Annotated in this window: 55 protein-coding genes and 1 pseudogene (1 of these 56 running past the window's edge); 32 read left to right on the top strand and 24 right to left on the bottom strand. The window is 73.1% G+C overall.

Annotated features, from left to right (window positions below; translation table 11 throughout):
- A protein-coding gene (locus tag ACF09C_RS03205; protein WP_392088052.1) for an ABC transporter substrate-binding protein crosses the window boundary here: on the bottom strand, positions 1–533 show its beginning. The gene continues 754 nt to the left of window position 1, outside the view; 533 of the gene's 1,287 nt are visible here — the first part of the coding sequence; the start codon lies at positions 531–533; its stop codon lies off the left edge, out of view.
- 136 nt (positions 534–669) lie between these two features.
- Between ACF09C_RS03205 and ACF09C_RS03200 the strand changes: the two genes are divergently transcribed.
- The 3 genes from ACF09C_RS03200 to ACF09C_RS03190 all read left to right on the top strand — a co-directional run bounded on the left by ACF09C_RS03200 (position 670) and on the right by ACF09C_RS03190 (position 5,197).
- A complete protein-coding gene (locus ACF09C_RS03200; RefSeq protein WP_392088050.1) occupies positions 670–1,689 on the top strand; it encodes a LacI family DNA-binding transcriptional regulator in 1,020 nt (339 codons plus the stop codon).
- A gap of 111 nt (positions 1,690–1,800) precedes the next feature.
- The gene (locus tag ACF09C_RS03195) at positions 1,801–4,254 is read left to right on the top strand and encodes a discoidin domain-containing protein (RefSeq protein WP_392088048.1); all 2,454 of its coding nucleotides are present in this window, start codon (positions 1,801–1,803) and stop codon (positions 4,252–4,254) included.
- A gap of 148 nt (positions 4,255–4,402) precedes the next feature.
- Positions 4,403–5,197, top strand: a complete 795-nt coding sequence (locus ACF09C_RS03190) for a hypothetical protein (protein WP_392088045.1) — start codon at positions 4,403–4,405, stop codon at positions 5,195–5,197.
- On the opposite strand, the gene ACF09C_RS03185 is transcribed toward ACF09C_RS03190, so the two are convergent.
- Together ACF09C_RS03185 and ACF09C_RS03180 are read right to left on the bottom strand one after the other, a co-directional pair.
- Positions 5,118–5,840: an HAD family hydrolase gene (locus ACF09C_RS03185; RefSeq protein ID WP_392088043.1), complete on the bottom strand. Its 723-nt coding sequence runs from the start codon at positions 5,838–5,840 to the stop codon at positions 5,118–5,120. The two genes, ACF09C_RS03190 and ACF09C_RS03185, sit on opposite strands and share 80 nt — an antisense overlap.
- 131 nt (positions 5,841–5,971) lie before the next feature.
- Positions 5,972–6,472: an Lrp/AsnC family transcriptional regulator gene (locus ACF09C_RS03180; RefSeq protein WP_392088041.1), complete on the bottom strand. Its 501-nt coding sequence runs from the start codon at positions 6,470–6,472 to the stop codon at positions 5,972–5,974.
- A 310-nt stretch (positions 6,473–6,782) separates the two neighbouring features.
- On the opposite strand from ACF09C_RS03180, the gene ACF09C_RS03175 reads away from it, so the two are divergent.
- The gene (locus tag ACF09C_RS03175; RefSeq protein WP_392088684.1) at positions 6,783–8,288 is read left to right on the top strand and encodes an FUSC family protein; all 1,506 of its coding nucleotides are present in this window, start codon (positions 6,783–6,785) and stop codon (positions 8,286–8,288) included.
- A gap of 153 nt (positions 8,289–8,441) precedes the next feature.
- Positions 8,442–9,494: a lactonase family protein gene (locus ACF09C_RS03170; protein ID WP_392088038.1), complete on the top strand. Its 1,053-nt coding sequence runs from the start codon at positions 8,442–8,444 to the stop codon at positions 9,492–9,494.
- Positions 9,495–9,568: 74 nt separating this feature from the next.
- Here ACF09C_RS03170 and ACF09C_RS03165 read toward each other — a convergent pair whose 3' ends face one another.
- Positions 9,569–10,492 (bottom strand): sirohydrochlorin chelatase, encoded by a 924-nt coding sequence (locus ACF09C_RS03165; RefSeq protein ID WP_392088036.1) that lies wholly within the window; start codon positions 10,490–10,492, stop codon positions 9,569–9,571.
- A gap of 87 nt (positions 10,493–10,579) precedes the next feature.
- Positions 10,580–11,572: an N-acetylglucosamine kinase gene (locus tag ACF09C_RS03160; protein ID WP_392088034.1), complete on the bottom strand. Its 993-nt coding sequence runs from the start codon at positions 11,570–11,572 to the stop codon at positions 10,580–10,582.
- Between the two features lie 121 nt (positions 11,573–11,693).
- Here ACF09C_RS03160 and ACF09C_RS03155 point away from each other — a divergent pair, with 121 nt between their 5' ends.
- Positions 11,694–12,371: a uracil-DNA glycosylase gene (locus ACF09C_RS03155; RefSeq protein ID WP_392088032.1), complete on the top strand. Its 678-nt coding sequence runs from the start codon at positions 11,694–11,696 to the stop codon at positions 12,369–12,371.
- 26 nt (positions 12,372–12,397) lie between these two features.
- Positions 12,398–13,075: an alpha/beta fold hydrolase gene (locus ACF09C_RS03150; protein ID WP_392088030.1), complete on the top strand. Its 678-nt coding sequence runs from the start codon at positions 12,398–12,400 to the stop codon at positions 13,073–13,075.
- A 16-nt stretch (positions 13,076–13,091) separates the two neighbouring features.
- On the opposite strand, the gene ACF09C_RS03145 is transcribed toward ACF09C_RS03150, so the two are convergent.
- From ACF09C_RS03145 to ACF09C_RS03130, 4 genes are all read right to left on the bottom strand, one after another.
- Positions 13,092–13,757 (bottom strand): SDR family NAD(P)-dependent oxidoreductase, encoded by a 666-nt coding sequence (locus tag ACF09C_RS03145; RefSeq protein ID WP_392088027.1) that lies wholly within the window; start codon positions 13,755–13,757, stop codon positions 13,092–13,094.
- A gap of 87 nt (positions 13,758–13,844) precedes the next feature.
- Positions 13,845–14,600, bottom strand: coding sequence for an anti-sigma factor domain-containing protein (locus ACF09C_RS03140; RefSeq protein WP_392088025.1), 756 nt, complete (start codon positions 14,598–14,600; stop codon positions 13,845–13,847).
- Positions 14,597–15,169, bottom strand: a complete 573-nt coding sequence (locus ACF09C_RS03135; protein WP_392088023.1) for a sigma-70 family RNA polymerase sigma factor — start codon at positions 15,167–15,169, stop codon at positions 14,597–14,599. The genes ACF09C_RS03140 and ACF09C_RS03135 overlap by 4 nt, the downstream gene beginning before the upstream one ends.
- Positions 15,170–15,279: 110 nt before the next feature.
- On the bottom strand, positions 15,280–15,771 hold the full coding sequence (locus tag ACF09C_RS03130) for a MarR family winged helix-turn-helix transcriptional regulator (RefSeq protein WP_392088021.1): 492 nt from the start codon (positions 15,769–15,771) through the stop codon (positions 15,280–15,282).
- A gap of 135 nt (positions 15,772–15,906) precedes the next feature.
- Here ACF09C_RS03130 and ACF09C_RS03125 point away from each other — a divergent pair, with 135 nt between their 5' ends.
- From ACF09C_RS03125 to ACF09C_RS03095, 7 genes are all read left to right on the top strand, one after another.
- Positions 15,907–17,175 carry an NAD(P)/FAD-dependent oxidoreductase gene (locus ACF09C_RS03125; RefSeq protein ID WP_392088019.1) on the top strand — a complete coding sequence of 423 codons (1,269 nt, stop codon included), beginning with the start codon at positions 15,907–15,909 and terminating at the stop codon, positions 17,173–17,175.
- 278 nt (positions 17,176–17,453) lie between these two features.
- Positions 17,454–19,379 carry a hypothetical protein gene (locus ACF09C_RS03120; RefSeq protein ID WP_392088016.1) on the top strand — a complete coding sequence of 642 codons (1,926 nt, stop codon included), beginning with the start codon at positions 17,454–17,456 and terminating at the stop codon, positions 19,377–19,379.
- Positions 19,380–19,568: 189 nt separating this feature from the next.
- Positions 19,569–20,150, top strand: a complete 582-nt coding sequence (locus ACF09C_RS03115) for a fasciclin domain-containing protein (protein WP_392088014.1) — start codon at positions 19,569–19,571, stop codon at positions 20,148–20,150.
- 361 nt (positions 20,151–20,511) lie between these two features.
- Positions 20,512–22,086, top strand: coding sequence for a molybdopterin-dependent oxidoreductase (locus tag ACF09C_RS03110; protein WP_392088012.1), 1,575 nt, complete (start codon positions 20,512–20,514; stop codon positions 22,084–22,086).
- 130 nt (positions 22,087–22,216) lie between these two features.
- Entirely contained in the window at positions 22,217–22,864 is a 648-nt protein-coding gene (locus ACF09C_RS03105; protein ID WP_392088009.1) for a fasciclin domain-containing protein, read from the top strand.
- Between the two features lie 227 nt (positions 22,865–23,091).
- Positions 23,092–25,215: an MMPL family transporter gene (locus tag ACF09C_RS03100; protein ID WP_392088007.1), complete on the top strand. Its 2,124-nt coding sequence runs from the start codon at positions 23,092–23,094 to the stop codon at positions 25,213–25,215.
- Between the two features lie 137 nt (positions 25,216–25,352).
- Positions 25,353–25,535 (top strand): DUF6480 family protein, encoded by a 183-nt coding sequence (locus ACF09C_RS03095; protein WP_362422666.1) that lies wholly within the window; start codon positions 25,353–25,355, stop codon positions 25,533–25,535.
- 61 nt (positions 25,536–25,596) lie between these two features.
- On the opposite strand, the gene ACF09C_RS03090 is transcribed toward ACF09C_RS03095, so the two are convergent.
- Positions 25,597–25,932, bottom strand: a complete 336-nt coding sequence (locus tag ACF09C_RS03090; protein WP_392088004.1) for a UBP-type zinc finger domain-containing protein — start codon at positions 25,930–25,932, stop codon at positions 25,597–25,599.
- Between the two features lie 194 nt (positions 25,933–26,126).
- On the opposite strand from ACF09C_RS03090, the gene ACF09C_RS03085 reads away from it, so the two are divergent.
- Positions 26,127–27,500 (top strand): cryptochrome/photolyase family protein, encoded by a 1,374-nt coding sequence (locus ACF09C_RS03085; protein ID WP_392088002.1) that lies wholly within the window; start codon positions 26,127–26,129, stop codon positions 27,498–27,500.
- A gap of 33 nt (positions 27,501–27,533) precedes the next feature.
- On the opposite strand, the gene ACF09C_RS03080 is transcribed toward ACF09C_RS03085, so the two are convergent.
- The gene (locus tag ACF09C_RS03080) at positions 27,534–28,616 is read right to left on the bottom strand and encodes an NADH:flavin oxidoreductase/NADH oxidase (protein WP_392088000.1); all 1,083 of its coding nucleotides are present in this window, start codon (positions 28,614–28,616) and stop codon (positions 27,534–27,536) included.
- 132 nt (positions 28,617–28,748) lie between these two features.
- On the opposite strand from ACF09C_RS03080, the gene ACF09C_RS03075 reads away from it, so the two are divergent.
- A complete protein-coding gene (locus ACF09C_RS03075) occupies positions 28,749–29,099 on the top strand; it encodes an ArsR/SmtB family transcription factor (protein WP_392087997.1) in 351 nt (116 codons plus the stop codon).
- 211 nt (positions 29,100–29,310) lie between these two features.
- Here the strand turns inward: ACF09C_RS03075 and ACF09C_RS03070 are convergent, their stop codons facing one another.
- Entirely contained in the window at positions 29,311–30,678 is a 1,368-nt protein-coding gene (locus ACF09C_RS03070) for an FAD-dependent oxidoreductase (RefSeq protein WP_392087995.1), read from the bottom strand.
- Between the two features lie 154 nt (positions 30,679–30,832).
- Entirely contained in the window at positions 30,833–31,486 is a 654-nt protein-coding gene (locus tag ACF09C_RS03065) for a DUF305 domain-containing protein (protein ID WP_392087992.1), read from the bottom strand.
- 193 nt (positions 31,487–31,679) lie between these two features.
- Between ACF09C_RS03065 and ACF09C_RS03060 the strand changes: the two genes are divergently transcribed.
- Positions 31,680–33,233, top strand: a complete 1,554-nt coding sequence (locus ACF09C_RS03060; protein WP_392087990.1) for an LVIVD repeat-containing protein — start codon at positions 31,680–31,682, stop codon at positions 33,231–33,233.
- Here ACF09C_RS03060 and ACF09C_RS03055 read toward each other — a convergent pair.
- The 4 genes from ACF09C_RS03055 to ACF09C_RS03040 all read right to left on the bottom strand — a co-directional run bounded on the left by ACF09C_RS03055 (position 33,185) and on the right by ACF09C_RS03040 (position 36,374).
- Positions 33,185–33,892, bottom strand: coding sequence for a TetR/AcrR family transcriptional regulator (locus tag ACF09C_RS03055; RefSeq protein WP_392087988.1), 708 nt, complete (start codon positions 33,890–33,892; stop codon positions 33,185–33,187). The two genes, ACF09C_RS03060 and ACF09C_RS03055, sit on opposite strands and share 49 nt — an antisense overlap.
- Positions 33,893–34,021: 129 nt before the next feature.
- The gene (locus ACF09C_RS03050) at positions 34,022–34,708 is read right to left on the bottom strand and encodes a phosphatase PAP2 family protein (RefSeq protein WP_392087985.1); all 687 of its coding nucleotides are present in this window, start codon (positions 34,706–34,708) and stop codon (positions 34,022–34,024) included.
- Positions 34,709–34,773: 65 nt separating this feature from the next.
- Entirely contained in the window at positions 34,774–35,709 is a 936-nt protein-coding gene (locus ACF09C_RS03045) for a M56 family metallopeptidase (protein ID WP_392087983.1), read from the bottom strand.
- A 104-nt stretch (positions 35,710–35,813) separates the two neighbouring features.
- Positions 35,814–36,374, bottom strand: a complete 561-nt coding sequence (locus tag ACF09C_RS03040) for a DUF5134 domain-containing protein (RefSeq protein ID WP_392087981.1) — start codon at positions 36,372–36,374, stop codon at positions 35,814–35,816.
- A 146-nt stretch (positions 36,375–36,520) separates the two neighbouring features.
- Here ACF09C_RS03040 and ACF09C_RS03035 point away from each other — a divergent pair, with 146 nt between their 5' ends.
- A complete protein-coding gene (locus ACF09C_RS03035; protein ID WP_392087979.1) occupies positions 36,521–37,072 on the top strand; it encodes a GNAT family N-acetyltransferase in 552 nt (183 codons plus the stop codon).
- A 112-nt stretch (positions 37,073–37,184) separates the two neighbouring features.
- Here the strand turns inward: ACF09C_RS03035 and ACF09C_RS03030 are convergent, their stop codons facing one another.
- From ACF09C_RS03030 to ACF09C_RS03020, 3 genes are all read right to left on the bottom strand, one after another.
- Positions 37,185–37,868 (bottom strand): glycerophosphodiester phosphodiesterase, encoded by a 684-nt coding sequence (locus tag ACF09C_RS03030; RefSeq protein ID WP_392087976.1) that lies wholly within the window; start codon positions 37,866–37,868, stop codon positions 37,185–37,187.
- Positions 37,869–38,014: 146 nt separating this feature from the next.
- Positions 38,015–38,689: a response regulator gene (locus tag ACF09C_RS03025; protein ID WP_392087974.1), complete on the bottom strand. Its 675-nt coding sequence runs from the start codon at positions 38,687–38,689 to the stop codon at positions 38,015–38,017.
- Entirely contained in the window at positions 38,686–38,889 is a 204-nt protein-coding gene (locus ACF09C_RS03020; RefSeq protein WP_392087971.1) for a hypothetical protein, read from the bottom strand. The genes ACF09C_RS03025 and ACF09C_RS03020 overlap by 4 nt, the downstream gene beginning before the upstream one ends.
- A gap of 384 nt (positions 38,890–39,273) precedes the next feature.
- Here ACF09C_RS03020 and ACF09C_RS03015 point away from each other — a divergent pair.
- Together ACF09C_RS03015 and ACF09C_RS03010 are read left to right on the top strand one after the other, a co-directional pair.
- A pseudogene (locus tag ACF09C_RS03015) lies at positions 39,274–39,633 on the top strand (ABC transporter ATP-binding protein); the annotation flags it as partial.
- Complete coding sequence (locus tag ACF09C_RS03010) at positions 39,630–40,511, top strand: ABC transporter permease subunit (RefSeq protein WP_392087968.1); 882 nt, start codon at positions 39,630–39,632, stop codon at positions 40,509–40,511. The pseudogene ACF09C_RS03015 and the gene ACF09C_RS03010, both read left to right, overlap by 4 nt.
- A gap of 19 nt (positions 40,512–40,530) precedes the next feature.
- Here ACF09C_RS03010 and ACF09C_RS03005 read toward each other — a convergent pair whose 3' ends face one another.
- Positions 40,531–41,094: a PadR family transcriptional regulator gene (locus ACF09C_RS03005; RefSeq protein WP_392087966.1), complete on the bottom strand. Its 564-nt coding sequence runs from the start codon at positions 41,092–41,094 to the stop codon at positions 40,531–40,533.
- A gap of 97 nt (positions 41,095–41,191) precedes the next feature.
- On the opposite strand from ACF09C_RS03005, the gene ACF09C_RS03000 reads away from it, so the two are divergent.
- The 6 genes from ACF09C_RS03000 (at position 41,192) to ACF09C_RS02975 (ending at position 47,168) form a co-directional block, all read left to right on the top strand.
- A complete protein-coding gene (locus tag ACF09C_RS03000; RefSeq protein WP_392087964.1) occupies positions 41,192–42,406 on the top strand; it encodes an LLM class flavin-dependent oxidoreductase in 1,215 nt (404 codons plus the stop codon).
- Between the two features lie 80 nt (positions 42,407–42,486).
- On the top strand, positions 42,487–43,893 hold the full coding sequence (locus tag ACF09C_RS02995; protein WP_392087961.1) for a DUF6421 family protein: 1,407 nt from the start codon (positions 42,487–42,489) through the stop codon (positions 43,891–43,893).
- 29 nt (positions 43,894–43,922) lie between these two features.
- Complete coding sequence (locus ACF09C_RS02990; protein ID WP_392087958.1) at positions 43,923–44,681, top strand: SDR family NAD(P)-dependent oxidoreductase; 759 nt, start codon at positions 43,923–43,925, stop codon at positions 44,679–44,681.
- The gene (locus ACF09C_RS02985) at positions 44,660–45,769 is read left to right on the top strand and encodes a threonine aldolase family protein (RefSeq protein WP_392087956.1); all 1,110 of its coding nucleotides are present in this window, start codon (positions 44,660–44,662) and stop codon (positions 45,767–45,769) included. The genes ACF09C_RS02990 and ACF09C_RS02985 overlap by 22 nt, the downstream gene beginning before the upstream one ends.
- A 94-nt stretch (positions 45,770–45,863) precedes the next feature.
- Positions 45,864–46,442: a transglutaminase domain-containing protein gene (locus ACF09C_RS02980; RefSeq protein WP_392087954.1), complete on the top strand. Its 579-nt coding sequence runs from the start codon at positions 45,864–45,866 to the stop codon at positions 46,440–46,442.
- 33 nt (positions 46,443–46,475) lie between these two features.
- Positions 46,476–47,168: a B3/4 domain-containing protein gene (locus tag ACF09C_RS02975; protein WP_392087951.1), complete on the top strand. Its 693-nt coding sequence runs from the start codon at positions 46,476–46,478 to the stop codon at positions 47,166–47,168.
- Between the two features lie 55 nt (positions 47,169–47,223).
- On the opposite strand, the gene ACF09C_RS02970 is transcribed toward ACF09C_RS02975, so the two are convergent.
- Positions 47,224–47,946: a lysophospholipid acyltransferase family protein gene (locus ACF09C_RS02970; RefSeq protein WP_392087949.1), complete on the bottom strand. Its 723-nt coding sequence runs from the start codon at positions 47,944–47,946 to the stop codon at positions 47,224–47,226.
- A 235-nt stretch (positions 47,947–48,181) separates the two neighbouring features.
- Here ACF09C_RS02970 and ACF09C_RS02965 point away from each other — a divergent pair, with 235 nt between their 5' ends.
- The 5 genes from ACF09C_RS02965 (at position 48,182) to ACF09C_RS02945 (ending at position 52,686) form a co-directional block, all read left to right on the top strand.
- Complete coding sequence (locus ACF09C_RS02965) at positions 48,182–48,487, top strand: thioredoxin family protein (RefSeq protein WP_362422587.1); 306 nt, start codon at positions 48,182–48,184, stop codon at positions 48,485–48,487.
- A gap of 197 nt (positions 48,488–48,684) precedes the next feature.
- Positions 48,685–49,242, top strand: coding sequence for a flavin reductase family protein (locus tag ACF09C_RS02960; protein WP_392087946.1), 558 nt, complete (start codon positions 48,685–48,687; stop codon positions 49,240–49,242).
- A gap of 189 nt (positions 49,243–49,431) precedes the next feature.
- Positions 49,432–50,217 carry an electron transfer flavoprotein subunit beta/FixA family protein gene (locus tag ACF09C_RS02955; protein WP_392087944.1) on the top strand — a complete coding sequence of 262 codons (786 nt, stop codon included), beginning with the start codon at positions 49,432–49,434 and terminating at the stop codon, positions 50,215–50,217.
- Positions 50,218–50,272: 55 nt separating this feature from the next.
- Positions 50,273–51,235 carry an electron transfer flavoprotein subunit alpha/FixB family protein gene (locus tag ACF09C_RS02950; protein WP_392087941.1) on the top strand — a complete coding sequence of 321 codons (963 nt, stop codon included), beginning with the start codon at positions 50,273–50,275 and terminating at the stop codon, positions 51,233–51,235.
- Positions 51,236–51,387: 152 nt separating this feature from the next.
- Positions 51,388–52,686 (top strand): DUF6986 family protein, encoded by a 1,299-nt coding sequence (locus tag ACF09C_RS02945; protein ID WP_392087939.1) that lies wholly within the window; start codon positions 51,388–51,390, stop codon positions 52,684–52,686.
- 75 nt (positions 52,687–52,761) lie between these two features.
- Here the strand turns inward: ACF09C_RS02945 and ACF09C_RS02940 are convergent, their stop codons facing one another.
- Entirely contained in the window at positions 52,762–53,748 is a 987-nt protein-coding gene (locus tag ACF09C_RS02940; protein ID WP_392088681.1) for a LacI family DNA-binding transcriptional regulator, read from the bottom strand.
- A 180-nt stretch (positions 53,749–53,928) separates the two neighbouring features.
- On the opposite strand from ACF09C_RS02940, the gene ACF09C_RS02935 reads away from it, so the two are divergent.
- Complete coding sequence (locus tag ACF09C_RS02935; protein WP_392087936.1) at positions 53,929–54,858, top strand: ROK family protein; 930 nt, start codon at positions 53,929–53,931, stop codon at positions 54,856–54,858.
- Positions 54,859–54,937: 79 nt separating this feature from the next.
- Here ACF09C_RS02935 and ACF09C_RS02930 read toward each other — a convergent pair whose 3' ends face one another.
- A complete protein-coding gene (locus ACF09C_RS02930; RefSeq protein ID WP_392087934.1) occupies positions 54,938–55,156 on the bottom strand; it encodes a hypothetical protein in 219 nt (72 codons plus the stop codon).
- Positions 55,157–55,303: the final 147 nt, after the last annotated feature.

The following is a 55,303-nucleotide window of genomic DNA, read 5'->3' as shown; positions in this document are numbered from 1 at the left end:
TTCTTCGGGTCCAGGCCGTACCGAGTGAGCAGCGTGGCGTTCCAGTAGTTGACATCGGTGTTGAGGTACCAGGGATAGCCGTACGTGCCCTGGTGGCCGGCGAAGCGGTACGCGGCGGTGCCGCCCTCGACGTAGTCGGCGTCCAGCTTCGGGTCGGCGCCCGCCACGTCGAGCAGCATGTCCTGCTTCACGAGCGGCAGTGCGAAGTCCGGCGGCAGGTTGACGACATCGGGCAGCGTGCCGCCGGCCGCCTGGCTGAGCACCTTCTCGGAGTAGCCGTCGCCCGGCTGGTCGAGCCACTCGACCTCGACGCCCGGGTGCTTCTTCTCGAAGGCGTCGATCACGCCCTCCATGTACGCGGTGAACTTCGGCTTCAGGGCCCAGGTCTGCAGCGAGACCCTGCCCGTGACCTCGCCCCCGGTGTCCGCACCGGCGTCGTCCGATGCGCTCGGGTCGCCGAGGCCGCAGCCCGCGAGGGTCACCGCGGCGACCGCGGCCACGGCCAGTCGTATCCAGTGGCTGCCTGTTCGCATATGAGAGGTCTCCCGGTCTGTGCTGGCGGACTGTGCCGTCGGACGGAACGCATTACTAAACCGGTCTAGCGATGGGGGACTATGCTCCCGCTACACTCCGCTGTCAAGACAGTGCGCGAGACAGAAGGGGCGCCGGGTGGCCAGACCGACGATCGCCGACATCGCCCGCCGGGCCGGGGTGTCCAAGGGCGCCGTGTCCTTCGCGCTCAACGGCCGCCCGGGGGTGAGCGACACCACCCGCGCCCGCATCCTGCGGGTCGCGGAGGAGATGAACTGGCGCCCGCACAGCGCCGCGCGCGCCCTCGGCGGAGCCCGGGCCGGCGCGGTCGGCCTGGTCCTCGCCCGCCCCGCGCGGACCATCGGCCTCGAACCGTTCTTCAGCCAGCTCCTCAGCGGGCTGCAGGCCGGACTCTCCACCCGTGGCACCGCGCTCAACCTGCTGGTCGTCGAGGACACCGCGGCCGAGATCGAGGTCTACCGGCGCTGGACCTCCGAGCACCGCGTCGACGGCTTCGTCCTGGTCGACCTCCAGGTCCGCGACCCCCGCATCCCCGTCCTCGAAGAACTCGGCGTCCCCACCACCGTCCTCGGCGGACCCGGCCGGCACGGCGGCCTGCCGAGCGTCTGGGCCGACGACCGCGAGGCGATGGTCAGCATCGTCGACTACCTCGCCGCCCTCGGCCACCGCCGCATCGCGCACCTGGCCGGGCTCCCGGCCTTCCAGCACACCCAGCGCCGCATCCGGGCCGTACGGGACAGCGCCCGGCGGCTCGGCCTCGCCGACGCGGTCTCGCTGCCGACCGACTTCAGCGACGCCGAGGGCGCCGCCGCCACCCGGACCCTCCTTGCCCGGCCGCAGCGGCCGACGGCGATCATCTACGACAGCGACGTGATGGCCGTCGCCGGGCTCGGGGTCGCCACCGAGATGGGCGTGGCCGTCCCCGGCGAACTCTCCATCGTCTCCTTCGACGACTCGGCCCTCGCCCGCATCGTCCACCCCTCCCTCACCGCGCTCTCCCGGGACACCTTCGCCCTCGGCGAGCAGGTCGCGCGCGAACTCCTCGCCGTCGTCGACGACCCGGCCTCCGCGCGGGACGTCAAGAACCCGACACCGCGCCTCACGGTCCGCGAGTCCACGGCGCCGCCCGCCCCTTGACCCCCTCGACTAAAGCCGTTTAGCCTCCCGCCTCGAAGCATCGCACGCTCGTACCGCCGCACGTCCGTACGCCCAGCACCCCCCACCCCTCCCGCTGGACCGGAGCATCGGATGAGACGACACCTGCCCCTGCTGACCCTCGCGGCGCTCCTCGCCGCCCTGCTCGGCCTCGCACCGCTCACCCCGCCCGCGGCGCACGCCGCGCCCGCCCCGGGGGCGGCCTCCGAGGCCGCACCGGCGGGCGCGGGCGACCAGCCCTACGCCTCGTACTGGCACCCGAACACGATCCTGAACTGGGACCCCGCCACCGACCCCGACGCGCGCTTCAACCGCTCCCGGGTCCCGCTGCGGCCGCGCTTCACCGACCCGGCGCTGAAGGCCAACGCCAACGCCCGCGCGGGCGAGGGAAAGATCGCCTCCCTGGTCTCCTTCGGACCCACCTCGAACAACCCCTCGCAGGGCTCCACCAACCCGCACTACTACGCCTTCGGGCACTGGCAGTACATCGACAAGCTGGTCTTCTGGGGCGGCTCGGCGAGCGAGGGCCTCATCCTCGCGCCGAACGCGACCGTCATCGACGCCGCCCACCGCAACGGCGTCAAGGTCTACGGCACCGTCTTCTTCCCGCCCACCGCCTACGGCGGCCAGATCCAGTGGGTCCGCGACTTCGCCCAGAAGTCCGGCTCCACCTACCCCGTCGCCGACAAGCTCGCCCAAGTCGCCCAGTACTACGGCTTCGACGGCTGGTTCATCAACCAGGAGACGGCAGGCGGCGACGCCGCCCTCGCCACCGAACTGCGCAACGAGATGCGCTACGCCCGCTCCCTCGGCCCCGTCGAGTTCATGTGGTACGACGCGATGACCGAGTCCGGCGCGGTGAGCTGGCAGGACTCCCTCACCTCCGCCAACGACTCGTTCCTGCAGGAGGGCGCGCAGCGGACCTCCGACTCGATGTTCCTCGACTTCGGCTGGAGCGCCTCAGGGCTCAGCAGCTCCCGTACGCTCGCGCGCGGCCTCGGCCGCAGCGAGTACGAGCTGTTCGCGGGCATCGACACAGAGGCGAACGGCTCCAACACCTCCGTCCCCTGGGCCTCGGTCTTCCCGGCAGGCCAGCCGCACGTCACCTCGCTCGGCATCTACCGGCCCGAGTGGACCTTCACCTCCTCCTCGGGGCGCGCCGACTCCCATGCCCGCGAGGCCCGTTACTGGGACGGCGCCAACGCGGACCCCTCGAACACCACGACGACCTCGGCCTGGAAGGGCCTCGCGCACTACGTCCCGGAGTCCTCGGCCATCACCGCCAAGCCCTTCGTCACCTCCTTCGGCGCAGGCCAGGGCGACTTCTACCACTCCGGAGGCGTCCGGGTCTCGTCCACCGGCTGGAACAACCTCTCCCTCCAGGACGTGCCGCCCACCTACCGCTGGCTGGTCACCTCCACCGGCTCGAAACTCACCCCGTCCATCGACTTCGCCGACGCCTACGAGGGCGGCTCCTCGCTACGACTGACAGGCACCCTCGACGCGGTCAACACCGTGCGGCTCTACCAGACGAAGCTGCCGGTCGCCGCCGACACCAAGCTGTCCGTCGTCCTGAAGACCCCGGCGGCAGGCCCCACCCGACTGAAGGCGGCCGTCTCCTTCACCGACGCGCCGACCGCCTTCACCACCCTCGACCTCGGCTCGACCACCACCACCGGCTGGGAGCGCAGGACGCTCGACCTCTCCGCCTTCGCCGGCCGGACCATCGCCCAGATCGGCCTGGAGGCCGCCGGCTCCGTCCCCTCGTACGACATCCGCGTCGGCCAACTCGCGGTCCACGACGGCGCCGTGGACTCCGCCGCCGCCCCGACCGGCGTCACCGTGCTCGGCGCCACGGACACGAGCGCCACCGCCAAGTCCCTCCGCCTGGCCTGGACGCCGTCCGTCTCCGGCTCCGTCCACCACTACGAGGTCTACCGGCGGAACGCCGACTCCTCCCGCACCTTCCTCGGCGCCACCCCCAACGACGCGCTCTTCGTACCCCGGCTCGACCGCGCCGGCACGGAGACGTCGACGACCCTCGACGTGGAGGCCGTCTCCACGGAGTACGGCCGCTCGCCCGCCGCCACCACCACGGTCGCCTGGTCGCCCGGCGGCACCGAGTCCAACCTCGCCCTCGGACGCCCGGCGACCGCGTCCGGCCAGTGCAACGCGAACGAGACCCCGGCCAAGGCGGTCAACGGCACCGTCTCCGGCGGTACCACCGACAAGTGGTGCACGACCACCTCGGCGAAGTGGCTGGAGGTCGACCTCGGTGCGGTCCGCTCCCTCGACCGGCTCGTGGTGAAGCATGCGGCGGCCGGCGGCGAGAACGCGGCCTGGAACACCCGGGACTTCACCCTCCAGGTCCGCGGCTCCACCGCCGACCCCTGGACCACTGTGGCGACCGCCACCGGCAACACGGCGGCCAGCACCACCCACCCGGTGGGCAGGACGGCACGGTACGTACGCCTGGACATCACCCGGCCCACCCAGACCACCGATCCGGCGGCCCGGATCTACGAGGTGGAGGCCTGGGGATCCTGACGGAGGAGCCCCGACACCGTGACCCCCACGCGCCCCGGTACGCCCACGCGTACCGGGGCGCGGCCGACGGGTGAGTAGCCGTACTCATGCCGATCGCGGCCCGCGGCGGGACCATGACCGGACATCGGCGGGCGTCGGAGGGGGCGGCATGAGCAAGGTCGTGGGTGCGTTCGTGGTCGCGGGGGCGGCGGTCCTCGCGCTGGTCGTGGCGTACGCGGTCGGGGCGCCGCCCGGGCTCGTCCTGGGGGTCGGGGCGGGTGTCCTCGGGTTGCTGTGGCTCCTGGTCCTCCTGACCGCGCCCTGGAACCTGTACTTCCGGGCGCACGCCGTCCGGGCCGAGATCGCGCTCAGCCGCGAGAAGGGGATCACGGTCTCCGAGGAGCGCGACGCCGAGGCCGCCCGGATCGCGCGGCTCATGCTGGGGGTCGCCGTCGCCGGGCACGTCCTCAGCGCCGGCGCCGTGGCCCTGGGCACGCTCGCGACCGGGCGCACGGTGGGCTGGTGGTTCGCCGGGCTCTTCGTCCTGAGCACCTTCCTGCGTCCGGCGGGCGCCTGGTTCGCCCAGCTGCGCCGCCGCCTCGGCGTCCTGCTCCGGGACGTCACCCACCCCCGCGACGACGTCGTGGAGCTGCGCGCCCGCGTGGCCCGACTGGAGAGCGGGGCCCAGGTCCTGGAGGGGAAGGCGGAGGAGCAGTACCGCGCCCTCGCCGAACTGCGGCGCACGGTGGACGCGTCGGGCCTCTCCGCGCACCGCAGGGCCGACGACACGGATCGCAGGATCGAGGCCCTCGCGCGCGAGTTCGAGGCCACCGTCAACCGGCTCACCGACAACGAGGAGATCATCGCCGGCCTGAAGGCGTTCCTCAGGCTCCTGCGATCGACCGCCCACGAGCCGGGGCTCCCGGCTCAGGCTCCAGCAGACGCAGCGCCGCCCGCGCGGTGAACTCGGCCTGCCCGCCGGGGAAGAGCAGATCGGCCGCCAGGAACGCCGGATCGTCCGCCGTCGCCGCCACGTACGGCAGCGCCACACACCGCATCCCGGCCGCCCGGGCCGCCAGGGCGCCCGGCGGGGCGTCCTCGAACACCACGCAGCGCGCGGGCTCCACTCCGAGCCGCCGCGCCGCCTCCAGGAAGACGTCCGGCTCAGGCTTGCCACGCCCTACCTCCTCGGCGGAGACCAGCGTCGTCAGATACGCGTCCAGGCCGGTCCCCGTCAGGACGGCCTCGATCGCCGCGCGGGACGAACCGGAGGCCACCGCCATCGGCACCCCGGTCGTGTGCAGGTGTTCCACGAGTGTCCGCATCTCCGGGTAGACCGGGGTCGAGGCGCGCGCCAGCTCCAGATAGGACCGGTTGGTGGCGTCGAGCAACTCCTCGACCGGCGCCCCGATGCCGTACCGGGCACCGAGGATCTCCAGCGACTCGCGCGTCCCGATCCCGATGAAGTCGGTGTGCCGCTCCCAGTCGAAGTCCGTCTCGCCGGCGAAGGCGGTGAGCGTGCGCCGGGTGGCCTCGTAATAGTTCGGCTCGCTGTCCACCAGCGTTCCGTCGAGATCGAAGACGACGGCAAGGGGGTGAGTGCTCATGCGTTCCAGCATCTCAACCGGCGCGTCGCCGCCCCAGGACCGAAGGTCCCGGTCTCCCGTCCGGGTCTCGGTCTCGGGTCTCCGGGTCTCGGTCCCCGGGTTCCGTCCCCGGTGGGCCCCTCCCCGCCCGGTCAGCCCTTCCTGCCCTGGTCGGCCCTTCCGGCCGAACCCCGCCCCACCGCCTCGACCAGCGGCAGCAGCCGGTGCGGCACGCGCTCGCGCAACGCCATCTCCGTACGTGTCCTGACCACGCCCGGGAGCTGGATCAGCCGCTGGATCACGTCCTCCAGGTGACCGTTGTCCCGGGCCACGACGCGGGTCAGCAGGTCCCCGCCGCCCGTGATCGAGAAAGCCTCCACGATCTCCGGCACGGCGGCGAGCGCGTCCCCGACCTCGTCCAGGTGCCCCTGGGTCACCTCGATGTGGACGAACGCGAGCACGGGGTGGCCGAGCGCGGCGGGGGAGAGGACGGGACCGGTCGCCGTGATGACGCCGTCCCGCTCCAGACGGTCGATCCGGGCCTGCACCGTGCCGCGGGCCACCCCGAGGATCCGGGCGTACTCCCGCACGCTGGTGCGCGGCTGCTCGATCAGGAGCCGCAGGATCCGGGTGTCGAGCTCGTCCACCGCCATGGTCCGTTGGCTCCCTTCTGGCCGGATTCGATCTCCGATCACTGTACCAATGGCCCACTCTTCACGGCCCCGGTTGAGCCAGTGGGTGGTCAGGTGTTTCCCTGGGGGAACAGTACGAAGACATGGCGCCGCGCAGGCGCCGGACCGGCGACGAGGCCGGATCCGGACCGCGGCGCCTTTCCCATGTCCTGGGGCCGCCACAAGCAGGCCGGGGCACGAGAAGACGCGAAGAGGGTGTGTGTACGGCAGCGGGGGCGGGTCGACCGTCGTGAAGAAGGGCCGGGCGGCGTGCCGTCGGCTGGCCAGGCTCATGTTCGTGGCCCCCGATCCGGGCCGCGTCCGGCTGCGCGTCTCTTCGCGCGCCGTCCTCGGCATCGCGCTCGCGGTCGCCGCGGCCGAACTCTGCGGGCTCTCCCTGACGGCCTCCATCACCGGCGGCCTCGCCGCCCTGCTCGCGCTCTTCACCGTGGGCGACCCCACGGTGCGCCGCCAGGCCGTGACCACCGCGCTGCTGCCCGCCGTCGGCTTCCCCGTCCTCGCGCTCGCGACCGCCCTGCACGGCGCCCCGCTGCTGCGGGACGCGTCCTGGCTGCTCGTCGTCTTCGCCGGGGTGTACGCGCGCCGCTGGGGCCCGCGCGGGCACGCGCTGGGCATCTTCGCGTTCATGATGTTCTTCGTCACCCAGTTCCTGCACGCGCTGCCCGCGCAGCTGCCGGAGCTGTACGCGGCGGTGGGCCTGGCCCTCGCCGCCTCCGGCACGGTCCGGTTCCTGGCCTGGTGCATCGAACGGCGCGTCCCGCCGCCCGCCGCGCCCGCCCCGCTGCCCGGCAAGGGACTCGACCGGCCCACCACCCGGCAGGCCTTCCAGGCGACCGCCGCGTGCGCGGTCGCGCTCGCCGCCGGCCAGTTCATCTCGCACGAGCGCTGGTACTGGGCCGTGGGCACCGCCTGGTGGATCTTCGTCAACACCGCCTCGCGCGGCGAGACCCTGGTCCGCGGCTTCCGCCGGGTCGTCGGCACGGTCACCGGCATCGCCGCCGGGTTCCTGATCGCGATCCCGCTGGCCGGCGCGCCCGCCCCGACGGCCGCGCTGGTCGCGGTCTGCGTCTTCGGGATCTTCTACACCGCCGCCCTCTCGTACAGCTGGATGATGTTCTTCGTGACCGTCATGGCCGGTCTGCTGTACGGGCTCCTGGGCGTCCTCCACCCGGGACTGCTGGTCCTGCGCTTCGAGGAGACCGCGGTCGGCGCGCTCGGCGCGGCCGTCGGCGTGGCGCTGCTGCCGGTGACCACGCACGCCGCCACCAACGCCTGGATCGAGCGTGCGGTGACCTGTGTGCACGCCTGCACCACGGCCGCCGCGCGACGCCTCGCCGGCGACCCGGCGGCCGACCCCGCGCCGCACGCCGCCGAGCTGGAGGTGCTGCTCGGCCGGGTCCGGCTCTCGCTGGCGCCGCTGGTGCACCCGCTGAGCCCGCTGCGCGCCCGCAAGGCCCGTGCCCGCCGGGTCCTGGCCCTGCTGGACGACTGCGCTCGGGAGATCCGGGGCCTCGCGGCGGTCGCCGCCGACCCGGACGCCTCGCACGACGCCCGGCTCGCCGCCGCCGCGTGGCGCGTGGAAGCCGCCGTCCACGCCCTCGTCCCGCCGGTCCACCCCGCGCGCCTGGTCGGGGAGACGCCCGCCGCACCGGCGGTGGACCGCCACCCGGGCGCCGAGGCCGCGCTCGGCCACCTGCACGGCCTGGAGCGCGCGCTCGTCGAGCTGGCCGCGCCGCTGCGCACGGCACCGAGCGCCCCGCTCGTGCCCGCCGCGTGAGCGGAGGCGGTCGACCGACCGTGCGGACCGAAGCCGCGTGATCCCCGTGGCGTGATCGCCACAGCTTGATCCAAGTTGGTCTAGACCGCCTGCTAACGTCAGCCCCGACGACGGGGCCGTCGGCCGACCGCCCCGGTGGAGAGGGGAGACGCCATGGGCGGTACGGACACCGGTCGAGCGGCAGGGACACGAGCCTTCATCGGCTCGTTCACCTCGGCGGGGGGCCGGGGCATCCTCTGTGCCGACGTGGACCCGGAGACCGGCGCGCTGACCGTCACCGGCGCGACGGACGCGCTCCCCGACCCGTCCTACCTCGCCCTCGCCGGCCCGGTCCTCTACGCCGTCTCCGAGACCGAGGAGGGTGCCGCGGCCGCCTTCGACGTCTCCGGGGCCGCACCCGGGCAGCTCGGCGCGCCCAGGCCCGTACGCGGCGCCGCCCCCACCCACCTCGCCGTCGCGCCGGGCCACGTCCTCACCGCCAACTACACCTCCGGCAGCGTCAGCGCCCTCCCGATCGCGGCGGACGGCTCCCTGGGCGCCGCCGACGCGGTGCTGCAGCACGAGGGCTCGGGGCCCGTCGTCGACCGCCAGAGCGGCCCGCACGCCCATCAGGTCCTGGTCGCCCCCGGCGGGCGCTGGGCGACCGCGGTGGACCTCGGCACCGACTCCGTACGGATCTACGCCCTGGACCCCGCCACGGGCGCGCCGCGGCCGCACGGCGAGACCGCGCTGAAGCCCGGCACCGGCCCGCGCCATCTGGCCTTCCACCCGTCCGGCAGCCACGCCTACGTCCTGAACGAGCTGGAGCCCACCGTCACGGTCTGCCGCTGGGACGGCGAGGCTGGCCTCCTGGAGCCGCTCGGGGAGGCCCCTGTCGTCGCTGCGGGGACCCCCGGCCCCAGCTACCCCTCGGAGGTCGTCGTGGCGCCGGACGGCCGCTTCCTCTGGGCCGCCGTGCGCGGCGTCGACACCCTCGCCGTCCTCGCCCTCGACCCGAGCGGCGAACGGGCCGAGTTCCGCGCCGCCGTGGACTGCGGCGGCCACTGGCCGCGCGACCTGGTGCTCGACCCCTCGGGGCGGCGGCTCTACGCGGCCAACGAACGCTCCGGTGACGTGACCTGGTTCGACGTCGACCCGGAGACAGGGATCCCGCGCCGCGCGGGCGCTGTCGAGGCCCCGGCGGCCTCCTGCGTGGTCTTCGGCTGACCGGCCACCCGCCGTACGCCCGAGGGCCCGCACCGGACGTCGTCCTGTGCGGGCCCTCGGGCATGTCCTGCCGCTCAGTGCGTGGGGGCACCCTGCGGCTGCTGCGGGGCGATGCCCAGCGCGGCCGTGTACTGCGAGAGCACCAGCTTGCCGATCGCCGGGTAGGCGCCCAGCGGCTCCGCGGCGGCGCAGCCCGCCTCCTTGGCGGCGGCGTCGAGCAGGCCGTCGGCCAGCTCCGGGCCGATCAGGTACGGGGCGAGCGCCAGCTGCTCCGAGCCGGAGCCACGCAGCTGCTCGGCGATCGCGGTGATCGAACCCTCCTGGTCGAGGGCGGCGGCCATGACCGGGACGGCGAGGCGCGCGGCCAGCAGCATGCCGGTGATCCCGGCGGCCTGCACGGCCTCCTCGCCGCCGACCGTGGCGAGCACGATGCCGTCCGCCGCCGTGGCGACCGTGAAGAGCCGCGCGCGGTCGGCGCGGGCCAGGCCGGCCTCCGACAGACGCACGTGCAGGCCTTCGGCGAGCAGCGGGTGCGGTCCGAGGACGTCCGTCAGCTCGGCAACGTTGCCGCTGTCCATCACGGCCTGCCGGATCCGCCGCATCAGGGCGCTGTCCGGGCCCGCGAGCAGCGGCACCACGACGGCGGACGGGCCCTCGGGGGCGCTGACCTCGCGGCCGGCGGCCACGGCCAGCTCGTACCGCTCGGTGCGCAGGGTCTCGGAGCGCGCCAGGACGCTTCCGAGCGTGGGGTACTCGGCGTCGTCACCGTCCAGGTAACCGATCACCGCCTCCAGGCCGGGCAGCTCGGAACGCGCGATGCTCACGACCTCTTCGGCCAGCGAGCGTATGGCGGGCGACGGCGCACCGGGGACGGCGAGCACCAGCGCGGGAGCGCCCTCGGGCGCCGCCACGGGTTCGGGGCGACGGTGCCGTCCGGGCTGGCGGGGTCGCGGCATTCGTACAGGCAGGCCGGAAGCGGGCCCAGTGGGGGAGCTCATGCGGCCGCATGCTACTGGTTTTGCCCGCCGCGCAGTGCGGTGAGGTGCGGCTGAGCGTTATCTGTCCCTCTTTGTCCGAACCGCGAATTACGTGGCCACATGCAACAACTTCGGCTCCACCGGCAGCCGTAGCGAGTCCGTGGCCAGCGCCGCCGCGAGCGCGAGCGCACCGTCGAGCGGATCCCCGGCCGCCGACGTCTGCCGGGCGTGCGGAAGTTGTCCGGCCAGTTCGGCCCCGAGCGGTACGAGCAGCGGGTCGCCGAGCTTGAACAGGCCACCGGTCAGGGCCACTTCGTACGCCCCCGGGGCCGGGCACACGGCGGCCGCCGCCTCCGCCACGTGCGCGGCGGCCCGCCGCAGGACGTCGCCCGCCACCGGGTCGCCGCCGGCGGCGCAGCCGGCCACGTCGGGCGCGAACGAGGCGAGCACGGCCGGCCGGTCGGTCCGCGGGTACAGCGCGGCCGGCAGCCCGGCGGCCGGACCGAACCGGGCCTCGGCGCGGGCCAGCAGTGCGGACGAGCCGCCCCGCCGTCCGTCGTACGCGCGCATCGCTGCCTCCAGGCCTTCCCGGCCGATCCAGGCGCCGCTGCCGCAGTCGCCCAGGAGGTGGCCCCAGCCGTCGGCCCGGCGCCAGGCCGTCAGGTCCGTGCCGAGGGCGATCAGTCCGGTGCCGCCCGCCACGACCGCACCGGGCCGCTGCCCGAGCGCCCCGGCGTAGGCGGTGACGGCATCGGCCGCGAGCGCCAGCGACCGTACCCCGAGGGCCTGTTCGAGCGCGCCGGGCAGCACCGCCCGCAGCTCCTCGCCGAGCGTCGCCATCCCGGCGGCGCCGATGGCGAGGGCGAGGACGGGCCCGTCCCCCGCGCGCTCGCGCAGCGCCTCGACGGCGGGCAGCACCTGCCCGAGCAGATGGGCCGCCTCGATCCCGCCCGGGCCCGTCCGTACGGGCTCGCGGGACGTCACTGTCCCGACGGCCCGCGCGTCCGCGGCGCGTGCCAGGGCGATCCGCAGCCCGGAGCCGCCCGAGTCGACTCCGACGACCCAGCCTTCGCGGGCCCGCGACGTACGAGGTGACCCCATGGAGCGGCTCCGGGAGGTAGGGGAGGTGAGGACGGCAGGCTATCCCGGGAGAACCCGAGCGCGGCGGGCGGTCGTTGCCGGGTTCAGGAGATGTCGGTGTGCGCCACTAGAGTGACGTGCTGTGGCAGCTCAAGCATTGAACGAACTGGTGGAGCCCGGCTGGGCGGAGGCGCTGAAGCCGGTGGCAGGGCAGATCGCCGCCATGGGCGACTTTCTGCGCGCGGAGATCGCGGCCGGCCGGACCTACCTCCCTGCCGGCCCGCACATCCTGCGCGCCTTCCAGCAGCCCTTCGACGAGGTGCGGGTGCTTGTCGTGGGCCAGGATCCCTACCCGACACCGGGCATGGCGATCGGGCACAGCTTCGCCGTCTCGCCCGACGTGCGTTCGCTGCCGGGCAGCCTGGAGAACATCTACCGGGAGCTGCACACGGACCTCGGACTGCCCCGTCCGTCCAACGGCGATCTGACGCCGTGGACCCGGCAGGGCGTCCTGCTCCTGAACAGGGCGCTGACGACGGCCCCCCGCAAGCCCGCCGCCCACCGCGGCAAGGGCTGGGAAGCGGTCACGGACCAGGCCATCCGGGCCCTCGCCGCGCGCGGGAAGCCCCTGGTCTCGATCCTGTGGGGCCGCGACGCGCGCAACCTCAGGCCCCTCCTGAGCGACCTGCCGGCCATCGAGTCCGCCCACCCGTCGCCGATGTCGGCGGACCGCGGTTTCTTCGGCTCACGCCCCTTCAGCCGTACCAACGAGCACCTGGAACGGATGGGCGCGCAGCCGGTGGACTGGCGGCTGCCGTAGCGGAGCGGAGGAAGGGAACGACGCCCATGCCGAGCATCCGTCGCGGTGACGCGGGCCCCCTGAGCGTCCTGAGCACGCCCGCCGTCCCCGGCGCGGCCGTCCTCCTCCTGCACGGCGGGCGCTCCGAGGGCCTGGAACCGCCGCCCGCGATCAACCTTCCCGCGCTGCGCATGCGCCCGTTCGCCACCGGCATCCGCCGGACCCTCGCCGACCGGGACGTGCTCGTGGCGATGGTCCGCTACCGCCACCGCGGCTGGAACGGGGCGCGTGCCGACGCGGCCCAGGACGCCGAGGCCGCCCTCGCGGCCCTGGCCCGGTCGGCCGGGGACATCCCGGTCGTCCTCGTCGGACATTCCATGGGCGCCAGGGCCGCCCTGCGCGCCGCGGGGCACCCGACGGTCCGGGGCGTGGTCGGCCTGGCGCCCTGGTGCCCGCCGGGAGAACCCGTCGACCACCTCGCCGGCCGGCGGATCCACCTGCTGCACGACGAGGCCGACCGTGTCACCTCCGCGGCGGAGTCCTGGGAGTTCGTCCGCCGCGCACGGGCGGGCGGATCCGAGGCGACGGGGACCGCCATGCCCCGCGGCGGGCACGCGATGCTCCGCGGCGCCGCCGACTGGCAGCGCCGCACCACGGAGCTCGTCGCCGAACTGCTGGACACCCCACCGCCGCGCACGCGATCCGGCGGACAGGAGCGGACCTGACGTCTGCCCCGCCGGCTCAGCGGGGCAGCGAGTCGAGGACCGGAACCACCAGGTGCTCCCGCACGGCCGCCACCGGGTCCGCCCCGGGACCCAGGGCCGGAGCCGAACCCACCGCCGCGCGGGCGGCGAACCCGGTGTCCAGGTGTGGCATACGGACGTCAAGGACCGTGACGCGCTCACGACGGGCCTCGCGCCCGGCCACGCCGAGCCAGGCGGCGAGCGCCGTCTTCGCCGCCGCGTAGTCGGCCATGCCCCGTGCCGGGCGGTCCACGACCTCGCCCGTCACCACGGCCACGACGCCACCGGGGGACATCATCCGCAGGGCGCCCCTTGCGACCGCCATGGGCGCAAGGGCGTTGACCGTGAACACGTGCTCGGCCGACGCGTCCGACACCTCCGCGGCGGAGCCGAACCCCGCCACGCCGATGGCCACCACCAGCGCGTCGAGGCCGCCGAGCGCCGCCTCGGCCCACGCGGCCAAGCGCGCGCAACCGTCCAGGTCGTACGCGTCGAACGAGCGCCAGGGCCGCCCGCCGAGAACCGAGGCGCGTTCCTCGAGCCGCGCACGGTTCCGTCCGGCCAGGGCGGTGGCGGCGCCCCGCCCGGCCAACTGGCGGGCGGCGAGACCGCCGATGTCACCGGTCGCGCCGACCACGAGGACCCTTGTGCCGCCGACGCCCATGCCCGTACTCCTTCGCGAGGTGCCGCCACCTCCCCTTCGCCCGGCAGGCCCCCCACGGATGCGGCACGCCCCGCCACGCGGTCACGGTCACCCGGAAGGCAGCGCGATCACCGCCAGGGGCGTGGACGTCGGCTGCGGCGAGCCGCCCGCCGGCTCCAGCGTGATCCCGACGGCTTCCGCGCCGTCCGTCCGGCCCGACAGGAGTGTCGTGGAGGCCGTGACACCCGTGGGCATGAGCCCCGCGGAGCGCATCGTCCCGTGGTCGTCGTACCAGAGTTGGTAGACCTTCCCGGCCGGCGGCGGAGGCATCGAGGACGCGGCGAACGCCGTCCGGTTCAGCGACGGTGAGTGGACGACGGTGCCGACGGCGTCACCGATCCGCGCCGTCGCCATCCGCGCGTCCGGCGCGGCGAGGACGGCGGCCAGGTCGGTCGTGGCGCTCTGCGCCTGGCGCGCCGCCCGTTCCGCGTCCTCGGCCCGCTCGTACTGCCAGACCGCGACACCGCCGAGGGCGACCGTTCCGACGAGGGAGGCGGCAAGGGCCCACCGGGGGAGCAGCCGCAGCGACCGTGCCCACGCGGCACCGCCGGCGCCGGATGTCGTCCGCGGCGGCTCCTGGCGTACCGTCACGATCCGCCGCAGCACCGCGGACCGCAGCTCGGGACCGACGGACTCGGCGACGGCCCGCCCCAGATGGGCCGCCGTCTCCGACAGTTCCCGTACCTCCTGGGCGCAGGAAGGGCACTGGGTCAGGTGCCGCGCCACCGCCTGCCGTTCCTCCTCCGTGTCGAGCGCGTCGAGTACGTAGGCGCCGGTGAGCGTGTGCAGGTCGTCGACGGTCATGCCGTCACCCCCAGACAGTCCCGGAGCCGGATGAGCCCGTCGCGCATGCGTGTTTTGACCGTGCCGAGCGGCAGCGAGAGGAGGTCGGCGACCTCCCGGTAGGTCAGGCCGCGGTAGTACGCGAGGGTGACCGCCTGACGCTGGCGTTCGGTGAGCCCGCGCAGACAGCGCCGTACGCGTTCGCGGTCCAGACGGTTCTCCACTTCCTCGACGACCTCGTCATAGGCGGGGGTGTGGTCCAGCAGAGCGACCCGCCGCGCGCGGTCGGACGAGGCCTGCTCGGAGCGGACCCGGTCGATCGCCCGACGGTGCGCCATGGTGAGGGCCCAGCCGAGGACCGAGCCGCGCGCCGGGTCGTAGCGGGCGGCGGAGCGCCAGACGTCCACCATCACCTCCTGCGCGACCTCCTCGGACTGCGCGGGGTCGCGCAGCACGGCACGCACCACGCCGAGGACGGGCCCCGAGACCTCGTCGAACACGGCCGCGAACGCCTCCTGGTCGCCGCGTGCCGTCCGTTCCATGAGCTCGGGCAGCTCGGCACGTGGCGGTGGCTCCCGGCCCTCTGCCACATCCGCGTTCCCTCTCACCGTCTGCCCTCCCGCATAGTCCTGCCTACGCAGGTGATTCGGAGCGGTCGGACCTACGGATGGGTCCGATGCGGACGCGGATGCGGGCGTGTTCAGCGCTCGGGTGCGCGCACCGCCGCCAGCTCGTCGTTGAGCGCGGACAGGAACCTCAGGGCGGTGGCCAGTTCCCGGTCGTCGAACCGGTCCAGTGCCCCGGCGGTCGCCTCGGCCAGCGGAAGGAAGTACTGCCGGGCGACGGCGCGGGCGCTCTCCACGTAGCGCACGTGCACGACACGACGGTCCGTGCTCTCCCTCGACCTGCGGATGTGGCCCGCCTTCTCGAGCCTGTCGAGACACGCGGTGACCGCCCCCGAAGTCAGCCCCAGCTGCTCCCGCAACCGGCCGGGTGTCAGGGGCTGCGGGCTGTCGAGGATGATGCCGAGGGCCTGTACGTCCGTCGGGTGCAGGCCCTGGGCCAGCGCGAAGCCGTGCACGAGCCGGCTCATCTCCCCGTGCGTACGGCGCAGCGCGACCGCGAAGCTCTGAAGATCGCCCGTCGTCCGCCCCGGGGGCGGAGTCGTCTCCTCGTCATGTGTACCGGCCACACGATCAGCCTACGCGCCGAAGACATGACCGGTTCACCGGCCGGCGCCCACGCCGGTCGCGTCCTCCCGGGCCCGACGGGTCACGCGGCGTAACGTGACCGCGTCGGATCGGCGACGAGGGTGGACCGAGGAGCGATGACGGGGATGCGCGGGACCGTCGGCGAGGCCGTGGACGTGGTGGTCGTCGGTGCGGGTGTGGCAGGCCTCGCGTGCTCGGCCGACCTGCTCGCCGCGGGACTGACGGTGCGTCTGCTGGAGGCCGGGGACGCCGTGGGCGGGCGGATGCGGACCGACCGGATCGCCGGCTTCACTCTGGACCGGGGCTTCCAGGTGTTCAACACCGCCTATCCACAGGTCAAGCGGCGCCTGGACCTTCGGGCGCTCAGACTGCGGCCCTTCACCGCGGGCGTCCTGGTGCGCACCGCCGACGGGACACGCCGGTTCACCGATCCCACCCGTCGCCGCCGCGGGAACGGCGGGCCGCTGCTGCCGGTCGAAGGCGTCTCGGCCCGCGACCTGGCCGCCCTGGGCGCGCTGTCCGCCCGCGACATGCTGGCGCCCGCCTCGTGGCTGCGGGGCCGTGGCGCGGACACGACCACCGCGACCGCGCTCGCCGCCGCGGGGCTCTCGTACGACCTCGTGGAGAGCTTCCTGCGGCCCTTCCTCTCCGGGGTGTTCCTGGAGGACGACCTGGAGACATCGGCGCGCTTCTTCCATCTCGTCTGGCGGAGCATGCTGCGGGGCACCCTGTGCCTGCCGGCCGACGGCATCGGCGCCGTCCCGGCCCAGCTCGCCGCGCGGCTGCCCGACGGTGTCCTGCGCACCGGAGCCCGGGTCGCCTCGCTGACACCCGACGGCGTGGCCCTCGCCGAGGGCGGCGGTCTGCCGGCCAGGGCCGTCGTCGTCGCCACCGGGCAGAGCGCCGCGGGCGAACTCCTGCCCGGCCTCGACGTACCGCGCGGCAGGACGGTGACCACCCTCTACCACGCGGCCCCGAGGTCGCCCCTGACCGAACCCACGCTCCTCGTCGACGCGCGGCGGCGGTTCCTGAACACCTGTGTCCTCACCGAGGTCCACCCCGGGTTCTCCGGCGACGGCCGGGCGCTCGTCTCCACCTCCGTCCTGGGCACCCCAGGACCCGCCGAAGTGGCCGACGTCGAGGCGGCTCTCGGCGAGGCGTACGGCGCGGACGTGACGACCTGGGAGGCCGTGCACAGCGTCACGGTGCGCGACGCCCTTCCCGCGATGCCGCCACCGCTCGTCCTGTCCCGCACCACACGCGTCGGCCCCGGCCGCTACGTCTGCGGCGATCACCGGGCGACCGGCTCGCTGCAAGGCGCCCTGGCCTCCGGGGCACGAGCCGCCCGGGAGATCCTCGCCGATCTGGGACGCGGCACGGGCTGAACGAGTGCGGAACCGGCTGGGCGCGCGCCCGGAACCGGCTGGGCGGCCCCGGCCCCGGCCGAACGGACCCAGCCCCGGCCGAACGGGCTCTGCACCGGCCGAGCGGGCACGCGCGGCCGTGTCCTGTCGCCACCCGCGCGGGGGCCCCTCCGGTCATCTGTCGGAGGTGACCGGGCTCCCGGCCGGATCGTTGGACGGTCATGTCGTCCGACGCCGACCAGATCACCGCGATATAGCCCCCGTCGCCGCCCCGCCCCCGGCGGCACGACGCCGAGGCCGTGCTCGTCGAGCACTACCCCCGACTCCTCAGGCTCGCCTACCTGATCCTCCCGCCCGCCCTCGGCCGGCACCGTCGCGTGCTCGCCGCCCACGCCCTCGTACAGAAGAGCCTCTCCGGAGCGCGGCCCGCGCGTGCCCGGTCACGGGTGCCCGCACAGGCCGCCGACTCGGCCCAGGTGCGGGAGTGGCTCCGGGAGCGGGTGCTGTCCGCCGCGCTGCGCGCGGCCGCCCACCCCCGCCCCTTCCCCGTACGGCCCCTGCTGCCCACGGTCCTGGGACTGCGGCTCTTCACCCGGGCGGGCGGGGACGGCGAGTTCGCCCTGGACCGTGAGCTGGCCCGGGTGTCCGCGGACGTACGGGCGGCCTTCGCCCTGCGCGTCCTCGAAGAGGAGAACGCCCGGTCCGCCGCCGCTCTGCTCGCCGCGGCGGGGGTACGGGAACCGGCGCAGGCCCTCCACGCCGCCCAGCATCTGCGCTCCGTCGTCGGAAGCGATGCCGAATCGCTCCTGCACGGAGCCGAGTTCGACCCGTGCACCGTACAGACGCGGCCCACGGACCTGCTGCGCCGCCGCCGGCGCACCCGCCTCGCCGGACTGGCCGCCGCCCTGGTGCTCGCCACCACCACGGCCGCGGTGCTCGGCACGCGCGCCGAGCCGACCCCCGGCACCGCGGCGGCGCCGGGCCCGGCCGCCGCCCTCGCCCCGGTGACGGACCCCGGGCAGCTGGTCCGGGCGCCGGCGGAGCTGTGGGCCGACACGGCCCGCGTCGACCTCACCGCCTGGCCCGCGCGCGGCACGAGGACGACCGACGAGGCACTCCTGGCCCGCGCGCTCGACGCCTGGGCCCGGGGCTCCCTCCCGCACGGCAGCGGCGAACGCGCCGGCCCCCGCCTGACGGCGACGCCGGGAACGCCGACGTCCCCACCGGTCGCACCGCCACGGCTGCTCTACGCGGGAGCCGTCGACGGGGCCCTGGTCGTGCTCCTCCACGACGACCGCAGGGTCGTCCGTTACACCGAGCCGAACACCCCCGGGGAACCGGCCACCTTGGAACTCGCCCACGCCGACGACGCCGATGTCACCACCGGCGCGGCCGTCGTCCTGAGCAGGTCGGCGGGTGGGGCGCGGTTCCTGCTCGCACCCTGGATCGACCGGAGCGCCGTACGGGACCTCCGGCGACCGGACCTGCCGGCCGCAGCGCTGGCGGCCTCCCCGGACGGGGTCACCGCCCCCGTGCCCCAGGTCACCGGCGACTGCCGTCGCGTGCCCGCGCTCGAACTGCGGTCCTCCACCCGTATCGTCGAGGACCACTCCTTCCTCCTGGCCGACCTCGGGGAGCTCACTCCCGTCCACCTGACCTGGACACCCGTGCCGGGTCCTGGCGTTCCGGCGCGACAGCCCCGCGAGGCGACCTCGCGGGCGGGGCTCGGCGCCTGGGAGGGATCGGCCTGCGCCCTGCCCGCCCTGCGGCAGAGCGGCGTACGCGCGGTCAATCGTTGGGAGTTCGCCCGCCAGAGCCTCCCGGAGAAGAGCGGATCGGCCACCTGGACGTGCCTGCGGGCGGAGAACTGGCAGGGGCGCGCTCGGGTGACGGTGGCCCTGGAGCCGGCGACGGGGGCCGGCCTCCCACTGCGGGGTCCACGACCCGCGCCGGCGGACACGGCCGCGTGCGGCAGGTTCGGTCAGCACATGCTCGCCGGCACCTTCTGGACGGCACCGTCCGGAGCGCGCTACTACCTCGCCGCGGGCAGCCGTCACCTGACCTCGGTGACGGTCGGGGGCGCGGTCTCCGGGACCTCGCGGGGGCCGGTCCTGGCCGTGCGGGCGGCCGGGGACGGACCGGTACGGCTGACCGGCACGCTGCGGGAAGCGGGCGAACTCCAGGGGTGGGGCGAGCGGCTCGTTCCCGCGCCGCCGCCGGAGTGACCGGGGGGCGGACTCGCCGTGTCCGTCCGGCGACGTCAGGTGGCGAGGAGGCGGCCCGGCCGACGCGCCGGCACATCGCTGCCCACTCTCCTCATCCGATCGGGGGTGTGGCGTCGAATATCAGCCGAGACGTATTTCCCGCCCATGGCCGAGCCCGTCCCCGGTTCGGACCCAGGAGGAGGAAGCATCATGAGCACCTCGCATTTCGCGCGCCGCGCGGCTGCCGCTGCCGCCGCCGTCGTCCTTCCGGTGTCTTTCGGCGTCCTGGCCCCGCAGTCCTTCGCGGCCGCCCACGCGGACGGGCCGTTCGGTCCCGGCTGTGCCGCCTTGCCGACCAGTGGTGAGGGCAGCGTCGACGGCATGGCCGACGACCCGGTCGCGACCGCCGCGTCGAACAACCCGGAACTGTCCACCCTCGTCTCGGCGGTCAAGGCGGCCGGCCTGGTCGACACGCTGAACAACGCCGAGAACATCACCGTCTTCGCGCCGACCAACGACGCCTTCGCCAAGATTCCGAAGGCCGACCTCGACAAGGTCCTGGCCGACAAGGAGCAGCTCACCAAGATCCTCACGTACCACGTCGTGGGGGAGAAGGTCGACAAGGCCGATCTCGCCGACGGCTCGTTCAAGACGCTGCAGGGCGGCACCCTGACGACCTACGGCTCGGGCGACGCCTTCACGGTCAACGACACCGCCAAGATCATCTGCGGCGACGTGCCGACCTCCAACGCCAACGTCCAGATCATCGACACCGTCCTGATGCCGAAGTGACCCGGACGACGTCCCGCACGCATCCCCCAGGGCGCTCCCTCATGCGCGTGACCGTGCAGTTGACGTACATGCCCTCCGCGCGGGGCGGCGCCCCGCTGCGCCGGTCCGTCCTGCGTGAACCGCAGGCAGTCCGTCACGAACTCGTCCGCTGGCTGGACGCGGGCGGGGCAGCCGCCCTGGAGGTCCACCGGGGGCCGCGGGCTGCTCATCGTCGACGCGCTGGCCGACGCCTGGGGCGACCTGCCCGATCGTCCGGGCCACACCGTGTGGGCGGAACTGGGAACACGTCAACCCGCAGCCCGGTCTCACTCGTGAGAGCGATCGGCCAATCCGGGGAACCGGGTGACTCCGAAGTCCGGTCGTGAACATCGACAAGGCAGCCGTCGGCAGACGAGCACGGGCGTCCCTCGTGGGTGTCGTCTCCGGCTACGCCGCGCTGGCCCTTGCGGAACTCGTCGCGGCCCTGGTCCGGCCCGAGTCCGGACCCGTGATCGCCGTGGGAGGAGCGGCCGTCGACCGGACTCCGGCGGGGGTCAAGGACTGGGCGATCCGCACCTTCGGGACGAGCGACAAGCTGGTCCTGCAGGCCGGGATCCTCGTGGTCATGGCCTGTCTGGCGGCCGGGCTCGGTCTGCTCGCGCTGCGCATGCGGCGGACGGCCGCGGCGGGAGTCGTGGCCTTCGGCGTGATCGGAGCGGCCGCCGCGCTGAGCCGGCCCGACTCCGACGCGTACACCGACGCCCTGCCGTCCCTGCTGGGCGGCCTGGCCGGCGCTGTCGTGCTCCACACCCTGATCGGCCCGCTCGCCGCGCGTACCACCGACAGGTCTGACGGTCGGCCGGACGGCTGGAACCGGCGGCGCTTCCTCCTGACCACCGGCGGCGTCGTCGTGGCGAGTACGGGAGCGGGGGCGCTGGGCCGGGCGCTGACCTCGGCCGGAGCCGGCGACGCGGTCGCCTCCCGCGCCGCGGTCGTCCTGCCCCGTCCCGCGTCACCCGCGGTCGACGTGGCTCCCGGGGCGGCGCCGCGCGTGCCCGGCCTCAGCCCCTTCGTGACGCCGAACCGGGACTTCTACCGGGTCGACACCGCGCTGGTCGTCCCCAAGGTGGCGACGGACGGTTGGCGGCTTCGGGTGCACGGGCGGGGCGTACGACGGGAGTTGAACCTCACCTTCGACGCCTTGCTCGACCGGCCGCTCATCGAGCGCGACATCACGCTGACCTGTGTCTCCAACGAGGTGGGCGGGCCGTACGTCGGCACCGCGCGCTGGCTCGGCGTACCGCTCGCGGGGCTCCTCGCGGAGGCGGGCGTTCGGCCGCCGTCCCGCGGCGGACCGGCGGACCAGCTCGTCGCACGCTCCGTCGACGGCCTGACGCTCGGTACGCCGGTCGAGGACGTGATGGACGGCCGGGACGCCCTGCTCGCGGTCGGCATGAACGGCGAACCCCTGCCGTTCGACCACGGCTTCCCCGTCCGGATGGTCGTGCCCGGACTGTGCGGCTATGTCTCGGCGTGCAAGTGGATCGAGGAGATCGAGCTCACCACCTTCGCCGCGTACGACCCGTACTGGGTCAAGCGGAAGTGGGCGCGCAGGGCGCCGATCAAGACCCAGGCCCGCATCGACACCCCGAAACCCTTCGCCCGGCCGGCCGCGGGGACGGTCGTGGTGGCGGGAGTCGCCTGGGCCCAGCACCGCGGGATCGACCGTGTCGACGTCCGCGTCGACGACGGTCCCTGGCAGCCGGCCGACCTCGCCGCCGAGCACACCCGCGACACCTGGCGCCAGTGGTCGTACCGCTGGCAGGCCACCCCGGGCACCCACACGCTCACCGTCCGCGCGTCCGACAGGACCGGCGAGACCCAGACCGAACGCCGTACGCGAACGATCCCCGACGGGGCCAGCGGATGGCACTCCGTCGTGGTGACCGCCGGCTAGCCCGGCCCGCCGATCCACCCCTTCCGGCCGATCAACCCTTCTCACCCCACTCACCCCACTCACCCCCTTCACGCCACTCATCCAGTCCATCCAGCCCATGCAGTCAGATACCCACCAAGGAGTACCTCTGATGAACGCCCTCCGATTCCGCCGTGCCGCCGTCGCGGTCGCCGCCGCGGCCCTGCTTCCGCTCTCGCTCGCGGCCTGTTCGGACTCCGGCAGCGACGCGTCGTCGTCCGGCTCGACCCCCGAGGCCTCCGCCACGGAGGAGAGCTCGCCCTCCGCCGACGAGGGCACGACGGCCGCCGCGCCCTTCGGGCCGGCCTGCGCCTCGGTGCCGAAGGACGGTGCGGGCTCCTTCGACGGCATGGCCAAGGACCCGGTCGCCACGGCCGCGTCGAACAACCCGGCCCTGTCGACGCTGGTGGCCGCCGTCAAGCAGGCGGGCCTGGTCGACACCCTCAACAACGCCAAGGACATCACCGTGTTCGCGCCGACGAACGACGCCTTCGCCAAGATCCCGAAGGCCGACCTCGACAAGGTGCTCGCCGACAAGGAGCAGCTCACCTCGATCCTGACCTACCACGTCGTCGGGCAGAAGCTCACGCCCGAGCAGCTGAACGACGGCTCGTTCGAGACCCTCCAGAAGGGAATGATCACCACCAAGGGCTCGGGTGACGACTACACGGTCAACGACTCCTCCAAGGTCGTCTGCGGCAACGTGCCGACCGCCAACGCGACCGTCTACATCGTCGACACCGTCCTGATGCCGAAGTAGAACCGCGCGCCGACGGCAGGCGGTGACGTGTGCGGCCCCCACCACGGTGGGGGCCGCACGTGCGTCGCCGGTTCGACGCTGCAACCGGATCGCACGCTCCGGCCGAAGTGCACGGTGACGCGACCGTGGCCACGTGCCGGAGGGGCGGGAAGGGGGCGGGGTTCAAGTATTTCAATCATTGAGATACTTTGCTGTCGAACTTGTTGCGCATCGTCTTGAGGAATGACATGAGAAGCACTTCGCGGTGGGTACGTCTGCTCGTGCCGTTCGCGTTGCTGGTGGTGTGGCTGGGCATCGGCGGCACCCTTGGCCCCTACGCGGGCAAGCTCGGTGAGGTCGCCACGAACGACCAGGCCGCGTTCCTGCCGCGCAGCGCCGAATCGACCCAGGTCCTCGAAGCCCGCAAGGCCTTCGAGACGTCGGAGACGGTGCCCGCGATCGTCGTGTGGACCGCCGACGGCGGGCGGGTGACGGAGGCACAGCGGCAGGCCGCCGGCCAGGCGGTCGCCGGGCTCGACGGCGACACCGGCATCGCGGGAACCCCGTCGCCCGCGTTCGTCTCCACGGACGGCCAGGCCCTCCAGGCCGTCGTTCCCCTGGCTCCCGACCTCGGCGAGGAGCTTCCGGCCGTCCTCGACGAGGTCCGCGCGGCCGCGCAGACCGTCCCCGGTGCCCAGGTCCAGATCGCGGGCCCCGCGGCGAGCCAGGCGGATCTGTCCGACGCCTTCGCCGGGATCGACGGGCTCCTGCTGGCCGTGGCGCTCGGCGCCGTCCTGCTGATCCTGCTGCTGGTCTACCGCAGCCTGCTGCTGCCCCTGGTGATCATCATCAGCGCCGTCCTCGCCCTCGGTCTCGCGTGCGCGGTGGTGTACGCGCTCGCCGACCGCGACATCGTGCGGGTCGACGGTCAGGTGCAGGGCATCCTGTCGATCCTGGTCATCGGCGCCGCGACCGACTACGCCCTGCTGCTCGCCGCGCGCTACCGCGAGGAACTCGCCGCCCGGGGCGACCGCGCGGCGGCGGCCGTCGCCGCGGTGCGCCGATCCGCGGGGGCCATCGTCGCCAGCGCGGCCACCGTGGCCCTCGCGCTGATCGCCCTGCTCGCCAGCGATCTGACCAACAACCGGGCCCTCGGACCGGTGGGCGCCATCGGCATCGTCTGCGCGGTGCTCAGCACGCTGACGTTCCTGCCCGCCGTCCTCGTCCTGCTCGGCCGCGCCGCCTACTGGCCCGCCACGCCCAAGCCCTCGGACGCCACGGCCGAAGGCCACCGGCTCTGGCGCCGCGTCGCCGCCCTCATCGACCGCTCGCCACGCCGCGTCTGGGTCTCCACCGGGGCCGTGCTGCTTGCGCTGGCCGCCTTCTCGCCGGGGCTGTCCTCCCAGGGCGTGCCGCTCGACGAGATCTTCGTGAACGACGCGCCCTCCGTCAGCGCGCAGAAGACCCTCGGCCGCCACTTCCCGGGCGGTTCGGGGAACCCCACGGTGATCATCGCCGACGCCGACCGCGCCGAGCAGGTCTCCCGGGCGGCGGCCGACACCGCAGGGGTCTCGTCCGCGGCGACCGTCACCGCGTCGGGCCGACCGGGACCGGGTGCGCCGCTCGTCGTCGACGGCCGGGTCCGCATCGACGCCACGCTGTCGGCGGCCGCCGACAGCGACGCCGCCAAGGAGACGGTCGAGCGCCTGCGTGAGCGCGTCCACGCCGTTCCCGGCGCGGACGCGATCGTCGGCGGCTACACGGCCCAGCAGTACGACACCCAGCGGACCTCGGAACGGGACCGCGCGGTCATCGTGCCCGTCGTCCTCGGCATCATCCTGCTGATCCTGGTCCTGCTGCTCCGCTCCCTGCTGGTCCCGGTCCTCCTGGTGGCCACGGTGGCGCTCAACTTCTTCGCCACCCTGGGGGTCTCGGCCCTCGTGTTCGAGCATCTGCTCGGCTTCAGCGGCACCGACGCCTCCGTCCCGCTCTACGGATTCGTCTTCCTCGTCGCCCTGGGCGTCGACTACAACATCTTCCTGATGTCGCGGGTGCGGGAGGAGACCCTCACGCACGGCACCCGCCAGGGGGTGCTGCGCGGGCTGACCACCACCGGGGGAGTCATCACCTCGGCCGGCGTGGTCCTCGCGGCCACGTTCGCGGCCCTCATGGTGATCCCGCTCGCCTTCCTCGTCCAGATCGCCTTCATCGTCGCCTTCGGCGTGCTCCTCGACACGCTCGTCGTCCGGTCCCTCCTCGTGCCGGCCCTGGTGATCGACATGGGCCCGCGCGCCTGGTGGCCGAGCGCCCTCGCCCGTGAAGCCCGGGGCGCTTCCCCCACCGCGAAGCGGACGGCGCGATCGGCTGTCTGACCGGCTGTCTGACCGGCTGTCTGACCGGCTGTCTGACCGGCTGTTTCGACGCACGACCGACGCGCCTCGCGGCCCGACGCGGCTCGGGGGACCGTGGAGAGGAACGGTGTCCACGGTCCCCCGACCCGGGAGGCGTCATGGTTGACAGACTCGTACGGCCCGAGGAGACACCCCCTGCCGAGGGGTCCACGTCGTCGGCGCACCCGGAGCGCCCTGATGGGGGTGTCTGGGAGCACCCGATGGTGTGGGTCTCCCTGATCGCCCTCGGCTCCGTGATGGTGGCGCTCCTCTTCGCCTTCCGCATCGGCGGCGGTCTGTGAGCCGCCAGGGTCCCGGCCACGTCATGGGGTTCGGCGCTCATGACGGCGCCTCGCCCCGGGCTCATCGGCCGCTCGGTGACGCGGTCTCGACCAGGAAGAGTTCGTCCGCGTAGCACCATGCCCATGGCTCGTCGGGTTCCAGGGAGAGCGCCACCGGGTGTCCCGTGGCCTCGTAGCGGGCGTAGGCGTGGCGGCCCCGGGAACTGTCGCAGCATCCGACGTGCCCGCAGGTCGCGCACCAGCGCAGCCTCGACCAGCGCCGGCCGAGGGCCAGGCACTCGGCGCAGCCGTCGCCGGGGGGCGGTGCCGGTCTCGTCACGGCCGCGAGATGGGCGCAGTGGCGGCCGTAGGGACGCCCTCGGTCGGGTGCCACCGTCCACGACCGCTCGGTGCTCACGACACGGCCCTCCCGCTCCCTCGTCGTCGTCCTCTCTTCGTGGGAACACACGTCCACGGATGCGTGGACGCGATCCGCCGCATCCGTCGCATCCGTACTCCGCCCGCGGCCGGAAGGGTCCCTGTAGAACCGCCGTGGTCCGGCCGGCCGATCACCCCGCGCCCATGCGGCGGCCGATCATCAGGAGTCGCCTCATGACCCTCTCCGTAGTCCTGTTCACCTCCGACCTGCGCGTGCACGACCACCCGCCGCTCCGGGCGGCCCTCGAAGGGGCCAGGGAGGTCGTGCCGTTGTTCGTCCGCGACCCCGCGGTCGACCGCGCGGGATTCGCCGCCCCCAACCGGCTGGCGTTCCTGGCCGACTGCCTCGTCGACCTCGACAAGGCGCTGCAGGCCAGGGGTGGCAGGCTCGTCGTGCGTACGGGGGACACGGTGGACGAGGTGTGCGCGGTGGTACGGCAGACGCAGGCCGACGAGGTCCACATGGCCGTCGGTCACACCGCCTTCGCCGTCGCCCGGGAGGCGAGGCTCCGCAAGGCCCTGGAGGCGGACGGCTGCCGCTTCTACGTCCATGACGCGGTGAGCACGGCCGTGTCACCCGGTGACGTCACCCCCCAGGGCTCCGACCACTTCGCCGTGTTCACGCCGTACTTCCGGCGCTGGTACGACCAGCCGCTACGACAGCCCTTCGCCGCCCCGCGCGCCGTGCCGGTGCCCTCCACCGTGCGGACCGAGGACCTTCCGGCACGCTCGGCCGTCTCCGGGGTGTCCGAAGGTCTCGCGGCGGGCGGAGAGAGCGAGGGGCGCAAGCGGCTCGGCTCCTGGCTGTCGCGGCATGCCGACGCGTACCAGGAACGCCACGACGACCTCGCGGGCGACGTCACGTCGAGGCTGTCCCCGTACCTCCACTTCGGCGCCCTCTCGCCGACCGAGGTGGTGCAGCGCGCCCGGTCGCGCGGCGGGCACGGCGCCGAGGCGTTCGTCAGGCAGCTGTGCTGGCGCGACTTCTACCACCAGGTCCTGGCCGCGCGGCCCGAGACCTCCACCCGGGACTACCGCACGCAGGGCGACCGCTGGCGGAGCGGTGAGGACGCCGGGGCGGAGTTGCAGGCGTGGCGGGAGGGACGCACGGGGTACCCCATCGTCGACGCGGCGATGCGTCAACTGGCCCACGAGGGCTGGATGCACAATCGCGGACGTCTGATCGCCGCGTCCTTTCTGACCAAGACGCTGTACATCGACTGGCGCGAGGGGGCGCGCCACTTCCTGAGCCTCCTCGTCGACGGCGATGTGGTGAACAACCAGCTCAACTGGCAGTGGGTGGCGGGCACGGGTACCGACACACGGCCCAATCGGGTCCTCAACCCGATCCGGCAGGCGCTCCGCCACGACCCCGACGGCCGCTACGTCCGCCGGTGGGTTCCGGAGCTGGCCGGTCTCGAAGCGCCCGACGTCCATGAACCCTGGCGGCTGACCGGGCTCGACCGGGCCGCCTACGACTACCCGGACCCGCTCGTCGCGCTCGGCGACGGCCTGGCCCGCTTCCGGAACGCGCGCGAAAAGGGCTGACGCCCCGGCGTGGGCGCGTCGGCCGGCCGGTCCTCAGATCGCCCAGGCGTACGGGACGGGCGCGTGGGTCACGGCGCCCAGTTCGCGCGCCGCGCGGCGGGCCCAGGACGCGTCGCGGAGCAGCTCCCGGCCGAGCAGGACGGCGTCCGCCTCGCCGTTGGCGACGATCTTCTCCGCCTGCCCGCTCTCCGTGATGAGGCCGACCGCCGCGACCGGCAGCCCGGTCTCGGCCTTCACCCGGGCGGCGAACGGCACCTGGTAGCCCGGGCCGACGGGAATGTCGGCCGGGCCGCCGTTGCCGCCGCTGGAGACGTCCAGGAGGTCGACGCCGTGCTCGCGCAGCAGGCGCGCGAAGCGGACCGTGTCGTCGGCGGTCCAGCCCGCGTCCTCCAGCCAGTCGGTGGCCGAGATCTTGAAGAAGACCGGCAGTTCCTCGGGCCACGCGCCCCGGATGGCGTCCACGACGTCGAGGGCGAGTCGGGTGCGGTTCTCGAAGGAGCCGCCGTAGGCGTCGGTGCGGCGGTTGGCGTACGGGGAGAGGAAGCTGCTGATCAGATAGCCGTGGGCGCCGTGCACCTCGACGACCTCGAAGCCGGCGCCGCGTGCGCGTCGCGCCGCCTCGGCGAACTGGCCGGGGATCTCGGCGATCTGCTCGGCCGTCAGCTCCGTCGGCACGGGGTGGTCCTCGGCGAACGGGACGGGGCTCGGCCCGACCGGCTGCCAGCCGTGCTCGCCGGGGCCGACCGGCCCGCGGCCCTCCCAGGGGCGCTTGGTCGACGCCTTGCGGCCGCCGTGGCCGAGCTGGATGCCCGGCACCGTCCCGTGCTCCTTGAGGAACCGGGCGATCCGGCTCAGCGCCCGCGCCTGGGTGTCGTTCCAGATGCCCAGGTCGGCGGGGCTGATCCGGCCCTCGGGGGAGACGGCCGTCGCCTCGACGAGGATCAGGCCCGTCCCGCCGGTGGCACGGGCGGCGTAGTGGGCGAAGTGCCAGTCGTTGGGCACGCCGGCGTCCGGGCCGGAGGGCTCCGCCGAGTACTGGTCCATGGGGGCCATCCACACCCGGTTCGGGATGGTCAGCGACCGCAGGGTGTAGGGCTCGAACAGGGCGACGCTCATGACGGACTCCTCTGGCGGGGGCCTTGCTGGTGGCCTCCCGGGGGTACTCGTACGATAGCCGTCGTAGTACGGCGGCTGTCAAACTACGAGGATTATCGTACAATGGTGACTTCCGGATGAAGTGGAGCCGCCGTGACGACCGCGACCAAGCCCCGGGTCCTGGACCACCCCGCGCGGGACGAGATACGCCTGGAGGCGGTGCTGCACGCGCTCTCGGACGCGGTACGGCTGCGGATCGTCAGCGACCTGGCGCGGGCCGACGGCGCCGAGCTGAGCTGCTCGTTCTTCGAACTCCCGGTGACCAAGTCGACGCGCACGCACCACTTCCGGGTGCTGCGCGAGAGCGGCGTCGTCGAGCAGGTCTACCGGGGCACGGCCAAGCTGAACGCCCTGCGCCGAGCCGACCTGAACGCGCTCTTCCCCGGCCTCCTCGACAGCGTCCTGAGCGCCGCCCACGCCCAGACGACCCGCGAGGCCGACTAGGGCCTGTCCGGCGGATCATGACCGGGGCCGCGGCGTCTGGCACGGCGCCTCGCCGCGTTGCCGAAACGCCCCGATAGCTCCGCTATCGAGACGCTCCGGCGCCTTGCGATGCACCGCACCAGACGCCGCGTCCTATCCGGCCCTGATCCGCCGGACAGGCCCTAGGGCCTGATGCGCCGGGCCCTGATCCCGCCCGATCCGGACGAAGGCCCTAGGCCCCGTCCCCGCCCGCCGCCGCGCGGAGGCCCGCCCAGTCGGGGATCTTGACCCGGCCGCGGCCCAGTGAGCGGCCGAGGGCGGATTCCGCTCGTTCGATGGAGAGCCAGCCCCGCCAGGCGACCGGGTCGTGGCCCAGGTCGCGCAGGGCGTCGAGCGGGTCGCCGGTGAGCCGGCGGTCCGTCAGGGCGGACGCGTCCGCGAGGAGCGAGGCCACGGTCTCCTTCGCGCAGGGGCGGTTGGTGCCGATGACGCCCGTCGGCCCGCGCTTGATCCAGCCGGCCACGTACTCGCCGAGCGACGGGACGCCGTCGCGCAGCACCCGGCCCGCCTCGTTCGGGACCGTGCCCCGGGCCTCGTCGAAGGGCAGCCCGGCCAGCGGGACCCCCTTGTATCCGACGGCCCGCAGCACCAGTTGGGCCTCGATCTCCTCGAACGCGCCGGTACCCCGCACCCCGCCCTTGCCGTCCGGCACGGTCCGCTCGAAGCGGACCGCGGCCACCCGCCCGTCCTCGCCGAGCAGTTCCACCGGCCGCAGGAAGAACCGCAGATGGATTCCGCGCGGCGCGTCGGAGTCCGCGCCGTCGGCCGCCCAGCCGCGGACGACCTCCACGTTCCGCCGGTTCACGGCCGGCAGCCCGGCGGAGTCGGTGTACGCGGGGTCCAGGGCCAGGTCCGCCGGATCCACCCGCACCCGCGCGCCGGGCAGCCCGCCCAGCTCCCGCAGCTCCTTCGTCGTGAACTTCGCCTGCCCCGGGCCCCGTCGGCCCACCATGTGCACCTCGCGCACCCGGCTCGCCGCCAGCGCCCGCAGGGCGCCCTCGGGCACGTCCGTCAGCCGCAGTTCGTCCGCCCCGCGCGCCAGGATCCGCGTGACGTCCACCGCCACGTTGCCGACCCCGATCACCACCGCCGAGCGGCCGTCCAGACCGGTCCCGGATCCGGCGAAGCCGTCGGTCACCGCGTCGGGGTGCGCGCTGTACCAGGAGACGAAGTCCGTCGCGGACCAGCTCCCCGCCAGGTCCTCGCCGGGCACCCCGAGCCGGCGGTCCCGCGCCGCGCCCACGCAGTACACGACCGCGTGGTACAGCTCCCGGAGCCGGGCCGGGGTCAGCCCCCGCGCGCCGACCTCCACGTCCCCGACGAAGGAGATCCGCTCGTCCTCGAGGACCGCCCGCAGGTTCTGCTGGAGCGACTTGATCTTCTCGTGGTCGGGCGCGACCCCGTAGCGGACCAGGCCGTACGGGCACGGCAGCCGGTCCAGGACGTCGACCCGCACCCCGGGCAGCACCGACTGCTGGACCAGCGACTGGGCCGTGTAGACCCCGCTGGGCCCGGAACCGACGACAGCGACTCGAAGCACGTCCGTACTCCTTCCCGCCGCGGGAATGCCCGCCGAGAGGCTTCCAGCATCCCACCGGAAGCCCCCGGAGGGGAGGTGCGTGACACCATCCGAGGCGCGTCGGCGCGCCCGGCCGCCCCGCCCCGCCGCCCGACCGCCACGAGCCGCCCCCGCCCTACATCGACCGCATCCGGTTGATCTCGGCCGACTGCTGCGCGATCACGTCGTTGGCCATCTCCTCCACCAGCACGTTGTTCCCGTTGCCCAGCACCTCGGCCGCCATCGTCACCGCGCCCTCGTGGTGGGTGATCATCAGCTTCAGGAACAGCTCGTCGAAGGCGGCGCCCTTCGCCTTCCTCAGCTGCGCCAGCTGCGCCTCGGTCGCCATCCCCGGCATCGTGTGGTGGTCGTGGCCGCCCTGGTCGCGCGGCCCGCCGTTGTTCTTCAGCCAGCCCTCCATCGCGCCGATCTCCGGCTGCTGGGCCGCCGTGATCCGCTCCGCCAACTTCTTGACCTGCGCCGACGCGGCCCGCTCCGGGACGAGCGCGGTCATCGTCAGGGCCTGCCGGTGGTGCACGATCATCATCTGCGCGTAGGTGAAGTCCGCCGCGTTGGGCTTGTCGTCGGGCAGCAGCTTGGACGCCTCGGCGGGGGATATCCGGCGCGCCGGTTCGCCCGGCTTCCCCGGTGCCACGACCGCGGGCTCCGTGGCCCCCTTGCCCTGCGGCGTGCCCCCGCCGGACCCCGAGTCGCAGGAGGCCAGGGCCAGTACGGCGACGGCGCTCAGCGCCAGAGCGACGGCTCCGCGGGCGATGCGGCGGTTCGACAAGACGACCTCCAGAGGTGGTTCGGGCGGACAGGGCCGGGCTGGTCCGGGCACCGTTCCTAGCACGCTTCCACGGGCCGTTGATCAAAAACCTTCATTACATGTGTGTTGCCATCTGTTGAGATGTGCACGCTAAGGACGATACTGCCGGGGGCCATGAACCGTTCAACTTCGAACGGACACAAGGGAGGACGGAGTGACTTCGTTGCGTACGACGCGCCTCACGCGTACCCCGCGCGCTCGGATCAGAGGTCTGGGCGTGGCTACCGCCGCGGCCGGACTGCTGGTCAGCCTGCTCGCAGCCGGCCCCGCGGCCGCCACGCCCGACCCGGGCGACAGCACCGCGCGGTCGACGGTCTCCTCGGAACAGGCGGCCGAAGCGCGATCCGCCATCCAGAGCGGCGAGATACCCGGCGTGGACGAGATCGTCCACAGCGCCAACATCAAGCACCTCGTCAACATCCCCAAGGACGCTCTTCTGGGGACCAACTCCGATCTCGCGTTCCAGGGCAAGTACGCCTTCGCGGGCAACTACGACGGCTTCCGGATCTTCGACATCAGCAACCCGCGCGCCCCGAAGACGGTCGCCCAGGTCCTGTGTCCCGGATCGCAGAACGACATCTCCGTCTCCGGCAACCTCCTCTTCCTGTCCACCGACTCCTCCCGCAGCGACAACTCCTGTGCCAGCGTCAGCCAGCCGGCCACGGAGAAGTCCTCCTGGGAGGGCATGAAGATCTTCGACATCAGCGACATCCGCAACCCGAAGTACGTCGCGGCCGTCGAGACCGCGTGCGGCTCGCACACCCACACGCTGGTGCCCAAGAAGAAGGACGTGTACGTCTACGTCTCGTCGTACTCGCCCAACTCCACCTTCCCGGACTGCCAGCCGCCGCACGACGGCATCACGGTCATCAAGGTGCCGCGCAAGGCGCCGCAGAAGTCCGCGATCGTCTCCTTCCCCGTCCTGTTCCCCGGTGAGGGACCGGACGGCGGCGGCAACCCGGGCGGCCCGACCAACCCCGGCGTCTCCAAGACCACCGGCTGCCACGACATCACCGTGCTGCCCGGCAAGGACCTCGCGGCCGGCGCCTGCATGGGCGACGGCATCATCTTCGACATCGAGGACCCGGAGCACCCGAGGGTCATCGACCAGGTCCAGGACAACGTCAACTTCGCGTTCTGGCACTCCGCGACCTTCAACCAGAAGGCCAACAAGGTCGTCTTCACCGACGAGCTCGGCGGCGGCGGCGCGGCCACCTGCAACGCGGCCGTCGGCCCGAACCGCGGTGCCAACGGCATCTACGACATCGTCGGCAAGGGCAAGAAGAGCAAGCTCGTCTTCCGCAGCTACTACAAGATCCCGCGCCACCAGGCCGACACCGAGAACTGCGTCGCCCACAACGGCTCGCTGATCCCGGTCCCGGGCAAGGACATCATGGTCCAGGCCTGGTACCAGGGCGGTGTCTCCGTCTGGGACTTCACCGACTCCAGCAAGCCCAAGGAGATCGCCTACTTCGAGCGCGGCCCGATCGCCACGGACCGGCTCGTCGGCGGCGGCTCCTGGTCGGCGTACTACTACAACGGCTACATCTACTCGAACGACCTGGTCAAGGGCTTCGACGTGCTGAGGCTCGACGACCGTCGCACGGACATCGCGAAGTGGATCCGGATGGACGAGCTCAACGTCCAGACGCAGCCGGACTACTTCGACGACTTCGACGGCGGCTGGGGCGACTGGGACGACGACTGACGCGGCACCCGCTCCGGTGACACCGAAGCGACCGAAGCACTGAACGGCATGCCGTCGGGCGGACCTCCGTCCGGCGGCATGCCCCTCTCCCACTCCAGCCCGTACCGCTGGAACAGCTCCGCCCGCAGCCGCGCCACCGGCATCGGCGCCCCCGGCAGCAGCACCGCCACCACCGCGCCCATCAGCAGCGCCCGCAGCAGCGGATAGTCCGCGTCCACGTCCGCCGCGCCGTACCGGGTCACCGTGTCCCGCAGCAGGAACGCCAGGCGCTGCTGCTCAGGGCACTGCACGAACCCCTCGGCCTGCAGGATCCCCGCCATGTGGGTGCGCATGAGCACCGGGCGGTCCACGGCGAGCCCCAGGATCGCGTCGATGGCCCGCGCCATCCGCTCCCGCCCGTCCTCCGTGCGCGGCTCCCGCTCCAGCGCCTCCTCGAGCGTGAGGTGCATCAGCCGGTGCACCGCCGACTGGAGCAGCTGGCGTTTGCCGGGGAAGTAGTACGAGATCAGTCCGCGCGCCGAACCCGCGCGCTCGGCGATGTCACCCAGCGTCGTCGCCTCGTAGCCGCGCTCCGAGACGAGTTCGACAGTGGCTTGGAGCAGTCGCTCCCGAGATCGTCGCCTGAGCTCTTCATTGACCGATGGGCTACGCGGGGACATGCTTGACTCCTGCGTTGACTGGCTCGCAGCCAATATACTCAGCGCAGCCTGCTGTCGCGCCTTCATGGCTGGTCAGCGGGGTGGCCGTCTGTTCTGGGCGACGCGGGGGATCGTCCAGGACAGGCGGCTTCACGTCGTTTCTCCCATTCTGCTCCGGTCCGGGCCCGATGAGGCCGGTCGCCCGGTTCTCCGTCCCTGGCCGCCGTAGCGGCGGTACGTGATGATCGCCACAGCCACCACGCACCAGCCGAGCAGCCAGCCCGCGACGACGTCCGTCGGCCAGTGCACGCCCAGGTAGAGCCGGGTCCACCCGGCGCCGGCCACGGAGACCACGGCCGTCACCGCGAGCACGCTCCAGCCGCGCCAGGTGTCCCGCCAGTGCAGGGCCGCCACCCAGAGCAGCAGCCCGCACCCCACCGTCGCCGTCAGGGCGTGTCCCGAGGGGAAGGCCGCGTACTGCGCCGAGTCGACCGGATCCGGCCACACGGGCCGCTCGCGGCCGACCGCCGCCTTGAGCGCCTGCTGCACCCCCGCGGCCACCAGGAGCGTGCCCACGAGCCAGACGGCGAGCCACCGCTCGCGCCGCCACCACAGCGCCAGCGCCGCGACGGCCACCAGCACACGCATCGTCCACGGATCCCAGACCCAGTCGCTCAGGACACGGTTGACCCCCGTGAACCCCGGCTCGGCGACGGCGCTGCGGTGCAGGGACTCGACGATCGACCGGTCGAGCGAGAGCAGCGGCGACCACCCCACTCCCACCAGCACGAGCAGCACCACGAGCAGAGCGGCGGAGACCACGGCGGAGGAGCGCATGGGTCGATCTTCCCCGACCCGCGACCCGGCGCGGTGCCGCGCCCCCTCGCGGGCGCGCTCCGGTGCTAACCGAGCGCCCGCAGCGCGGGGACGAAGGCCACCAGGACGGGCACCACAGGGACCAGCGCGGCGGCGGCCGTCAGCCGCAACCGGCGCACCGGCGTCAGCCGGGGAGCGGCCGTGAGGAGCCGGTTCACCCGCCGGGGGAGGTCCGCGCCGGACGTCGTGCCGGGGCCGAACACCCCACGCTCCTCGTTGAGTTCGACAAGGGCCAGGGCGATCGTCAGCCGCCCGAACCGCCGCGAGGCGACATCGTCGGCCGCCAGCTCCACCAACCGGTGCATCTGGTCGCGGAAGGCCGCGAAGACCGGGATGCCGGGGAACCCGTTCGCCAGCGCGCCCGAGCAGTGCAGCAGCCAGTCGTGGCGCGCCCGTGCGTGTCCCTGCTCGTGGGCGAGGACGGCGTCGAGCTGGCGGCCCTTCAGCCGGCGCAGTGCCGCCGTCGTGATGACCAGCTGGGGCGTGGTGCCCGCCAGCCACCAGGCGTCCGGCCGCTCGCCCTCCAGGACCACCAGGGCCTCGCTGCCCGGCTCCTCTCCCGGCAACAGCGGGGAACGGACGAGCAGTTCGCGGCGCCGCCGCCGGCGGCGGGCCCGCGCGCCGCGGATCTCCCGGGTCAGCATCGCGCAAGTCCACAGCCCGCCGCAGGCGAGGACCACGGCCAGCGCCGCCGACCAGGGCTGGTGCGCGCCCAGTTCGTACGCCTCGATCACCTGGCGCGGCGCGGGGGCGAAGACCTGACCGCGCACCACGTGCCAGGCGGCGGCCGCGCTGAACGTCATCGACAGCGCGAAGCAGAGGAGGACGGCCGCCACCACGCACTGCCACACCCAGAGCGCCACCACGGGCTCGCGTTCCGCCCAGTCGGACCGCGCGAGCAGTCGTGGGGCCGCGACGGCGGTCAGGACGCCGAGCGCGAGCAACGCGAGGGAGACCAACATGGCGTCAGCCTATGAGGCCGTGCTACGTCTGGGTAACGGCCCGGCGCGCCAAGTGACGTACGCCACGGCTTCCCCGGACGCTCCGACACCCCGCCGCGCCCGGCTCAGAGCGTGACGAGCATCGCCAGCATCGCGAGGGCCATCGACAGTCGGCACACGAGCGTGAACTCGGGCCGTACGACCCACATCGGCGCCGGACCGCCCGCGGCGGCGGCCACCTGTCCGGGGACCGGGACGAGCCGGGCGCCCTGGTGGAGCACGTACACCACGAAGTAGACGAGCAGCGCGCCCGTCACCAGCGGCAGGCCCCCACCGCCCCCGTGGCCGCCGTGCGCCGCGCCCTGGCCCGCCCCGGGCCACGCCATGTGCACCATCGCCAGCGAACCCACCAGGTGGTGCAGATGGTGACCGCCGCGCCGCAGCGAGCCGAGCGCGTGCAGCGCCGCGGCCCCGAACACCGCCGCGTACACCGCCCACGACCAGGCCGGCGGGGTCACGACCGTCGCGGGCAGCGCCATCGCCGCCATCCCGAACCCCATCACCGCCTCACCGGCGGCCGTCCTGCGCTCCTCTCCCGCACAGCGACGCGCCCGCAGCAGGCAGTAGACCGCGCTCGCCCCGCACAGCGTCAGCAACAGCCAGGCCGTCACGGCCGGTCCGTGCACGACACACCTCCCGTGGTCTCCCCTCCGCATGGATGCCCGCGGCCGAACCCGCGTACGCGAGCGCACAGGCGTACACGGGGGAGCACGCCCCGAGCGCGTTACGCTCGGGGGGATCACCCGCGCCCCCGAGGGGAGACCCGTACAGCATGGACACCGCCACGCCCCAGGACACCGACCTGATCGCCTACCGCGACGCGGTCGAGGCCGACGTCCCGGTCCTCGTCCCCCTCGTCGAATCGGCGTACCGGGGCGACTCCAGCCGGGCCGGCTGGACCACGGAGGCGGACATCCTCCAGGGGCAGCGCACCGACGAGGAGGGCGTCCGCGCCGTCATCACCACGCCCGGCAGCCGGCTCATGGTGGTGGAGCGCGGCGACGAGATCGTCGCCTGCTGCCAGCTCGAACACCGGGACGAGGCCGCCTACTTCGGCATGTTCGCCGTGCGTCCCGAACTCCAGGGCGCGGGCCTCGGCCGCCGGATCATCGAGGAGGCGGAGCGCCGGGTCCGGGAGATGTGGGGCGTGACCGAGATGCACATGACCGTGATCTCGGTGCGCGAGGAGCTCATCGCCTGGTACGAGCGGCGCGGCTACCGCCGTACGGGCCGGATGACCCCGTTCCCGTACGGCGACGACCGCTTCGGTCTCCCGCAGCGGGAGGACCTGCAGTTCGAGCTCTTGGTCAAGCCGCTGGCCTGAGCCCCGGGCGGGACCCCGTGCCTGAGGGGGACCCCGTGCCTGAGGGGGACCCCGTGCCTGAGGGGGGACCCCGTGCCTGAGGGGGACCCCGTGCCTGAGCCGGGGCCCCGGCTCAGGCCGTGAAGCGGCCGGTGCGGCGGATCTCCGGGTAGTCGGTCGTCGCGCCGTCCAGCTCGAGGGCGCGGACCAGCCGCAGGTGGTCCTGGGTGTTGACCACCCAGCCGATCACCCGGAGCCCCTCCGCGTGGGCGTGCTCGACGGTCTCCAGCGTGAGGTTCCGGATGCTCAGGACGAGCGCCCCGGCGCCGACGGCCTTCGCCCGGTCCACGAGGTCCGGTCCCCACTCCTCGGCGACCAGAGCCGTACGGACTCCGGGGACCAGGTGCGCCACCTCGGCGAGGGCCTCGTCGTGGAAGGAGAGCACCTCCACGCGGCCGACCAGGTCGCGCCGGACCATCACCTCGGCGAGCGCGCGGGCCGCCGCCGCGTCCTTGATCTCGGCCTGGAGCGGGGACCGCACCGCGTCCAGGACCTCCTCGAAGACGGGGACGCGCTCCCCGCCCCCCGCGTCGAGCTCCCGCAGCTCCGCGAGGGTCTTCTCGGCGATCGGGCCGCTGCCGTCGGTGGTCCGGCCGACGTCCGCGTCGTGCATGACGACGAGGGCGCCGTCCTTGCTCAGGTGCAGGTCCAGTTCGATGACGTCCATGCCGGCCCGTTCGGCGCGGACGAAGGAACGCAGGGTGTTCTCGGGCTCGACGCCCATGACTCCGCGGTGACCGATGGTGAGGAAACTCAAGATCTTCTCGCTTCCGTCGATGTCCGGGCCCGGGTCCCTCCGGGCTCCCGGTGCGGCTCGGGGCGCAGCCTAATGACTTCACCGGAAGAAGGAAGCGCATGCGCGCGGGGCGTCGGAAGCCACCCCTCCAGACCGCACCCGCCCGGTCAGCGCGACGGCGACACCAGGCCCAGCTCGTAGGCGATGATGACGAGCTGGACCCGGTCACGGGCCGCCAGCTTGGTGAACAGCCGCCCCACGTGGGCCTTGGCCGTGGCGGGGCTGATGAAGAGCCGGGCGGCGATCTCGGCGTTGGACAGTCCGCTTCCGACCAGGGTGAGCACCTCCCGTTCGCGGTCGGTGATGCCCTCGACCGCTCCGGGCGGAGGCGGCCCGGCACCGGGTGCGGGGCGGGCCGCGAAGTCCTGGATGAGGCGGCGGGTCACGCTCGGCGCGATCAGGGCGTCGCCGACGGCGACCACCCGGATGGCGGCGAGGATGTCGTCGAGGTCCATGTCCTTGACGAGGAATCCGCTCGCGCCCGCGCGCAGCGCGCCGTAGACGTACTCGTCGTCGTCGAAGGTGGTGAGGACGAGGACCCGTGCCGGGCTCGGGCCCGCCGTGATCAGCGCGGTCGCCTCGATGCCGTTCATCCCGGGCATCCGGATGTCCATGACCACCACGTCGGGCCGGAGCTCCTGAGCCAGCCGGACCGCCTGGTCGCCCGTCCCCGCCTCTCCCACGATCTCGAGGCCGGCGCTGTCCGCGACGAGGACACGCAGCCCGGCGCGCACCAGCGGCTGGTCGTCGACGAGCACGACACGGACAGCGGGCGCGGTCATCGCGCCTCCTCGGGCACGGGCAGCCGGGCCGCGACCCGAAAGCCGCCCCCTGGGAGGGGACCGGCGGCGAACCGGCCGTCCAGCAGGGCGGCCCGCTCGCGCATCCCGGTGATGCCGTAACCGGTGCCGGCTGCGGTGGGCCCGTGACCGCGGTCGGTGATCTCGATGGACAGTTCGGCCTCCTCGTAGTCGATGACCACCCGTCCTGCCCGCCCCGGGGGTGGGCGGCCACGGCGATCTGCACGGTGAGGGCGGAGGCCGCGGCGACGAGCGCGGTCCGGCGCCTCAGGGTCGCGGCGATCCAGCCCACGGCGACATCGGTCACCAGCGCCTGCAGACAGCCGATCTGCCACGCCTGCCCCGGCGCCGTGAAGGGGAGGGCCGCGGCCAGGTTCGAGGCCGCCACCACCGTCGCGGCGAGCGAACCGGCCAGGATCAGCGCCAGGGTCGGCACCGGGCGCCTGAGCAGCAGGGGGAGTGCCAGAACCGACAGGGCGGCCGGCAGCAGGAGCCGTATCCCGGTGGGCTCACGCTCGTGGAACACCGCGAGGTACAGCAGGACCGGGTAGGCGAGCGCACCGCACCATCTGATGCGCGAGATGGAGCACACCGCCGAGCAGCTGATCGTCATCGGCCGGGGCGAAGTGATCGCCGCGGAGAGCCTGGCCGCGTTCGCGGCCCGCGGCACCCGGCTGAGCGTGTCCCTCCGCACCCCCGACAGCGCGGCACTGACGGCCGCCCTCACCGCGGAAGGGGCGGCCGTCCACCACGAGGACGACGGCTCGTGCACCGTGACCGGCCTGAGCGCGGACCGCGTCGGCGAGCTCGCCTTCCACCACCACGTCCTGCTCCACGAACTCGCACCACGCTCCGCCTCCCTGGAGGAGGCCTTCATGGGACTCACCGCCGGAAGCACCGAATACAGCGCAGGAGAGGCACGATGACCGTACGGACGGTGTCCGCACCGAAGGCGCGCGCGGCCGGCCTCGACTCCCCGGCCCGGTTCCGGCACCTCCTCACCGCCGAGTGGATCAAACTGTTCTCGCTGCGTTCCACCTACTGGGTCCTCGGACTCGGCCCGCTCGCGGTCATCGGCATCAACGTGAACTCGGCCCGGAGCAACGCGGAGCGTCTGGCGCAACAGCCCGAACTGCCTCCCGCCCCGCCACCCGGCATGCCCGCCAAGCCCGAGATGCTCTTCGATCCCCTCGCGGCGGCCTTCGTCGACCCGGCCTGGCAGCTCCTCATGATCGTCGCCGGCAGCGTCGGCGCCCTCGCGGTCTTCGGCGAGTACACCACCGGACTCATCCGCACCACCTTCGCCGCCGTCCCCGCGCGCCGCGCGGTGATGTCGGCCAAGGCGATCGTCATGGCGGCGGTCGTGCTCGTCCTCGGAACGGCCGTCGCGGGCGCGTCTTTCGGTGCGACCCAGGCGATCCTGCGCGACCACCACGGCATGTCCCTGGGCGACCCGGGAGCCCTGCGGGCCGTCGTCGCCTCCGCGCTGCTCGCACCGCTCTGCGCCCTCGTCGGCATGGCCCTCGGCGCCCTCGTCCGGCATGCGGCGGGCACCGTCGTGGCGGTCGTCGGCGTACTCCTCCTGCTGCCGTCGCTCTTCCTGGGCGAGACCTACCGGTGGGCCAAGGAGATCGGCAACGCGATGCCGCTCACCGCCTGGCGCGCCCTGGTCGAGAACCCCGCGCGGGACTACGGAGCGGAGAAGTACCCGGTGTCGGTCACCGAGGCGTGGACCGTGTTCGGGGCGTGGTCGCTGGTCGCGGTGGTGGTCGCCGTGGCCGTCGTGCACCGACGCGACGTGTGAGCGGTGCGCGCCCGCTTCCCTAGGATCCGCCCGGGGAACCCCCGGGCGGGCCCAGCTCCGCCAGGTCCGTCAGCATCGCCTCCGAGAGTTCCAGTTCCGCCAGGTGCTGCCGTACGCTCCAGCGGAGCGCCACGGCCGGATGGCGCCACTGCGGGGCGGACTCCGCGTGGGCCAGGGCATCCCTGGCCTCCTTCAGCTCCGCCCGCGTCCGCTCGATGTGCTCCTCCACCAGCGCGCGCAGCCGGTCGGGCTCGGCGAGGTGCCCGAGCCACACCCGCAGGACCAGCGGGTGCTTCAGGACCACCGCGCCGCCGCCGTCGCCGCCTGCCCAGGCCGCCAGCGCGGCCCGGCCCGCCTCCGTGATCGCGTACCGCCGCTTCGTCCGGGGCTCGTCGGGACCCGAGCGCGCGGACGTCACGTAGCCGCACGATTCGAGCCGGCGCAGCTCCGCGTAGATCTGGCTGATCGCGGGCGACCAGTAGAAGAAGCGCAGCGACGCGTCCGCCCACTTCTTCAGCTCGTATCCGGTGCGCTCGCCGGGGAACGACAGCAGGCCGAGCACCGCCCACGCCGTCTGCGGCAATCCCCGCTCCGGCTCTTGCCTCTTCTGGGGCTGACGACTAGTCATATGACGAATTGAAAGAGAGGGCAGCATCCCGAGACAAGCCCCTGGAGGGCATGTGCAGTTCTCCGTGATCTTCGAGGCGCAGCTGGCCGACCCCACCGTGGTCCACGAGCACCAGGTCATCCACGACTGCGTCGAGCAGGCCGTGCTGGCCGAGGAGATGGGGTTCGACCGAGTCTGGGCGGTCGAGCACCACTCCCTGAAGTGGTACGCCCACATGTCCGCACCCGAGGTCTTCCTCAGCTATGTCGCCGCGCGCACGAGCCGGATCCGCGTCGGGCACGGTGTGGTCTGCATGCCGTTCAACTTCAACCACCCCGCCCGGGTCGCCGAGCGCGCCGCGATGCTCGACCTGCTCTCCGGCGGCCGCCTCGACCTCGGCGCGGGGCGCGGCGGCACCGCGCAGGAGACCTCGCTGTGCGGGGTCGACCGGGACCGCACCACCCAGGAGGTCGAGGACGCGCTCCGCATCATCGGCCGGGCCTGGCAGAACGACGAGCTGGAGTACCGCTCCGAACTGATCAGGATCGATCCGCATCCGATCCTGCCCCGCCCGCGCCAGACCCCGCATCCGCCCCTCTTCCTCGCCTGCAGCCGTACCGAGACCCTCGTCCAGGCCGCCGAGCTCGGCATCGGCGCGCTGGTGATGGGCTTCGCCGGGCCCGAGTCGATCGCCGGGATGCGCCGCGTCTACGACACCGCGCGCGCCGAGCGCACGGGGGAGCGGTTCGTCTCCACGGTCGTCAACGACCACTTCTCCGTGCTCTGCCCCACGATCGTCCTCGACGACCGGGCCGAGGCGCGCCGGATCGGCATCCGGGGCCAGCGGTTCTTCGCGCAGTCGATCGGCCACTGGTACGGCGGCGCCGGCATCCCCGACGAGGCGGTGGTGGACGGCGCCGACGAGGCGGCGGAGATGCGCCGCGCCGCCGAGCAGGTCGAGGCGCGGCTGCACGAGCAGTCCATCCCGGTCCGCCCCACCGCTACGGCCACCTTCAACGCCGACCACGCCTACGGCACCGCCGAGGACGCGATCGCGTACGTGGAGCGGCTGCGGGCCGCGGGGGCCGACGAGGTCATGTGTCTGATGCAGATGGGGACCGTGCCGCAGGAGGCCTGTCTGGAGACCCTGCGTCAATGGGGCGACAAGGTCATCCCGCATTTCACCGGCAGGAGCCTGGCCGACGGACGGCCCCAGGACGCGGATGCGCGTGCCGAAACAGCATCGGACAGGAAAATCAGCGGTGACCATGGGGGTGTCGCAGGATAATTTCTCTTGCTCCTCTTGTCCGGAGGAACCTCGGGCGGATACGGTGTCTTGACGCGAGGTTCTCCTGTGGAGGAAGTGAAATGACGGAAATTCTTGTGGCTGATGCGACCGGTGGGGGGATAGCTACCGCTGCTCCGGTGATCCAGCACCCTGCCTGGCCCGAGCTCAAGAATGCCGTGGAGGAGATCCGTCCGTGGCAGAGCAAGGACGGATCCATCGACCTCGACGCCGAGGGCGCGCCGTCCCGCGCCCTCGTCGAGGCCACCGTCGAGCGGCTCACGACCGCGGTGGAGCAGCTCTCCCCGCTCGTCCCGCACGACGCCGCGTACCACCGTGCGCTCGTCGCCGACCTGCGCAAGTGGGCCGAGGGCGGCTTCGAGGTCCCGGACTTCCTGGACTCGCTCCTCGCCTTCCAGCCGGCCGCCGACCGCCAGGACGGGCTGCAGCACCTGGTGCTCTTCCCGATGTACACCCAGAACGGCAACCCGGACCGCAACCTCGAAGCGGTCGTGCTGCGCATGGTCTGGCCGGAGTGGCTCTCCGACCTCGAGGCCACCCGCTACGACAACCCGCTGTTCTGCGGCATCACCTTCGAGGACTTCACCGCCGGTTACGACACCAACTCGGCCGTCCTCTTCCCCGAGACCATCGCCGTGCGCGAGGCCCCCGAGCGCTTCAGCTGGGGCGGCATCTTCTGCGACCGCGAGGCCGCCCGCTTCCGCAAGGTCACCGAGGCCGCCGTCGACATCCTCGGCATCGAGCTGCCCGAGGACATCGCGGCCATGGTCGAGGACCAGAAGCGCTGCGAGGCCGCCTTCGTGCTCTGGGACATGGTCCACGACCGCACCCACAGCCACGGCGACCTGCCGTTCGACCCCTTCATGATCAAGCAGCGCCAGCCGTTCTGGATGTACGGCCTGGAGGAGCTGCGCTGCGACCTCACCGCCTTCAAGGAGGCCGTGAAGCTGGAGGCCGAGGGCAACGCCCACGGGCGCGACGTGCAGTACGCCGTGCTCTTCGACCGGATGTTCCGCTTCCCGGTCACCGGCGACCGCACCCGCAACTACGACGGACTGGGCGGTCAGCTCCTCTTCGCGTACCTCCACAAGCACGACGTGGTGCGCTGGACGGACAACAAGCTGAAGATCGACTGGAACCGCGCCCCCGAGGTCACCAACCAGCTCTGCGCCGAGATCGAGCAGCTGTACCGCGACGGCATCGACCGCCCGAAGCTGGTCCACTGGTTCAAGGCGTACGACCTCGTCTCCACCTACCTCGCCCCGCACCCGGGATCGAAGTGGGCCAAGGGCCCCGACGCCCTCGACCTGACCCTCCCGCCCCGCAAGCTCGTCGACGACGTGCTTCCGGACGAGTTTCCGCTGAGCATGTTCTATGAGGCCCTCTCCAAGAAGCTGAAGGGCGTGATCGCCGCGACCAAGGGCATCACCGCCGCGAACGCTTCGCGGGCCGAGCAGGCTGCCGCGTGAACCCTGTCACGGAGGAGGAGGGGACGACCATGAACGGCAACGGGAACGGCGGGCCGCTTGAGGGCGCCGTCATCGCGGTCGCGGGTGCGGCCGGTCCGGCCGGCCGGGCGACGCTGATGCGCCTCGCCGAAGCGGGCGCCATCGTCGTCGGCGCCGACGCCGACCCGGCCCGTCTCGCCGAGGCCGTCGACGCCGCCCGGTACGCCCACGGCGGTGCCACGGTCATCGGCGACACGGTCGACCTCTTCGACCTCGGTGCCGCCCGGGAGTGGGCCGACAAGACCGAGAAGGAGTTCGGCCGGATCGACGGTCTGGTCCACCTCGTCGGCGGCTGGCGCGGCAGCTCCTCCTTCGCCGAGACCGACCTGGCCGACTGGAACTTCCTCGAGAAGCTCCTCATCCGTACCGTCCAGTCCACCTCGCTCGCCTTCCACGAGCCGCTGCTCCGCAGCGACCGCGGCCGCTATGTGCTGATCAGCGCCGCCGGCGCGTCGAAGCCGACCGCGGGGAACGCGGCGTACGCCTCGGCCAAGGCCGCGGCCGAGGCCTGGACGCTCGCCATGGGCGACGACTTCCGCAAGGCGGGGGGCGACGAAGGCCCCAAGGCGGCGGCTGCGATCCTGGTGATCAAGGCACTGGTGCACGACGCGATGCGCGCCGAGCGCCCGAATGCGAAGTTCGCGGGCTTCACCGACGTGAAGGATCTGGCCGACGAGATCGCCTCCGTCTGGGAGCGGCCCGCACAGGAAGTGAATGGACAGCGTCTGTGGCTGACCCCCAAGCCGTGAACCCGGCCCTCGCCGCCGGCCTGCCCGCGAAGACCGACGCCCGTCGTCACCACGACCCGTCGGTCCGGGGCTTCGCCAGCGACAACTACGCGGGCGTCCACCCCGAGGTGCTCGCGGCCGTCGCGCTCGCCAACGAAGGACACCAGATCGCGTACGGGGAGGACGAGTACACCGACCACCTCCAGCGGATCATGCACAGCCACTTCGGGCCGAACGCCGAGGCCTTCCCGGTCTTCAACGGCACCGGCGCGAACGTCACCGCCCTGCAGGCGCTGACCGACCGCTGGGGCGCGGTGATCTGCGCCGAGTCCGCGCACATCAACGTGGACGAGGGCGGTGCCCCGGAGCGGATGGGCGGGCTCAAGCTGCTCACCGTGCCCACCCCGGACGGCAAGCTCACCCCCGAGCTGATCGACCGGCAGGCCTGGGGCTGGGAGGACGAGCACCGCGCCATGCCGCAGGTCGTCTCGATCACCCAGAACACCGAGCTGGGCACGGTCTACACCGTGGACGAGATCCGGGCCATCGTGGAGCACGCGCACGGCAAGGGCATGAAGGTGCACCTCGACGGCGCCCGGATAGCCAACGCCGCCGCGTCCCTGAACGTGCCGATGCGGGCGTTCACCAACGCGGTCGGCGTCGACGTGATCTCCTACGGCGGCACCAAGAACGGCATGATGTTCGGCGAGGCCGTGGTCGTCCTCAACCCGGACGCCGTCAGCCACATGAAGCACCTGCGCAAGCTGTCCATGCAGCTCGCCTCCAAGATGCGCTTCGTGTCGGTGCAGCTGGAGGCGCTGCTCGCCAAGGACCTGTGGCTGCGCAACGCCCAGCACGCCAACGCGATGGCGCAGCGCCTCGCGGCGGGTGTGCGGGAGGTGGACGGGGTGGAGATCCTCTACCCGGTCCAGGCCAACGCGGTCTTCGCGCGGCTCCCGCACGAGGTGTCCACCCGGCTGCAGAAGCGCTTCCGCTTCTACTTCTGGGACGAGGCGGCGGGCGACGTGCGCTGGATGTGCTCCTTCGACACCACGGAGGACGACGTCGACGCCTTCCTGCAGGCGCTGAAGGAGGAGATGGCGCGCTAGCGCCCCTCACCGACTGCTCCACGATCAACATAAGTATGCGGCGGACCGGAAATCCATTGACTTCCGGTCCGCTGTCTTTCTAGGGTCCCCGGCTATGGAGCTCATCCAGCAGGACCCCGAACTCTCCGCGTACCTCGCAGCCGACGAGGTCATCGACCATGACCACCCCGTCGTCCGGGAGACCGCCGCCGCGCTGCGCGCCCGTCATCCCGACGTATACGCATACGCCCGGGCCGCGTACGAGTTCGTACGGGACGAGATTCCGCACTCCAGCGACACCGGCGACCCCCGCGTCACCTGGCGCGCCTCCGACGTCCTCGCGCGGCGCACCGGGATCTGTCACGCCAAGGCCCACGCCCTCGCCGCGCTGCTGCGGGCCGAGTCGATCCCGGCCGCGCTCGGCTACCAGAAGTTCGAGGTGCTCCACGGTCTGGTCGCGATCCGGCTGCCCGGCGCGGCGACCTGGCACCGGCAGGATCCCCGGGGCGGGGAGCCGGGCCGGGAGGCCGCGTTCTCGCTGGGGGAGGAGCGGCTGGCGTTCCTGCCGGACCCGGAGTTCAATGAAATGGACTACGCAGTGCTGTACGCTGTACCGCATGCGGGAGTGGTGAGCGCCATGCGGACGGCGCGGGACAGCTCGGAGCTCCTGCGGATCCTGCCGGCCGATCTCTGACGCCGTCGCACGCCCTCCGACGCAAGGACGACCATGCCCCTCACCCTGACCGTCTCCGACGAGGTGCGCGCCCTCGTCCCCGGCTTCACGCACCTCGCCGTCGAGGCGCACGGGCTGGTCAACGGCCCCAGTGACGAGACGAGTTCGGCCCTGCTCGACGACGCGGCCCGGCGCCTCGCCGAACGGCTCGACGGCCGGACCCCGGACCAGGACCCGCACATCGCCGCCTGGCGCGCCGCGTACTCCGCGTTCGGCGCCAAGCCCTCCCGTACCCGCAACTCCGCCGAGGCACTGGCCAAGCGCGCGCTCGCCGACGGGGGACTGCCCCGCATCAACCGGCTCGTCGACGCCTACAACGCCATCAGCGTCGCCCATCTGATCCCCGCCGGCGGCGAGGATCTCGACCGCGTCCAGGGCGCCATGCGCCTCGTCCGGGCCACCGGCGACGAGCCGTTCGTGACCGTGGCGGGCGGCGCGGAGACCGTGGAGCACCCGGAGCCGGGCGAGATCGTCTGGTGCGACGACGCAGGCGTCACCTGCCGGCGCTGGAACTGGCGCCAGGGGCCGCGCACCCGGATCGACGACGCGACGGTGAACGCGATCTTCCTGCTGGAGTCGCTCGCGCCCATGACGCGCGAGGAGCTGCTCGCCGCCGGGGCGGAGCTTGCCGAGTCGCTGGAGAAGCTGAGCCCCGGGGCGCGGATCACGGTCCGCGACCCGGAGTAGGGGCACGGTGGGCCTACCGCCTACCGCCTACCGCCTACCGCCTACGGCGAAGCCGTCAGCCGGCGTCCTTCACCTGGGCCGGGGTCGGCGCCGTGCCGCCGAGGTGCGCCGGCACCCACCAGGTGTCGGCCGCGTCCTTGGGGCGTACGGGATACGCGCGCTGCGCGGCCTCCAGGAGCTCCTGGACCCGCTCGCGCAGCCGCCGCGTGATGGCGCCCGCGTACTGGTCCGGCGAGGCCTCCACCGGCTCGCCCACCCGGATGGTCACCGGGATGTGGCTGCGCTTGAAGTTCCGCGGCCGGCCCTTCGTCCAGACGCGCTGCGTGCCCCAGAGCGCCATGGGGATCAGCGGCACCCCGGCCTCCTGCGCGAGCCGCGCGGCACCCGACTTGAAGCTCTTCAGCGTGAAGGACTGCGAGATGGTCGCCTCGGGGAAGACGCCGATGATCTCCCCGGCCTTCAGCGACTCCAGCGCGTGCTTGTAGGCGTGCTCGCCCTGCGAGCGGTCCACCGGGATGTGCTTCATGCCGCGCATCAGCGGACCCGACACCTTGTGCCGGAACACCGAGTCCTTGGCCATGAAGCGGACGAGACGCTTCTGCGGCAGCGCGGCCAGGCCCGTGAAGATGAAGTCCAGATAGCTGATGTGGTTGCTGACGAGCACGGCGCCGCCGGTGCGCGGGATGTGCTCCGAACCCTGCGTGTCGATCTTGAGGTCCAGCGCCTTGAACATGGTCAGTGCGGCACCGATGACCGGCCGATACACGAGTTCTGCCATCTGAGAGGAACCCCTTCTTCTGTGCCTGGGGAGGGTTCTCCCGGCGGAAGTTACGCGGCCGTAGGTTTTCGGCTTTGGGCAGATCGTGCCCCATGTGGGCCCCGCTGACCAGTCCTGACGGCTTCGCACAGGGAGATAATCGTCACCCCCGGTGGCCGTGACGGGAATCGTTCGGCGGTCGCGGACGCTGCACGGGGGGAGTATGGGCGTCGGGGAGTGACAGGGAGAGGGAGACATGACGGGACTCGGTACGGAGGCCGGCATCGAGCTGGGGGAGCGGGCGACGCTCGTCCAGTTCTCCACGGCCTTCTGCCAGCCCTGCCGCGCCACGCGGCGCACGCTCGCCGAGGTCGCGGGGATGGTCGAGGGCGTGGGCCATGTCGAGATCGACGCCGAGGAACGACTGGACCTCGTACGGAAGTACGACATCGTCCGCACCCCCACCGTGCTCGTCCTCGACCGCGCCGGCCGGGTCGTGGTGCGGGCCTCGGGCCAGCCCCGGCGCGCCGACGTCATCGCGGCCCTGGGGCGCGCGGTCTGACGCGGTGACACATCTCCCACATCCCGGTACCCGCTTGACTGCACCGGCCATCGATCGTCAGGCTGACGACGTGCCTTTCGAACTCCTTCTCACCGGGCGGGTCCACGTCGACCTGGCCCGTCACGCGAGCGCGCGCTGTCCGGGTGTCTGAGAACCCCCGGTCCCCTCGCATGTCGCCCTCGCAGAAGGACAACTCCATGACGGTCGCATCCGACCTCCTCCGCACGATCGGCGCCCCGCGCCAGGCCGCGGCCACCGACCGTGAGGCCTCCCCGGCGCCCACGGCCTCTCCCGATCTCCTCCGCTCCGTCTTCCGGCGGCACGCGGCCGGAGTCGCGGTGATCACCGCCCACGGGGACCACCCCGTCGGCTTCACCGCCACCTCCCTCACCTCCGTGGCCGCCGAGCCGCCCCTGCTCTCCTTCGGCGTGGGTACCTCCAGCTCCAGCTGGCCCGTCCTCGCCGAGGCCGAGTTCGTCGGCGTCCACGTCCTCGGCGAGCACCAGCAGCGGCTCGCGGAGACCTTCGCGCGCAGCGGAGCCGACCGGTTCGGCGCCCCGACCCGGTGGAGCGCGGGCCCCGAGGGCGTCCCGATCCTGGACGGGGTCCTCGCCTGGCTGGTGTGCCGGGTGGTGGCCCGCGTCCCGGCCGGGGACCATCGGATCGTGATCGCCGAGGCCGTGGCGGGGGACCCGGCGGGCGAGGGGCGTCCGCTCCTCTACCACCAGGGGCGCTTCAATGCTCTGCGTGACTGAGGGTGCCCTAACCTGAGCGTTGGCAAGGTCACACCCTGAGCGCTTGCTCAGCGGTAACGGAACGGCTGTACTGGCGAGTAATATCCCGATGGGATCGGTCGGACGCCCCGACCGGAAACCCGCCCTTCAGGCGCCTATGCTGCGAGCAACAAGGCAGCCCCGTTATGACGATGCAGTAGGAGAGCCGGCGTGAGCTTGAGGATCGTTGTCTGTGTGAAGTACGTGCCCGACGCCACCGGCGACCGGCACTTCGCCGATGACCTGACCGTCGACCGCGACGACGTCGACGGCCTGCTGTCGGAGCTCGACGAGTACGCGGTCGAGCAGGCGCTGCAGATCGCCGAAGAGGCCGACGACGCCGAGGTCACCGTGCTCACGGTCGGCCCCGAGGACGCCAAGGACGCGCTGCGCAAGGCGCTGTCCATGGGCGCCGACAAGGCCGTCCACGTCGAGGACGACGACCTGCACGGCTCCGACGTCATGGGCACCTCGCTCGTGCTCGCCAAGGCGATCGAGAAGACCGGCTACGACCTCGTCATCGCCGGTATGGCCTCCACCGACGGCACCATGGGTGTCCTCCCGGCGATCCTGGCCGAGCGCCTGGGCGTCCCGCAGGTCACGCTGCTCTCCGAGGTCTCCGTCGAGGACGGTGTCGTCAAGGGCCGCCGTGACGGCGACACCGCCTCCGAGCAGCTGGAGGCCTCCCTCCCGGCCGTCGTGTCGGTGACCGACCAGTCGGGCGAGGCGCGCTACCCGTCCTTCAAGGGCATCATGGCCGCCAAGAAGAAGCCGGTGGAGTCCCTGGACCTCGAGGACCTCGACATCGACGCCGAGGCGGTCGGCCTGGAGGGCTCCTGGACCGCGGTCGACTCCGCCGCCGAGCGTCCGGCGCGCACCGCCGGCACGATCGTCAAGGACGAGGGCGAGGGCGGCAAGCAGCTGGCCGAGTACCTCGCGAGCCAGAAGTTCATCTAGGGCTCGCGCGAGCCGTCCGACCCGCCCCTCTTCGTTCGCAGGAGATTGCATCCCCATGGCTGAGATTCTCGTCTACGTCGACCACGTCGACGGTGCCGTCCGCAAGCCCACCCTGGAGCTGCTGACGCTGGCCCGCCGCCTCGGCGAGCCCGTCGCCGTCGCGCTGGGCGCCGGCGCCGAGGCCACCGCCCCGGCCCTCGCCGAGCACGGCGCCGTGAAGGTCCTCACCGCCGACGCCCCCGAGTTCGCCGAGTACCTCGTCGTCCCCAAGGTCGACGCGCTGCAGGCCGCGTACGAGGCCGTGTCCCCGGCCGCCGTCCTCGTCCCGTCCTCCGCCGAGGCCAAGGAGATCGCGGCCCGCCTCGCGGTCCGCATCGGCTCCGGCATCATCACCGACGCCGTGGACCTGGAGGCCGGTGACGAGGGCCCGGTCGCGACGCAGTCCGCGTTCGCCGCCTCCTTCACCACCAAGTCCCGTGTCTCCAAGGGCACCCCGGTCATCACGGTCAAGCCGAACTCGGCCCCCGTCGAGGCCGCCCCGGCCGCCGGCGCCGTCGAGGCGCTCGCCGTCACCTTCTCCGCCCAGGCCACCGGCACCAAGGTCACCTCGCGCACCGCGCGCGAGTCGACCGGCCGCCCGGAGCTGACCGAGGCCGCCATCGTGGTCTCCGGCGGCCGTGGCGTGAACGGCGCCGAGAACTTCGGGATCATCGAGGCGCTCGCCGACTCGCTCGGTGCCGCCGTCGGCGCCTCGCGCGCCGCCGTCGACGCCGGCTGGTACCCGCACTCCAACCAGGTCGGCCAGACCGGCAAGTCGGTCTCGCCGCAGCTGTACATCGCCTCCGGCATCTCCGGTGCGATCCAGCACCGCGCGGGTATGCAGACCTCGAAGACCATCGTGGCCATCAACAAGGACGCCGAGGCCCCGATCTTCGACCTCGTCGACTACGGCGTGGTGGGCGACCTCTTCGACGTCGTGCCGCAGCTGACCCAGGAGGTTCAGGCCCGTAAGGGCTGACCTGGGGTTCTGTTCGGTCCGGGGGCCGCGTGGTGATGATCACCGCGCGGCCCCCGGCCGTTTCGGACACCCATTGACGCAGGTCCGGGCGGACTACTAACTTCGCTATACGGATTGTTGATTCCGTGGAGCGGAAAACAGGAGGATGTGGGATGGGTCAGCAGGAGAAGGTGTCGACGAGCCTCGCCGGCGCGGTCAGCGAGGGCATCAGCGCCTCCCTCGCAAGCGTGGACGCCGAGCTCGACCGGCGCTACCCGGGTGACCCGGGGACGCGCCAGCCCGTCCACACCGTCTACGTCCCCGGCAACGTCTTCGACGCCGGAACCATCCGCTCCTGGGGCGACCAGGCCCTCGCCGCGCTCGACGAGCACGCACCCGACGCCGCCTCCTTCGCCGCGGTCCTCGGCCTCTCCGACGACCTCGCCGAGGACGTCTACGGCCGCGTACGGGCCAAGCTGGAGCGCGAGCCCATCGAGGACCTCCGGGTCGACTTCGAGGACGGCTACGCCGGAAAGGGCGGGGCCCAAGAAGACACTGACGCCGCCCGGGCCGCCCGGCTGATCTCGGAGGCGTACGCGAACGGCACCGCCGCCCCGTACATGGGCATCCGGATGAAGTGCATGGAGGCCGCCGTACGCGATCGCGGCATCCGCACCACCGACGTCTTCCTCACCGGCCTCCTGGAGAACGGCGGCCTGCCCGACGGCCTCGTCCTGACCCTCCCCAAGGTCACCTACCCCGAGCAGGTCTCGGCCTTCGTCCGCCTCCTGGAGGCCTTCGAGAAGTCCAACGGCCTGGACGCCGGCCGCTTGGGCTTCGAGATCCAGATCGAGACCAGCCAGTCCATCCTCGCCACCGACGGCACCGCCGCCGTCGCCCGGATGATCGGCGCCGCCGAGGGCCGCGCGACCGGCCTGCACTACGGCACCTTCGACTACAGCGCCTGCCTGGGCGTCTCCGCCGCCTACCAGGCCAGCGACCACCCGGCCGCCGACCACGCCAAGGCGATCATGCAGGTCGCCGCAGCCGGCACGGGCGTACGGGTCTCCGACGGCTCCACCAACGTCCTCCCGGTCGGTTCCACCGCGCACGTGCACGAGGCCTGGCGCCTGCACTACGGCCTCACCCGCCGCGCCCTCGCCCGCGCCTACTACCAGGGCTGGGACATGCACCCGGGCCACATCCCGACCCGGTACGCCGCCGTCTTCGCCTTCTACCGCGAGGGCTTCGAGGCCGCCGCCAAGCGCCTCTCCGCGTACGCCAACCACGCCGGCGGCGACGTCATGGACGAGCCCGCCACGGCGAAGGCGCTCAGCTCCTACCTCCTGCGCGGCATCGACTGCGGCGCCCTCGACACCGCCGAGGTCGACGCCCTCACCGGCCTGACCCGCGCCGACCTGGACCGCTTCGCGGCCCCGCGCCGCGGCGACCTGACGGCCACGGCCCAGTAGCACCGGGGTGCGCCGCGGGCGCACCGCTCCCGGGCCCGTCGGCGGGACACCCCGCCGGCGGGCCCGCGCCGTTCCCTACGCGGTCGGCGGCGGGGGGACCTCGCCCGACCCGCGGGCGATCAGCCGGGTGTCCAGGACCACGCGGGCCGGCTCCTCGTCGAAGCCGTCCAGGCGGCGGAAGAGACGCTCCGCGGCCGTGCGGCCGAGGGCCGCCGCGTCCTGGGCGATCACGGTGATGCCGAGCAGGTCGGCCAGTTCGATGTCGTCGAAGCCCACGAGGGCCACCGGGTGCTCGCGGCCTGCCAGGGCGCGGACCGCCGTGACGGTGACCCGGTTGTTGCCTGCGAAGAGCGCCGTGACCGGCTCGGGTCCTGCGAGCATCGCGGTCAGCGCCTCCCGTACCCGGTCGGGGCCCGTCGTCCCGAGCGACTCCCAGGACGGGTCCACCGCGAGCCCGGCGTCCTCCATGGCCGCCCGGTAGCCGCGCAGCCGCTCGGTCGCCGTGTGGATCCGGGGCTGGTCGCCGATGAAACCGATCCGGCGGTGCCCGTGGGCGATCAGATGGGCCACCCCAGCCCGCGCGCCGCCGAAGCTGTCGGACAGGACGACGTCCGCGTCGATCCGGCCCGCCGGGCGGTCGACGAAGACCGTGGCGACACCGGCCTTGATCTCCGGTTCGAGGTAACGGTGGTCGGAGCCCGCGGGGATGACGATCAGTCCGTCCACCCGCCGGGCGCAGAGCGCGAGCGCCAACTCCTGTTCCCGGTCCGGGTCCTCCGCGCTTGAGCCGTTGATGAGCAGCGCGCCGTGCGCCCGGGCGACCTCTTCCACGGCGCGGCTGAGCGGGCCGTAGAACGGGTCGGCGAGATCCTCCAGGACCAGACCCACGGAAGCCGTACGGCCCTTGCGCAGCACGCGGGCGCTGTCGTTGCGGCGGAAGCCGAGCGAGTCGATGGCCTCCTGCACGCGGCGCTCGGTGTCCGGGGTGACCCCCGGCTCGCCGTTGACGACGCGGGAGACCGTCTTGAGCCCGACGCCGGCCAGCGCGGCGACGTCCTTCATCGTGGGCCGATTGCCGTAACGGTGCTCGGGGCGGCGGGCTGTGTCGGCCACGGTCTGCGAATCTCCTCGGTATCGGCTCTGTCTCGTCCGAGCATAGGCCCTGGACAACGTTGTCAGGGCAGGGGAGACTGTACGTCACAGCGATCTGTCGTTCTCGCCCTCTCTGGAGACACCGCGCACATGCAGACTGACCTCGTTGCCGCCCTCGATTTCGGCGGCACCAAGATCGCCGGTGCGCTCGTGGACGGCGCCGGCGACATCCTCGTACGGGCCCAGCGGCCCACTCCCGCCCGGGAGGACGGCGAGACGGTGATGCGTGCGGTCGAGGCCGTGCTCGCCGACCTGGCGGCCTCGCCCCTGTGGGCCGCGGCGCGCGCGGTCGGCATCGGCAGCGCGGGCCCCGTGGATGCCTCGGCCGGCACGGTCAGCCCGGTCAACGTCCCGGGCTGGCGCGGCTTCCCGCTGGTCGAGCGGGTCGGGAAGGCGACGGGCGGACGGCCCGTCACGCTCGTCGGCGACGGCGTCGCCATGACGGCGGCCGAGCACTGGCAGGGCGCGGCCCGAGGTCACGACAACGCGCTCTGCCTCGTCGTCTCGACGGGCGTCGGCGGCGGTCTGGTACTTGACGGGCGGATCCACCCCGGCCCCACCGGCAACGCGGGCCACATCGGCCACATCAGCGTGGACCTCGACGGCGACCTGTGCGCCTGCGGCGGGCGCGGCTGCGTCGAACGCATCGCCAGCGGCCCGCAGATCGCCCGCCGGGCCCTGGAGGGCGGCTGGCGTCCTGGCCCCGACGGCGACACGTCCGCGGCGGCGGTCGCGGCGGCGGCGCGGGCCGGTGACCCCGTCGCCGTGGCCTCCTACGAACGCGCCGCGCGGGCCCTCGCCGCCGGGATCGCGGCGACCGCGACCCTGGTCGAGGTCTCCATAGCCGTCGTGGGCGGGGGCGTCGCGGGCGCGGGGGACGTCCTGTTCGAGCCGCTCCGGCGCAGCCTGCGGGAGTACGCCACGCTGTCGTTCGTCCGGGACCTCACCGTCGCCCCCGCGCTCACCGGCACGGACGCCGGCCTCCTCGGCGCCGCGGCGGCGGCCCGCGCGGGCGCCTGACGGCGCGCCGGGGGCTCAGGGACGGTGCTCCACCGGTTGTCCGGCGGGTGACGCGGCTTGTCCGCCGGGTGACGCGGCGTCAGGCCCTCGCCGCCGTCACCGCATCGCGGCGCGCGGCGTACCGGCCGGCCGCCTCCGGCGTCCGCTGCCGGACGACCACGAGGAACGTGTCGGACTCCAGGTCCATCACGACCTCCGCCGGGAGCCCCTCGTCCCGGCGGGCGCTCGCGAACTCCTCGGCGGGCCAGCTGCCCCGTGGGCCGCCCGCGGGAAACCTCTGCAACACCGTACGGCTCATCTCCGCACCCCCTTGCCTCGCCGGTCCAACGACGGTCCGTACCGAAGTGTCACGCACCGGCCCGCACGGGCGTTCGCGGGGTGGCCGGCCACCCCGGGGCGTGCCCGGGGTTTCCGTGGCAGGGTGTTGCGGGCAAGCCACTTGGGG

Source organism: Streptomyces sp. NPDC014870 (assembly GCF_043081505.1).
In the GTDB taxonomy this organism is placed as follows: domain Bacteria; phylum Actinomycetota; class Actinomycetes; order Streptomycetales; family Streptomycetaceae; genus Streptomyces.
The sequence above is the reverse complement of the archived record's forward strand: the minus strand, read 5'-3'. Positions and strand labels throughout refer to the sequence as shown.

What these genes read in the sequence shown, in the direction of transcription:
- ACF09C_RS02980 (WP_392087954.1), top strand. Translation starts at nt 45,864, where the DNA reads ATGGAGCTCATCCAGCAGGACCCCGAACTCTCCGCGTACCTCGCAGCC.
- ACF09C_RS03025 (WP_392087974.1), bottom strand. Translation starts at nt 38,689, where the DNA reads ATGACCGCGCCCGCTGTCCGTGTCGTGCTCGTCGACGACCAGCCGCTG.
- ACF09C_RS03150 (WP_392088030.1), top strand. Translation starts at nt 12,398, where the DNA reads ATGCCGAGCATCCGTCGCGGTGACGCGGGCCCCCTGAGCGTCCTGAGC.
- ACF09C_RS03170 (WP_392088038.1), top strand. Translation starts at nt 8,442, where the DNA reads ATGGGCGGTACGGACACCGGTCGAGCGGCAGGGACACGAGCCTTCATC.
- ACF09C_RS02945 (WP_392087939.1), top strand. Translation starts at nt 51,388, where the DNA reads ATGGGTCAGCAGGAGAAGGTGTCGACGAGCCTCGCCGGCGCGGTCAGC.
- ACF09C_RS03190 (WP_392088045.1), top strand. Translation starts at nt 4,403, where the DNA reads ATGAGCAAGGTCGTGGGTGCGTTCGTGGTCGCGGGGGCGGCGGTCCTC.
- ACF09C_RS03140 (WP_392088025.1), bottom strand. Translation starts at nt 14,600, where the DNA reads ATGACCGTCGACGACCTGCACACGCTCACCGGCGCCTACGTACTCGAC.
- ACF09C_RS03185 (WP_392088043.1), bottom strand. Translation starts at nt 5,840, where the DNA reads ATGAGCACTCACCCCCTTGCCGTCGTCTTCGATCTCGACGGAACGCTG.
- ACF09C_RS03055 (WP_392087988.1), bottom strand. Translation starts at nt 33,892, where the DNA reads ATGTCCCCGCGTAGCCCATCGGTCAATGAAGAGCTCAGGCGACGATCT.
- ACF09C_RS03180 (WP_392088041.1), bottom strand. Translation starts at nt 6,472, where the DNA reads ATGGCGGTGGACGAGCTCGACACCCGGATCCTGCGGCTCCTGATCGAG.
- ACF09C_RS03115 (WP_392088014.1), top strand. Translation starts at nt 19,569, where the DNA reads ATGAGCACCTCGCATTTCGCGCGCCGCGCGGCTGCCGCTGCCGCCGCC.
- ACF09C_RS03050 (WP_392087985.1), bottom strand. Translation starts at nt 34,708, where the DNA reads ATGCGCTCCTCCGCCGTGGTCTCCGCCGCTCTGCTCGTGGTGCTGCTC.
- ACF09C_RS03100 (WP_392088007.1), top strand. Translation starts at nt 23,092, where the DNA reads ATGAGAAGCACTTCGCGGTGGGTACGTCTGCTCGTGCCGTTCGCGTTG.
- ACF09C_RS02940 (WP_392088681.1), bottom strand. Translation starts at nt 53,748, where the DNA reads ATGAAGGACGTCGCCGCGCTGGCCGGCGTCGGGCTCAAGACGGTCTCC.
- ACF09C_RS03165 (WP_392088036.1), bottom strand. Translation starts at nt 10,492, where the DNA reads ATGAGCTCCCCCACTGGGCCCGCTTCCGGCCTGCCTGTACGAATGCCG.
- ACF09C_RS02930 (WP_392087934.1), bottom strand. Translation starts at nt 55,156, where the DNA reads ATGAGCCGTACGGTGTTGCAGAGGTTTCCCGCGGGCGGCCCACGGGGC.
- ACF09C_RS02990 (WP_392087958.1), top strand. Translation starts at nt 43,923, where the DNA reads ATGAACGGCAACGGGAACGGCGGGCCGCTTGAGGGCGCCGTCATCGCG.
- ACF09C_RS03035 (WP_392087979.1), top strand. Translation starts at nt 36,521, where the DNA reads ATGGACACCGCCACGCCCCAGGACACCGACCTGATCGCCTACCGCGAC.
- ACF09C_RS03160 (WP_392088034.1), bottom strand. Translation starts at nt 11,572, where the DNA reads ATGGGGTCACCTCGTACGTCGCGGGCCCGCGAAGGCTGGGTCGTCGGA.
- ACF09C_RS03010 (WP_392087968.1), top strand. Translation starts at nt 39,630, where the DNA reads ATGACCGTACGGACGGTGTCCGCACCGAAGGCGCGCGCGGCCGGCCTC.
- ACF09C_RS02995 (WP_392087961.1), top strand. Translation starts at nt 42,487, where the DNA reads ATGACGGAAATTCTTGTGGCTGATGCGACCGGTGGGGGGATAGCTACC.
- ACF09C_RS03145 (WP_392088027.1), bottom strand. Translation starts at nt 13,757, where the DNA reads ATGGGCGTCGGCGGCACAAGGGTCCTCGTGGTCGGCGCGACCGGTGAC.
- ACF09C_RS02960 (WP_392087946.1), top strand. Translation starts at nt 48,685, where the DNA reads ATGACGGTCGCATCCGACCTCCTCCGCACGATCGGCGCCCCGCGCCAG.
- ACF09C_RS02965 (WP_362422587.1), top strand. Translation starts at nt 48,182, where the DNA reads ATGACGGGACTCGGTACGGAGGCCGGCATCGAGCTGGGGGAGCGGGCG.
- ACF09C_RS03175 (WP_392088684.1), top strand. Translation starts at nt 6,783, where the DNA reads ATGTTCGTGGCCCCCGATCCGGGCCGCGTCCGGCTGCGCGTCTCTTCG.
- ACF09C_RS03195 (WP_392088048.1), top strand. Translation starts at nt 1,801, where the DNA reads ATGAGACGACACCTGCCCCTGCTGACCCTCGCGGCGCTCCTCGCCGCC.
- ACF09C_RS03125 (WP_392088019.1), top strand. Translation starts at nt 15,907, where the DNA reads ATGACGGGGATGCGCGGGACCGTCGGCGAGGCCGTGGACGTGGTGGTC.
- ACF09C_RS03045 (WP_392087983.1), bottom strand. Translation starts at nt 35,709, where the DNA reads ATGTTGGTCTCCCTCGCGTTGCTCGCGCTCGGCGTCCTGACCGCCGTC.
- ACF09C_RS03105 (WP_392088009.1), top strand. Translation starts at nt 22,217, where the DNA reads ATGAACGCCCTCCGATTCCGCCGTGCCGCCGTCGCGGTCGCCGCCGCG.
- ACF09C_RS02935 (WP_392087936.1), top strand. Translation starts at nt 53,929, where the DNA reads ATGCAGACTGACCTCGTTGCCGCCCTCGATTTCGGCGGCACCAAGATC.
- ACF09C_RS03085 (WP_392088002.1), top strand. Translation starts at nt 26,127, where the DNA reads ATGACCCTCTCCGTAGTCCTGTTCACCTCCGACCTGCGCGTGCACGAC.
- ACF09C_RS03080 (WP_392088000.1), bottom strand. Translation starts at nt 28,616, where the DNA reads ATGAGCGTCGCCCTGTTCGAGCCCTACACCCTGCGGTCGCTGACCATC.
- ACF09C_RS02950 (WP_392087941.1), top strand. Translation starts at nt 50,273, where the DNA reads ATGGCTGAGATTCTCGTCTACGTCGACCACGTCGACGGTGCCGTCCGC.
- ACF09C_RS03095 (WP_362422666.1), top strand. Translation starts at nt 25,353, where the DNA reads ATGGTTGACAGACTCGTACGGCCCGAGGAGACACCCCCTGCCGAGGGG.
- ACF09C_RS02970 (WP_392087949.1), bottom strand. Translation starts at nt 47,946, where the DNA reads ATGGCAGAACTCGTGTATCGGCCGGTCATCGGTGCCGCACTGACCATG.
- ACF09C_RS02975 (WP_392087951.1), top strand. Translation starts at nt 46,476, where the DNA reads ATGCCCCTCACCCTGACCGTCTCCGACGAGGTGCGCGCCCTCGTCCCC.